A 57,671-nucleotide genomic window follows, 5' to 3' on the forward strand; every position below is an offset into this window, starting at 1 on the left:
CCGCCCGGCAGGCGTGGCTTAGAGCAGGTGCCGAAAGCCATCGAATTAGGCTAGAATGCACGGCCTCTAAGCACACCCCTTCCTGAGGCTGTCCCGACGATGTTGATCCTGCGCGGCGCTCCTGCCCTTTCTGCCTTTCGCCACGGTAAATTACTCGAGCAACTGAGCCAGAAAGTCCCCGCTGTTACTGGTTTGTATGCCGAATTTGCCCACTTCGCCGATGTTGACGGCGAGCTGACCGCCGACCAGCAGCAGGTGCTGGGCCGTCTGCTCAAGTACGGCCCGAGCGTGCCGGTACAGGAGCCGACGGGTCGTCTGTTCCTGGTGGTACCGCGCCTGGGCACCATTTCGCCATGGGCCAGCAAGGCCAGCGACATCGCCCACAACTGCGGCCTGCAGTCGATCCAGCGCCTGGAGCGCGGCATCGCCTACTACGTGGCCGGCACCCTGAGCGACGCTGACGCCGCCCTGATCGCCGCCGAACTGCACGACCGGATGACCCAGCGGGTGCTCGGCCAGCTGGAGCAGGCCGCTGACCTGTTCAGCCACGCCCAGCCCAAGCCTATGACCTCGGTGGACATCCTTTCCGGCGGTCGCGATGCCCTGGCCAAGGCCAACATCGACCTGGGCCTGGCCCTGGCCGAAGACGAGATCGACTACCTGGTCAATGCCTTCCAGGGCCTCAAGCGCAACCCGAACGACATCGAACTGATGATGTTCGCCCAGGCCAACTCCGAGCACTGCCGCCACAAGATCTTCAACGCCAGTTGGGATATCGACGGCCAGGCCCAGGAAAAAAGCCTGTTCGGCATGATCAAAAACACCTACCAGATGCACAACGAAGGTGTGCTGTCGGCGTACAAGGACAACGCCTCGGTGATCGTCGGCAACGTTGCCGGCCGCTTCTTCCCGAACCCTGAAACCCGCCAGTACGGCGCGGTGCAGGAGCCGGTGCACATCCTGATGAAGGTGGAAACGCACAACCACCCGACCGCCATCGCCCCGTTCTCCGGCGCCTCCACCGGCTCCGGTGGCGAAATCCGCGACGAAGGTGCGACCGGCCGTGGCGCCAAGCCCAAGGCCGGCCTGACCGGCTTCACCGTGTCCAACCTGCGCATTCCAGGCTTCGAACAGCCTTGGGAGCAGGCCTATGGCAAGCCCGAGCGTATCGTCGACGCCCTCGACATCATGATCGAAGGCCCTCTTGGCGGCGCTGCGTTCAACAACGAATTCGGCCGCCCGGCCCTGACCGGTTACTTCCGTACCTTCGAGCAAGCCATCAGCACCCCGCACGGTGAAGAAGTGCGCGGCTACCACAAGCCGATCATGCTCGCCGGCGGTATGGGCAACATCCGTGAAGACCACGTGCAGAAGGGTGAAATCACTGTCGGCGCCAAGCTGATCGTGCTCGGTGGCCCGGCCATGCTGATCGGCCTGGGCGGCGGCGCTGCTTCGTCGGTGGCTACCGGTGCCAGTTCGGCTGACCTGGATTTCGCTTCGGTACAGCGCGAAAACCCGGAAATGGAGCGCCGTTGCCAGGAGGTCATCGACCGTTGCTGGCAGCTGGGCGACAACAACCCGATCGCCTTCATCCACGACGTGGGCGCTGGCGGTATTTCCAACGCCTTCCCTGAGCTGGTCAACGACGGTGGCCGCGGTGGCCGCTTCGAGCTGCGCAACGTGCCCAACGACGAGCCGGGCATGGCCCCGCACGAAATCTGGAGCAACGAATCGCAAGAGCGTTACGTGCTGGCCGTCAGCGCGGTCGACTTCGAGCGCTTCAAGGCCATCTGCGAGCGCGAGCGTTGCCCGTTTGCCGTGGTCGGTGAAGCCACTGAAGAACCGCACCTGACCGTCAGCGACAGCCACTTCGGCAACACCCCGGTGGACATGCCGCTGGACGTGCTGCTGGGCAAGCCGCCGCGCATGCACCGTTCGGTTACCCGCGAAGCCGAGCTGGGCGATGACTTCGACCCGAGCGAACTGGACCTGGACAGCGCCGTCCAGCGCGTGCTGAACCACCCGGCCGTGGCCAGCAAGAGCTTCCTGATCACCATTGGCGACCGCACCATCACCGGCCTGGTTGCCCGCGACCAGATGGTCGGTCCGTGGCAGGTTCCGGTGGCTGACTGCGCCGTTACCGCCACCAGCTTCGACGTCTACACCGGTGAAGCCATGGCCATGGGCGAGCGTACGCCGCTGGCGCTGCTGGATGCCCCGGCGTCCGGCCGCATGGCCATCGGCGAAACCCTGACCAACCTGGCGGCTTCGCGCATCGAAAAGCTGTCCGACATCAAACTGTCGGCCAACTGGATGTCCGCTGCTGGTCACCCAGGTGAAGACGCACGCCTGTACGACACCGTGAAGGCTGTCGGCATGGAGCTGTGCCCGGAGTTGGGCATCACCATTCCGGTCGGCAAAGACTCGATGTCGATGAAGACCAAGTGGAGCGACGAGGGCGTCGAGAAGAGCGTCACCTCGCCGATGTCGCTTATCATCACCGGCTTCGCCCCGGTCACCGACATCCGTAAGACCCTGACCCCGCAACTGCGCATGGACAAGGGCGAGACCGACCTGATCCTGATCGACCTGGGCCGCGGCAAGAACCGCATGGGCGCCTCGATCCTGGCCCAGACCTACGGCAAGATCGCTGCCCAGGCACCGGACGTCGACGACGCCGAAGACCTCAAGGCCTTCTTCGCCGTGATCCAGGGCCTGAACGCCGACGGCCACCTGCTGGCCTACCACGACCGTTCCGACGGCGGCCTAGTCACCACCGTGCTGGAAATGGCCTTCGCCGGCCACTGCGGCCTCGACCTGCAACTCGACCCGCTGACCGACAGCAAGGGCGAAGTGCCGGCCATCCTCTTCAACGAGGAGCTGGGTGCGGTGATCCAGGTTCGCCAGGATGCTACCCCGGACGTGCTGGCTCAGTTCAGCGCTGCTGGCCTGGGTGAAGAGTGCGTCGCGGTGATCGGCAAGCCAGTCAACAACGCTGAAGTGACCATCAGCCTGAACGGCGAAGTGCTGTTCGACGATGACCGTCGCATGCTGCAGCGCCAGTGGGCTGAAACCAGCTACCAGATCCAGCGCCTGCGCGATAACGCCGACTGCGCTGACCAGGAGTTCGACCTGCTGCTCGAGGAAGACAACCCAGGTCTGTCGGTGAAGCTGGGCTTCGACGTCAACGACGACATCGCGGCGCCTTACATCAAGAAAGGCGTGCGCCCGCAAGTGGCCATCCTGCGCGAGCAGGGCGTCAACGGCCAGGTCGAGATGGCTGCTGCCTTCGACCGCGCCGGCTTCGCCGCCATCGACGTGCACATGAGCGATATTCTCGCTGGCCGTGTCGACTTCGAAGCCTTCAAGGGCCTGGTCGCCTGTGGCGGCTTCTCGTACGGTGACGTGCTGGGCGCTGGCGAAGGCTGGGCCAAGTCGGCGCTGTTCAACGCCCGTGCCCGTGACGCCTTCCAGGCCTTCTTCGAGCGTACCGACAGCTTCGCCCTGGGCGTGTGCAACGGTTGCCAGATGATGTCCAACCTGCACGAGCTGATCCCGGGCACCGAGTACTGGCCGCACTTCGTGCGCAACCGCTCGGAGCAGTTCGAGGCCCGCGTGGCCATGGTCGAAGTGCAGAAGTCCAACTCGATCTTCCTGCAGGGCATGGCCGGTTCGCGCATGCCGATCGCCATCGCCCACGGCGAAGGCCATGCCGAGTTCGCCAGCGAAGAAGCACTGCTGGCCGCTGACGTGTCCGGTTGCGTGGCCCTGCGCTACGTCGACAACCACGGCAAGGTCACCGAAGCCTACCCGGCCAACCCGAACGGCTCGCCGCGTGGTATCACTGGCCTGACCAGCCGCGACGGCCGCGTGACCATCATGATGCCGCACCCGGAGCGTGTGTTCCGCGCTGTGCAGAACTCCTGGCGCCCGGACGAGTGGCAGGAAGATGCCGCGCTGATGCGTATGTTCCGCAACGCGCGGGTGTGGGTGAACTAAGGCGTGTACAAGCTCGCCTTCTTCGTCCCCGCCAGCCATGTCGAAGTGGTCAAGGCCGCTGTGTTCGCTGCTGGCGGCGGGCGCATCGGTGACTATGAGCACTGCGCCTGGCAAACCCTTGGCCAGGGCCAGTTCCGCCCGTTGGACGGCAGCCAGCCGTTCCTCGGGCAAACCGGCCAGGTCGAGGTGGTGGAAGAGTGGAAGGTGGAGCTGGTGGTGGCTGACGAGCTGGTGGCCCAGGTCGTCGCTGCGCTCAAGCAGAGCCACCCGTACGAGACGCCAGCCTATGAAGTCTGGCGGCTCGCCGAGTTCTAGAACGCATCACGGCTATTCGCGGGCGTACCCGCGAAAGGGCCCTACAATCCAGCCACAATCTCCTTGCCTGGCTCCGGCCGCTTCAACATTCCACAAGCCAGCAACCCCACCTCGAACAGCACCCACATCGGCACTGCCAGCATCGTCTGCGAAAACACATCCGGCGGTGTCAGGATCATCCCCACCACAAAGCACCCGACGACCACGTAGGGCCTGCTGCGCCGCAATGTGGCCACATCGGCCAACCCTGCCCAGACCACGATGAACGTCGCCACCGGGATCTCGAACGCCAGCCCGAAGGCCAGAAACAGCGCCAGGATAAAGTCCAGGTACTGGCTGATATCGGTCATCATCGCCACACCGTCCGGCGTCACGCTGGCAAAGAAACCGAACATCATCGGGAACACCAGAAAGAACGCGAACGCCATGCCGGCATAGAACAAAACGATGCTCGATACCAGCAGCGGCAGGGCAATGCGCCGTTCACGGCGGTACAGCCCCGGCGCCAGAAAGCCCCAGGCCTGATGCAGCAGCAGCGGCATGGCCAGGAACAGGGCGCACATCGCGGTCAGCTTGAACGGTGCCAGAAAGGGCGAGGTGACGCTGGTGGCGATCATGCTCGCGCCTTCCGGCAAAAAGCGCCGTAGCGGCTCGGATATGAGCGTGTACAGCGTCTGGGCAAAGGGGAACAGGCCGGCGAACACCAAGGCCACCAGCGCCAGGCAACGCACCAGGCGTTTGCGCAGGTCGCGCAGGTGTTCGGTCAGGGGCATGCTCGCGGCAGGGTCCATGGCAATACTCATGAAGCATTTTCCTTGGGCAGCACGGCCGTGGCCGCATCATTGGCCGGTTCCGCGTTCAGGCTGATGCCCTGGCGGATCTCCTGTTCCAGGCGTTGCAGAGGTGCCTGGTCGAGGTTGGGCATCTCGATTTCGCGCTCCACCTGCGTGCGCAAGGCGTGCATGGCCCGGCGCGCCTGGCCCAGGCCGCGGCCGAGGGTGCGGGCTGCCACCGGCAGGCGCTCGGGGCCCAGCACCAACAGCGCGACGACGCCGATCAGCAGCAACTCGCTGAAGCCTACCTCGAACATCAGGCCTGGCGGTCCGCTTGAGATTGCTGGGCAACTTGGCCGTTCAGCGGGCACTGTTGCTGCACGTGCGCCTGGTCAGCGGCGCTGGCGTCATTGTCACCACCCATGGACTTGCGAAAACCCTGGATCGCCTCGCCCACATCGCTACCCAGGCCCTTCAGGCGCTTGGTACCAAAGAGCAAGAACACGATCAGCAGTACGATCACCAGTTGCCAGATTCCAATGCCACCCATAGCGACCACTCCTGTAAGGTCATGAAAAGGAAGGGCAATCCTGCCTTGCCTAGATGACGAGCACATGACGAACGGGCGCTGCCATCTACCTGAAACACCCCGCGTGTTGACTGGCGTTTTTATTCCGCGAGCGAGGCACGCACCGATGGGTGGAAGGCAACAGCAGGGTGCGGCCCTGTTGATGGTGATGGTGGTGCTGGCAATGCTGGCGGCGGGCATGGCCTGGCTGGTGGAAGATGGCCGGCGTCAGGTCGACGAAGTGCGCCTGCTGCACCAGCGAGTGCAGGTGCGGGCCATGGAACAGGCCGGCCTGGCCTATGCCGGGCAGGCCCTGCGTGACCCCGCCTGGCGGCTCAGTCCGCTGTTCTGGCAAGCCTTGCGCGGGCAGCCGCTTAACTACGATTTTGGCGCTGGCCAGGCGCAGTTGCGGGTACGCGACCAGCACACCTGCTTCAACGTCAATGCGTTGCTGGGTGCCGATGGCGAACGCGCCGAGCGCCAGTTGCGTTACTTGCTGGGCAATGACATGGCGGCCGAACGCCTGGTCGATGCCCTGGCCGACTGGCTCGATGCCGACAGTGATGCCCGCCTGCAGGGCGCCGAGAGCGCCCAGTACCTGCGTCAGCAACCGCCACGGCTGGCGGCTGACCAGCCGATGCTCGACACCAGCGAGCTGAACCTGTTGCTGGAGCCGGACGCCAGCCGCCAGGCGCGTTACCCAATGCTGTGCGCCTTGCCCCAGACCACGGGTTGGCGGCTCAACGCCAATGCGCTGGGGTTGGAGCATCTGCCCCTGCTGGAGGCGCTGTATGAAGGGCGTTACTCGCGTTCGTTGCTCAGCCGCATTGTCAGCGGCAGGCCGGCGTCGGGGTATGTGGACGCGGCTGCACTGCGTCAGGCGCTGGGGGCGGTGGATGACGAAACGTTCGAACGGTTGAGCGAAGGGCTGCTGCTCAACAGCGGGCATTTTCTGTTGCAGCTGTCGTTCGAGGAAGAGGGGCGGGTGATGCGCAGCGAGTTCCAGGTGGAGGCGCTGGGGGTGGTGCAATGGCATGCCCGTGTGCCGGCACAGCAAGTGCGGGTGCGTAGCCGGGAGCCGATAGCCTGGTAACGTTCACTGACCTCTTAGCGGGCAAATCCGCCCCTACGCTGGTTCTGAAACCAGTGCCCCCCCCCCCGTAGGAGCGGGCTTGCCCGCGAAGAGGCCGGTACAGCCAGCAAAAGTTGGCTGACCGGCACTTCAGTTCTCCGAGTGTTGGATGTGGACGCGTTGACCGGCACCTGCTTGCCGCTGGCATCCCCAAGTGATCAACATTTCTTCTCCTCGACTCGTCGTGCAGCTGATTGCGTAGCGATACTTTTTGGGGAAAAAAGCGCATCACAAGCTCACACCATCGCGCACAATTTGTGCCACCGTCCTCAGTCGTTAAAACGAATATAAGGAGCATGGGGATTTTGAGTAGTGCCGCTTCGAATGCTTGATAGAACATCAATGATGATGCCTCTGTCGAGATATACCTGAGTTGAGAGCGCGGTGGCAAGAGGGAGATATGTATTGGTTGTGCCAAGAATACTTTGAGTCGCAAGCCGTGTTGCAGTACCGACCATAACCCCTGCGGCAAAATTTTGGGCGCGGGTGATTACTTGTCCAGAAACTTCAGCTAGCTCATCGGAGCTATTAAGGACTCGGTTTCCTATTTGTGCGACTTCCTCGATGTAATCGACTTGTAGGGTAATGTGGGGTGAGTCTGGTGACGGTGTTTGTCCCCTTCTATGTAAATTGATACGTGGAGTTGGATTTTGCGAGTTTCTGTTGCCGATGGGTAACTGTGGTCTGTCTACAGAAAGCGTTGGCAACTGATTGGCCAGCCAACGCACACCTTGACTCACACCTTGACTCACCTTCTGCCGCAACCATTCCCAAAACTGTCCAGTCGGGTCATTCCGATTGATGGGGTCGTTCTGGCAATAGCTGTATCCGTTAGGCCCACCTTTAAGAAATGGAGACTGGTTATCAGGCTGGAGAAACCGCCTCAATGTGGGGCTGTAAAAACGGTGTCCATTGCCAAGTGCGTAACAGTGCAGCACGTTGTCGAGTCGCTGCCCGCTGTATGCGACAAGTTGTGATGATGGAACTGTGTGGAGAAAACCATAGGGTGTATAATTTTGTGGCAAGCCTTCAGGAATGCCACGCAAAGCAGAATTGGCATTGTCAGATTGTAGAATTTGGCCTGCTTGTGTGGGGATCTCTAACTCTGCTAATGCCATGTCATTGCCCCACAACAGGTGGCGGGGGCTGTCACTTGCTTCACAAACCAATCGGTCACCTTGGAAAAAGAAATGCTTCTTTTTTGACTGTAGCGTTGTTGAGCGCATATGCGTCATCCGCAGAGTTGTAGGTGGTCGAATGATTTTCTACAGGCGGGCGGATGTCTACTGGCAGATTTATCAGGTAGCTTGAATACTGCCACTGTGTGTGCGGTTTCGAGGGGAAGTGGAAGGAAAGATTTTGCTGGATTGCTATGCAGCCCATCGCGACACAAGGGCGGCTCAGGGGGATTCGATCCCTTCGAAGAGCGGCCTCGCGTTGCGATTGGGCCGCAAAGCGGCCCCGGTACCCCGGTCTATCAAGCGGTCCCGATCTCCCCACCATCAATACGCTGGATCACCACCGTCGAAGCCCGCGGCCGCACGGTAGCCCCAGCCGGCGTCGCATCGGTCGCCTTGTCGGTATACGGCCAGTTGTCCGGGTGTTGAATGTTGACGAACAGCGTCTTGTTGTCCGGGGTAAAGGTAATACCGGTCACCTCGCAACCATTTGGCCCGACAAAGAAGCGCCGCAGGTCCACCTGGTTCTGTGCGTTCACCGGCACCTGCTTGCCGCTGGCATCCACCAGGTCGGTAGGGATCACCGCCAGCAACTGGTCGTTGGTGTAGTCGGTCAAGGTGGTTTCGCCGTTGTCGGTCTCAAACCACAGCACGCCGCGGCTATCGAAGCTCATGCCGTCGGGGCTGGCGAACTGGTTCAGTTCGGTCAGGCCGGAGCGGTTGATGTCGGCGGTGCCGGCAGCGTTGGCGCCGAACACGAAGATGTCCCAGGTAAAGCTCAGTTGGTCGTCGCTGTCGTGCCAGCGAATGATGTGGCCGTGTCGGTTCGGGCTGCGTGGGTTCGCTGCATCGACCTTGTCCGGGGTACGTGCACTGTTGTTGGTCAGGGTCAGGTATACGTCGCCGTTCAGCGGGTTGACCGTGGTCCATTCCGGGCGGTCCATCGGCGTTGCGCCCACGGCGTCGCCAGCACCACGGGTGTTGAGGATGATGCCCGGCAGGTCACCATACAGCACGCCCAGGGTGCTGCCGCCGGTGGTGGCGGTGGCCACGTCCAGCAGCAGCCATACGCCGGTGCCGTCGGCATTGAAGCGGGCCACGTAGAGTTTGCCTTGGTCGAGGTACTTGGCGCCGGTGGCCAGGCGGTCGGCCGGGTTGGCATCAGCGGCGTCCCACACGGCGGTGGACACCCACTTGTACAGGTACTCGTTGTTCGAGTCGTCACCCATGTACCACACCAGCGGCTTGCCGGCGACGGGCAGGCCGGGGGCGCAGCCCTCGTGGCGGAAGCGGCCCAGCGCAGTGCGTTTGGTGGCCAGGGTGCTGTTGTTGTACGGATCGATCTCGACGATGTAACCGTAGGTGCTGGCTTCGTTGCGGTAGTCGTCGGTGGCGCTGGCGCCTTTGACGGTAACGTCGAAGCGGGTGAATTCGTCGTCCACTTCGCTGGCGTCACCGGCAGCGGTTTCCCACTTGTACTGGCCGCTGGAGGTGCCCACGCCAATGCGGCGCTGGTCCTCGGGGCGGGTGCCCTTGTTGACGAAGATGCCCGGCCAGTTCTCTTCGCAGGTCAGGTAGGTGCCCCACGGGGTGTAGCCGTTGCCGCAGTTGTTGTTGGTGCCACGGCAGTGGGTGCCAGCAGTGGAGTATTTGGTCTTGACGTGGTCGGTGCCACGCAGCGGGCCGGTGATTTCCATGCGTGAAGCCGTGGTGAAGCGACGGTTCAGCGGGTCGTTGTCGACCACTTGCCAGCGGCCGTTGATCTTCTGCAGGCGTACAACGCCAGCACCGTGAGCGTTGATTTCCTTGCGCACTTCTTCAACCGGGCGCTTGCCGTTGACATCGGTAGTGGGGCCGGCCGGGTGCAGGGCGGCAGTGTCGATGTACTCGAAATTGATTGCCAGCAGGCCGTCTTCCGAGCTGCCGTTGATGGGGAAGAAGTGCATGCCGTCGTGGTGCATGCCCATGGCGTTGGCCTGGTCGGTCGAGGTGTTGCTGCCGTCGGACCTCCACGGGTTGCCGTTGCTGTTCAGTGGCGTCCCCCAGGGCGCCAGCACGTAGGCGCTATAGCCGGCGGCGACTACACAGGCGTCGGTGCGCGAGCCTGGGATGGACTGAAAGCCCAGTGCCAGTTTCGGCACTTCCGGCTCGGTGACTGGCGGTTCGGTCACCGGGGGCTCGGTGACCGGATCATCGTGATCGGAACCACCACCGTCGAAGCAGCCTGTCAGGCCGGTACCGGCGATCATGGCGATGGCGGCGCCCAGGCTGCCGCGCATGACGCTGCGGCGGCTCAGGTAGGCGTCCATGACGTTGGCCATCGGCAGGTTGCCGCTTTGGTTCCGGTCCAGGTTGTCGCCGGTATCTCGACTCATCAGGGTGTCCTTGTGTTGGCTGAGTTGGAGGAAACCGCGACTTTAAGGCGCAAGTGTGATGATTCCTTGGCAGAAATGTTAACGAGCTTTTAAAACTGCCAGTTCTTAAATTTGTGGTCTACAGATCAAATTGGAATTGCTGTCGGATTTCTGCCATCAAACTGTAATGCCAACGCCGCAACATCCGGGTCCCTGAATGGACGTGGATAAGGATGGCGGATGCGATGGCGAGCAGTGTGCACAGGCGCGAAGTGATCGGCTGGATGGGTATCGGTGCCTTGGCACCGCTGCTCGGCGCCTGCACAGCCTTCCCAGGGCAGCAGGGCGGCAACGCCCAGCTCGACTTGCTGTACGTCGCCGATACCCTCGATGCCCGCCAGCCTGGCCAGGCGGTGGTACCGGCTACCCGGTTGGGGCCGGTCAGCCATTTGGGCCGCGCGCCCTGGATGACTGGCCGCAGTGCCAGTATCGCCTACCCGCAACTGGCGCCGCTGCTGGATGCCAGCCAGGCAACGACAGCGCAACTGGGCGGTTATGCGGTGCTCGCGGCGTTGCTGGAACAACTGCGTGGCGAGGCCGGTGCGGGCAACAGCCTGACCCTGGAAAACGGCCAGGGCTGGAATGGCAGTGGCCTGGCGTACCTGACCCAGGGCGAAAGTGGTGTGCAAGGCAGCCAACTGCTGGGCATCGAAGCGCGGGTCAGCAGCGATGAGCGTGTGCTGTGGCCACAACGCAGCACGGGCCTGTATCGCCAGGCCAGCGCCATTACCCTCGGCGCCGGGCTGGCTGACGCACAACGCCAGGCACTGGGTGTGCAAGCCCTGCACGTTTTCGAGCGCGGCGGTGCCCGTATCGCAGTGGTCGGCGTGACCGACCCGTACGCCCAGGATCAGAAAGCCTCACTTAAACAGTGGTACCAGTCTCTGCTGCCGGTATTCGAACAAGCCCGGCACGAGGCTGACCTGGTGGTGGCCATGGCCGATGCAGGCACGGGCCCCGGCCTGTGGCTGGCTGAACGGGTGCCGCAAATCGACGTGCTGTTGTGCGCCCGTGGTCAGGACCTGTGGCCCGCGCCGGTCGAGGTCACCCAGGCCAGCGGTCGCCGCGTACCGGTGCTGTTTGCCGGCTGCCGGGGCAGCGGTGCCTTCCGCCTGCGCTGCCAGCGTGTGGCCGGCCAGTGGCAGTTCGACGGGCGTTTTTTCCCGGCCTTTGAACAGCAACTGGCGCCTGCCGCGCAGCTGCGTGTCGCGCCACTGCAGGCGCAACTGCACCAGCAACGGGCCGGCCACGCGGCTTGGCTCGACCAGCCGCTGGCCCGCGCGCCCCAGGCCTTGTGGCGCCGCGATACCCGTGGCGGCAGTTGGGACCGCCTGCTGCATCAAGCCTTGGCCGACGATAGCAGCATGCCCGTGTTGCTGCCGGGCCTGCGTTATGACTACCCGCTGGCAGCAGGGGCGCCCATTACCCGCGAACACCTGATCAGCCTTACCGGTGGCTACCCGGCGCCAGTGGTCGAGGCACCGGCCAGGCAGGTCGAACAAGTGCTGGAAAACGCCGCTGAACAATTGTTCGGTGACCCGTTGCTGCTGGACAACAGCCAGGACCTGCCGCGCTGGCAGGGCCAGGCCTGGAGCGTCAGCTACAGCCCACAAGGCAAGCGCATCACGGGGCTGGAGCCGGTGCAGGGCCTGTGCCGCACCTTTGGCCTGCAATTCGAAAGCCAGGCCGGCGAGCCACTGTGGCAGCGGGTCGAAGCCTGGCTGGCCCGTCAGCCTGACAACTGGCAACTGGCGCCGCTGCAACTGCCCGAAGTGCGTTACGTGCAGGGGCACCCAGGCTGGCATCCACGGCAGTTGGCCTCGTGATGCTCACCTCGCGTCTGCTCACCGGCGCTGGCCTGACCCTGGCCGGCTGGCTGTCTGCGCAGTGTGTGCTGCAGTTGAGCCGGCAGCCACACCCGGCCAAGGCGTCTGCGGTGGCTGACAGCCTGCTGCCCGGGCTGATGGTCGGTCACTGGCAGGCGCCGCCCGACGACGGCGCCATCACCATTACCCGTCTGCCGCTGCAATACCTCGGCGGCCTCAAGGCCCAGCCATTGGCCGCCAGTGTGGTGGTGCTGCGCTACGGCGAGCAAGTGCGCACCCTGGCCCGCGGTCAGCGCCTGGCGCCAGGGATCGTGCTGCAGGACATCGACAGCGATGGCCTGATTTTCAACAACCAGGGGCGGCGTGAGCGCCTGCCCTGGCCGCCACGCCCCGCCGTGACCGGCTTCAAGCGGCAAGGATGAACGATGCCTGTTAGATACTGCATGGCGGCTGCGCTGAGCCTGGCCTTGTCCATGGCCTATGCCCAAGAGCCGGTGTTCGATGACAACGGTACGCCGATGTACGAAGTGAATTTCGTCGATACCGAACTCGGCGAGTTCATCGACAGCGTGTCGCGTATCACCGGCACCACCTTCATCGTCGACCCCCGGGTCAAGGGCAAGGTCACCGTGCGCACTGTCGACCTGCACGACGCCGACGCTATCTACGACATCTTCCTGGCCCAACTGCGCGCCCAGGGCTATGCCACCGTCGACCTGCCCAACGGCAGCGTGAAAATCGTGCCCGACCAGGCCGCGCGCCTGGAGCCGGTGCCGGTAGAGGCGGGCGGGCAGCAGGGCGAGGGCAGCGACAGCGTGGCCACCCGCGTATTCAGCGTGCGCAACGCCGCCAGCGAACAGGTACTGGGCATCCTCAAACCGCTGATCGACCCGCGGGTTGGGGTGATTACACCGTACCCGGCGGCGCACCAGTTGGTGGTGACTGACTGGCGCAGCAACCTCGAACGCATCGCCAGCCTGCTGCGCCAGCTCGACCGCCCTCAAGAGGCACCGGGCAGCGGCAGCACCCAGGTGATCTACCTGCGCCATGCCAATGCTGGTGAAGTGGTCAAGGTGCTGCGAGGGCTCAGCCAGGAAGGGGCGGTGCCGGCTGAAGGCGCGGGCGAGGCAGAGGGCAAGGACCGGCCGGTGATGCCAGCCTCCGGTGGCCCGGGTATCCGCCTGGAATACGAAGAAGGGACCAATGCCGTGGTCATGGTCGGCCCCGACAGCGAGCTGGCAGCGTACCGGGCCATTGTCGAGCAACTGGACATTCGCCGTGCCCAGGTGGTGGTCGAAGCGATCATCGCCGAGGTGTCCGACAGCAGCGCCCAGGAGCTGGGCGTTCAGTGGCTGTTCGCCGACGAGAAGTTCGGCGCCGGTATCGTCAACTTCGGCAGTAACGGGGTGAATATCGCCAGCATTGCCGGGGCCGCCGCGAGTGGCGACAACGAGGCCCTGGGTGACCTGTTGTCCACCACCACCGGTGCCACGGCGGGCATCGGCCATTTCGGCGGGGGCTTCAACTTCGCCATGCTGATCAACGCGCTGAAGGGCAAGAGCGGCTTCAACCTGCTGTCCACGCCCACCTTGCTGACCCTGGACAACGCCGAGGCATCGATCCTGGTTGGCCAGGAAGTGCCCTTCGTCACCGGCTCCGTGACGCAGAACAACGCCAACCCGTACCAGACCATCGAGCGCAAGGAAGTCGGGGTGAAGCTGCGCATCAAGCCGCAGATCAATGTCGACAACAGCGTGCGCCTGGACATCGTTCAGGAGGTGTCGTCGATTGCCGACACCAGCTCGGCCAGCGACGTGATCACCAACAAGCGCGAGATCAAGACCAAGGTCATGGTCGAGGACAACGGCCTGGTGATACTTGGCGGCCTGATCAGCGACGAGTTGAGTACCAGCAACCAGCGTGTGCCGCTGCTCGGCGACATTCCTTATCTTGGCCGGTTGTTCCGCTCCGATGCCACCAGGAACGCCAAGCAGAACCTGATGGTGTTCATCCGCCCGCGCATTCTGCGCGACGGCCCGAGCCTGGCGGGCCTCAGTGAAGACAAGTACCGCACCCTGCAGCAGACCACACCGCTGCAATTGCCGGACCTTGCAGAGGGCACGCGGCTGTTGCAGGTATTCCCCGCCAGCCGCGCACGCCTGGAAGGCGGTGACTGGTGATGCTGCCCTATCGCCAGGCACGGCAGAGCGGAGTGGCCATGGCCCCGGCAGAGCAGGGCTGGCAGCTATGGCTGCGGCCCGACGCCGACAATGCCCAGTTGCAGGAGTTGCTGCGTGTGCATGGCCAGCCAAGCCTGCTCGAATACCTGGAACCTGCGCTGTTCGACGAGCGCCTTGGCCAGCTGTACCAGGCCGGCGATGCCGCCACCGAAGCGCTGATCGAAGGCATTGGCGACCAGGTCGACCTGGATAGCCTGATGAGCGAGATGCCGCGCATCGAAGACCTGCTTGAAAGCGACGACGAAGCCCCGGTGATCCGCCTGATCAACGGCCTGTTCGGCCAGGCGCTGCGGCTGCGCGCCTCGGACATCCATATCGAGACCTTCGAGCAGAGCCTGGTGGTGCGTTTGCGGGTCGATGGCCACCTGCGTGAGGTGCTGCGCCCTCCACGTGCGTTGTCGGCCATGCTGGTATCACGGATCAAGGTCATGGCCCGCCTGGACATTGCTGAAAAGCGTCAGCCCCAGGACGGCCGCATCACCTTGCGCGCGGCGGGGCGCGAAGTGGACGTACGGGTCTCGACCTTGCCCGGCATCCACGGCGAGCGGGTGGTGATGCGCGTGCTCGACAAGCAGGCCAGCCTGCTGGCGCTGGATAACCTGGGCATGCCGGCAGCGGTATTGCAGGGCCTGCGCAGTTGCCTGGCGCGGCCCAACGGCATCGTGTTGTCCACCGGCCCGACCGGTTCGGGCAAGACCACGACCCTGTACGCCAGCCTGAACAGCCTCAACGATGGCAGCCGCAACATCCTCACCGTCGAGGATCCGGTGGAGTACGCCATCGCCGGCATTGGCCAAACCGCCATCAACCCGCGTGCCGGGCTGACGTTTGCCAGTGGCCTGCGCGCCATCCTGCGTCAGGACCCTGACGTGATCATGCTCGGCGAAATCCGCGATCAGGAGACTGCGCAGATCGCCGTGCAGGCCAGCCTCACCGGCCACCTGGTGCTGTCGACCTTGCACACCAACAGCGCGGTAGGCGCAGTGACCCGCCTGCGCGACATGGGCATCGAGCCCTTCCTGATCGCCTCGTGCCTACGCGGCGTCCTGGCCCAGCGCCTGGTGCGGCGTTTGTGCGGCTGTGCGGTGGCGCACCCGCTACAGGCCGCCGAGCGCGAGCTGTGGCCCGAGCTGGCGGCACTGGACAGCACTTATCACGCCGTGGGCTGCGAGCAGTGCCAGGGCAGCGGTTATATCGGGCGACTGGGTCTGTACGAATTTATCGAACTGGACGCTGGGCTCATCGGCTTGTTGTACGACGGCGCCAGTGAGCTGGCCATGCAGGATTACCTGGCTGATCGGCGCCAGAGCCTGGTGGCGATGGCCAGCGATTGCCTGGCCCGCGGCGAGACCAGCCTGGCTGAAGTGCTGCGCGTGGTGCAGGGCTAAGGCATGCCGACCTATCGCTACCAGGCCGTTGACCTCGCCGGCAAATCGCACAAGGCCAGCGTGCAGGCTGACAGTGAACGCCACGCCCGCCAGCTGTTGCGCGAGCAGGGCCTGTTCGCCCGCCAGTTGCAGCGTCATGAAGCCGGCAGCCGACAACCCCGTCGCCAGCGCCTGAGCCGCGCCCAGCTGTGTGAGCTGACCCGTCAGCTGGCCACCTTGACCGGGGCCGGCATTCCCTTGGTCGATGCCCTTGCCACCCTTGAACGGCAACTGCGTCAGCCCGCCTTGCACAGTGTGCTGGTGGCCTTGCGCGGCTCGCTGGCCGAAGGCCTGGGCCTGGCCCGCAGCCTGGCCCGGCAGGGTGCACCGTTCACTGGCCTGTACTGCGCGCTGGTCGAGGCCGGCGAACGTTCCGGGCACCTGGCCCAGGTGCTGACCCGCTTGGCCGACCACCTGGAGCAGGTGCAACGCCAGCAACACAAGGCCCGCACAGCGCTGATCTACCCCGCTGTGCTGATGGGTGTGTCGCTGGCCGTGGTGATGGGCCTGATGACGTTCGTCGTGCCCAAACTCACCGAGCAATTCGCCCACGCCGGGCAAAGCCTGCCGCTGATCACCTCGCTGCTGATCGGCCTGAGCCAGGGGCTGGTGCACGCCGGGCCGTGGTTGTTAGGGGTGGCGCTGTTGCTCGGGGGGCTGGCTGGCTGGTTGTTGCGCAAACCGCACTGGTGCCTGCGTCGCGACCAGCTGCTGCTGCGCCTGCCGCGTATTGGCAACCTGCTGCAGGTGCTGGAGAGCGCGCGCCTGGCGCGCAGCCTGGCGATTCTCTGTGGCAGTGGCGTGGCCCTGCTCGAAGCCTTGCAAGTGGCCACCGAAACCATCGGCAACCGGCGTATCCGCCTGGCCATGGAGCAGGTGCGCCAACACGTGCAGGGCGGCACCAGCCTGCACCGTGCGCTGGATGCCAGCCAGCAATTCCCGCCGCTGCTGGTGAACATGGTCGGCAGCGGCGAGGCCAGCGGCACCCTGGCGGACATGCTCGAGCGCGTGGCCGACGACCAGGAGCGCGGCTTTGCCCGCCAGGTCGATACCGCCATGGCGCTGTTCGAACCCCTGATGATCCTGGTGATGGGCGCCGTGGTGCTGTTCATCGTGCTGGCGGTGCTGCTGCCGATCATGCAACTCAACCAGGGCCTGCAATTGTGACGACAAGGAGTATTGCCATGCAGCATCGACGTAACCGCCAACGCGGCTTCACCCTCATGGAGATCATGGTGGTGATCTTCATCATCGGCCTGCTGATCGCCGTGGTCGCGCCCAGCGTGCTGGGCAACCAGGACAAGGCCATGAAGCAGAAGGTGATGGCCGACCTGGCCACTCTGGAGCAGGCGCTGGACATGTACCGGCTGGACAACCTGCGCTTCCCCAGCAGCGAACAGGGCCTGGCCGCGCTGGTGAAAAAGCCGGCTCAGGAGCCAGTGCCTCGGGCCTGGCGCAGTGATGGCTACGTGCGTCGCCTGCCGGAGGACCCGTGGGGCACCCCGTACCAGTACCGCATGCCCGGCGAACATGGCCGGGTCGATGTGTACTCGCTGGGTGCCGATGGCCTGCCGGGTGGCGAAGGCCAGGATGCCGACCTGGGTAACTGGGCGCTGTAACGGTGCGTCATCAGCGCGGCTTCAGCCTGATCGAACTGTTGGTGGTACTGGCCATTGCCGGGCTGATGACCGGGCTGGCGGTGGCCGGCCTTGGCAACGGCCAGGCCAGTGTCGAGCAGGCCCTGCAACGGCTGGCGGTCGAGGTCCGCGGCCAGGCCGCGCTGGCCCGGCATGCGGGGCAACTGCGCGGGTTGCGCTGGAATGGCCAGCGCCCGGAGTTCGTCCGCCGCGAGGGCAATGCCTGGGTGGTCGAAGCGGTCCCGCTCGGCGACTGGCCCAAGGGCCTGCACCCGGACTGGCCGGCCAGCCCGCAACCGCGCGTGCTGTTCACGCCGCATGGCTGGGCGCAGGCGGGTAGTGTGCGCTGGCGCTGGGCCGATGGCAGTCAGCAATGGGCCTGGAGCCGCACCGATGGCATGTGGGTCGTGCCATGAAGCAAGCACAGCGTGGTTTCACTCTGCTGGAGGTGACCGTAGCCCTGGCAATCGCTGCCGTGCTGGCGGTGATCACCAGCCAGGTGCTGCGCCAGCGGCTGGCCGTTCAGGACAACCTGCAACAGCACCGCCTTGGCCTGCTGTGCGCGCGTGAGCTGCAAGCCCGCTTTGCCGTCGAGCAGTACTGGCCTGCCGAAAACCAGGTAGCCGGCGAGCTCGGCCAAGGTGGCCAACGGTGTCACTGGCAACTGCAACTGCGCCGCACTGGCGTGCGAGACCTGCGCCGTGGCGAGCTACAGCTGTTCGCCGACCGCGACCAGCGCTTGCCGTTGGGCCAGTACACCGTGTTTCTGGAGCGCCCATGAAACACCGCCAAACCGGCCTGACCCTGATCGAACTGATGGTCGCGCTGGCCCTGACAGCCGTGCTCGGCATCATGCTGGCCGCCCTGGTCAACGGCTGGCTGAAGGTGCGCGAACGCCTGCAGGACACCATTCGGCAAACCTCGGTGCTGGACTTTTGCCTGGCCCTGGAGCGGCGCTTCGACAGCCCGGTGTTGCGCCGTGTCTATGACCAGCGTCTGCCGCTGGCCAGCCGTTGGCTGGACTGGCAGCCCGCCAGCAACCAGTTGCTGTGGGTCGCCAGCACCGGCCTGCCGGCAGCCGAAGGTGGCTCGCGCCTGCAACGCCAGCGCCTGCGGTTCGAGGCCCGCGAGCAACGCCTGCTGCTGGAAAGCTCGGCGGACTTGTACGCCGCTGTCGCCCCGCGCTGGGTACAGCGCGAACGACTCGACCAGGTCAGCGCCATGAACGTTCTGTACTACCAGGGCGGCCGCTGGCTGGCCTGGCCTTCTGACCAACCGGTGCACCCAGGCCGTGGTGTGCGTCTGGAACTGCTGCGTGATGGAGCCCCCTATGTCTGCACCTTCGCCCTTCCATGGGGGCGCTCATGAAACTTGAATGGCGGCGGCGTATGCCGGCCCAGGCGTGGCTGCTGGTGCGCCCGGGTACTGTCTGGCATTGGGCGCTGGTCCAGGACGGTATTTTGCAAAGCCAGGGGCAGGGCGAGCCACCGGCCAACCCGCAGGCCCATGTTGCGCTGGTCCTGCCTGCCGAGGCGTGCAGCCATTTTCGCGTGCCGGCCCCGCCCGGGCTCAAGCGCGAAGAGTGGCCTTTGCTGCTTGAGGATCGCTTGCTGCAGGCCCCGCATGAGGTGGCCTGTGCTTGCCTGGCCCGTGAACCCGGGTACCTTCGTCTGCTGGTAGTGGCGCGTCAGCAGCTGGATGACTGGCGTGGCCAATGTGCCGAATGGGGCTTGCAGACGGTACGTTGCTGGGCGGAGCTGCAGCTGCTGCCATCGCCCGAGCCAGGATGCGCCTGGCAATGGCAACGCACCCCCGGCATGTTGCTCTACAAAGGCTTGGCCGAAGATGGACAGGAGCACTGGCTGGCGTGGCCTGATGCCTTGGGTGGCGTGCCGCAGCCACCGTGGGCAGGGCTGCACAAGACGTCGCTGAGCGGCAATTGGCCAACCGTATTTGCGCCGCTCGACACACTGCCCGGCCTGTTCGACCGCGCCCGCAAGGTGCGCTCGTTGCCGGCGGCGTCCCGCCAGCAGCAGCGGCTGCTGGCAGCTTGCCTGGTGCTGGCCACCGTTTGGGGTGGCCTGTGGGTGAGCCAGCAATGGCGTCAGGCGCAACTCTGGCGCAACCAGGTCGTTGCCGTGACCGGCGAGCAGGCCAGCCCTCGGCACGCGGCACAGGCCCTCAAGCGCCTGCGCGAGAGCGTACTGCAGCAGCAACTGCGTACACGTCAGCTAGACGACCTGCAGGCTCGCTTGCAGACCTGGCTGCGTGCCAACCCCGGCTTGCGCCTGCAAGCGGTGCGCTTCGATGGTCAGCGTTGGCACCTGCGCCTGGAGGGCGAGGGCAGTGCGCCGCCATGGCGTGATATGGCGGCTGCCGCTGGCGCCACAGTGCAGGTTCAAGAAGGCCAAGTGATCTTCGACCTGGGAGCAGCCTCATGAACCGGGACTGGCTACAGCGTCATCGCTTCACGTTCGCCTGGGGACTGATCGCCCTGCTGCTGGCCTTCCTGGCCCTGCGCGAAGGCGTTGCGCAATGGCGCGTGCTTGGCCAGTGGCGTGTGCTGGCCGAACAGGCGGCCAGCCTGCAAGGCGGGCCCGGTTTGAACCTGGAGCGGCTACGTCAGTCGGCCCAGGCCCGTGGGGTTGAACTGACCGAAGTCGATACGCAAGGCAAGGCCTGGCAACTGCGCGGGCAGGTGGCCGATGAGCGCATGCTGCAAGGCTGGGTGCAGAGCCTGCGTGCAGAAGGCGCACTGCCGTTGCAATGGGGACTGGAGCAGCAGGGCAAGGGTTTGCGATTTGATCTGGTGGTGCAGCCATGAGCCGCAGTGCAGCAATGGCCTGGGTGTTACTGGTATTCGTGCTCACGCTGTTTATCGAGCTTCCGGCCAATTGGGTGGTGCGTGCGTTCGGCCTGCCGGTACGCGATGTCGGTGGAAGCCTCTGGCAAGGGCAGGCACAACAATGGGGGCCGGTCGGGCCTTTGCGCTGGACGCTGCAGCCCTGGCGCTTGCAGGCGAATGCGCAAGTGGGGTTCCAGGGGCAGGCCTGGCAGTTGCGTGCAGAAGGCTGGCCCTGGCGTTGGCGGCTGGAGGCATCAGCCAAGGGGCCTTTGGCGACGGTCTCGACGGATTACCGCCTGGCCGGCCAGTGGCAGGGTGTGTTGAGGATGCAGGGGACAGGGCGCCAATGCCAGGCCAGTGAAGGCCGCGTGATCGTAACCGACCTTGCCCTGAGCGACCCTTGGTCCCTAGGCCTTGGGCACGGCTGGCTGGAAATGGATTGCCGCAGTGGCTGGCACCTGCGCGGGCAGTTGGCGCAGCAAGGGCAACATCAACTGGCCGTGGATGCCGACCTGCCAGGACGCCAGGCGCAGGTGGTGTTCCAGCTGCAGCCTGAAGCGCAGTTGACGCCATTGTTGCGTGGGGCCCAATGGCTTGGGCCGCAGGCCTTGGCGGGGCAGCGAGACCTTCGTTGGTAAGCAACAACGTGGCGCGGCCTCCTGTAGGTACGCTGCGAGCGGTCGAGCTTTTCTGAGGTGCTCGGGGCTGAAGCGCTTGGTCGTATCGATGGTGCATACCCGCGAAGCAGGCGGCGCGTTGCGTGGCACCGGCTGCGCCGGTGTTCGCGGGTGAACCCGCTCCTACAACGGCCTGTGTCCAACCGCCGATTTGTGCCCAACCGCCGATTTGTGTCCAACCACCGATTTGTGCCCAACCACCGATTTGTGCCCAACCACCGATTTGTGTCCAACCGCCGAGTTGTGTCCATCCCCGATCAGTGTAGGAGCGGGCTTGCCCGCGAAGACGGCAGATCAGGCAATCACGATCACTCGTCGTCGGCAGTCCCGTTGGCCCGCCAGTAGGCTGCAGCCTTTAGCGCGTCTTCCTTTACCCCTTTCTCCAGCAACAACGCCTTGGCCTGGCGAGTCAGGGCTTTTTCCAGCGCTACCCAGGCATACAGCTGGCCTTGCGGCAAGCTCAGGTTCCGCACCAGCTCCAACAAGTCTTCCCCTTGGCGACGTACCCAGATCACTTCCACCTGCGCCTTGCTTGGCAGCGGCTGGCGCTCGTGCTCGTCTTCGATCTGGATGACTGCCAGCACCTGGCGGCCCGCCGGCAACTCCTCCAGCCGACGGCCAATGGCCGGGATGGCAGTTTCATCACCGATCAGCAGGTAGCTGTCGAAAATATCCGGCACCACCAGCGAGGCCCGTGGCCCTGCGATGTCCAGGGTTTGCCCGGGCGCGGCTTGCGCGGCCCAGGTAGAGGCAGGGCCGTCGCCGTGCAGCACGAAGTCGATGTCCAGCTCATGTGCCACCAGGTCGATGCGCCGTGGTGTGTACTCGCGCATGGTGGGCCGCGCGCCACCGTCCTTGCCCAGGTTGCGGGCCTCGATGGCCTGTTGTTGCTCCGGCGTTTCGGCGAACAGCAGCTTGATATGGTCGTCGCTGCCCACGCTGGTAAAGCCTTGCAGCTCGGCACCCCCCAGGGTGATGCGGCGCATGCGCGGGGTCAGCTCGGTGACCCGCAGCACCTGCAGACGGCGCTGGCGGATCTCGTGGTTTACGCGGTGAATGGTGTCACTCATGGGGCGTCTCCCTGAAAGGTTCGGTGGGCCCGGAGGCGATGGCCTTGGCGGTATGGTTGAGCAGGTCACGGACCCGTTCGATTTCTTCCACTGTCCAGCGGCCGCTGTGCATGTGCAGTGCATGGCGCAGGTTGCCGACCGCTTCATGAATCTCTGGCGGGCGGTCGTGGCCGCGCAGGGCGCGTTTGCTGACCTCGATGCGCATGCGCACGCCATCCAGGGCTATTGCCTGATCCGCCAAGGCGCTGCGGCCGGCATCGGTGATGGCGTAGAGGCGTTTGCTGCCTTGTACCTGGCCGCTGATCAGTTCGGCCTCTTCGAGGAAGTTCAGCGTGGGGTAGATCACTCCAGGGCTTGGGCTGTAGCTGCCGTCGAACAGATTTTCGATCTGGCGGATCAGGTCGTAACCGTGGCCGGGCTGCTCGGCCAGCAAGTCCAGCATCAGCAGCTTGAGGTCACCCGGGGCGAAGACACGCGGGCCGCGCTCGCCACGGGCGGGGCGCCGCTCGAAGGGATCATGAGGGGGATGTTCGCGCATAAGGATAGGGCTCCGTCGTTTGCGATATATCTTAAGATATTACTCAAGATATATCTAAAGACAAGCCCTTTAATGCTCATGATTATCATCTACTGCGTCGATGTGTTCCCTGTCGGTGGTGGTGTGTGCAGGGCAACCTGTGGCGGCTTGCACTCATTCGGATTGCCAGGCTGCAGGTATGGCATGAGGATCGGTGCCATGCCCTTGAGCACCTGCACTGGCAGCGCCGAAGTAAATTTGAACGCTTCTGCCGTGCGACCCGGCACGAAGGCGGTCAGCGTGCCGAAATGGTTGTCGCCGAGGAAGAACACGAAGGTGGCGGTGCGGTTTAGCGAGCGCGAGCCGATCAGCCGGCCGCCGGCGCCAAAGCTCTCGATTCGGTTGTCGCCGGTACCGGTCTTGCCGCCCATCACCAGTGGGGTGCCGTCCTGCAGCTTGAAGCTGCCGGAAATACGCCGCGCGGTACCTGCATCGACCACTTGCGACATGGCGCCTTTGAGTGCACGCGCCACTTCGACTGGCAGAATTCGCACGCCCCGGTCCGGGTCTGTGATCAACTTGGTCTCGTAGGGTGTGTTGGCTGCGAAGTGCAGGGTGTCGATGCGCAGGGTCGGCAGGCGAACACCGTCGTTCTGGATGATCCCGACCAGTTCGGAGAGGGCAGCGGGGCGGTCGCCGGAGCTGCCGATGGCGGTGGCCAATGAGGGCACCAGGTGGTCGAATGGATAGCCCACGCGTTTCCAGCGTTGGTGGATGTCGAGGAAGGCTTCGATTTCGACCATGGTGCGGATGCGGCTGTCACGGGCGCCCTGGTAGCGGCTCTTGAACAGCCAGCCGTATACCTCCTGGCGTTCGAAACGACTGGCGTTGATCATCTCGGTCAGTGTCGAGCTTGGATTCTTCAGCAGGTAGCCAAGCAGCCACAGGTCCAGCGGGTGGACCTTGGCGATGTAACCCTGATCAGGCAGGTCGTACTTGCCGGGGCCGTAAGCTGCGTACATCTCTGACAGACGGCCATCGGTCAGTTTGCCCAACACGGCCTTGTCGCCCTTGAGGTGGGCACGCACGAAGGCGTTGAAGGTTTCCTGGCCTGCCTCGGGGAACAGGTAGCGGTGTACCGCCGCCAACCGCTGCGGGGTCACGCGCATGCTGTCGAGGAAGGTGTCCAGGCGTTGTTGCGAGGTTTTACGCTGGTACTTCTTCCAGAAGCGCATCAGGTAGTTGGTGCCTTCCTTGTCGGCAAAGCGCGCAAGGTATTCCTGGCGGCGCGGGTCGGCATCGTCCTTGAGCAGCGGCACGCGGTTGTACGGCTGCTGGTAAGTCACGTAGCGCACCAGGTCGCGCATCAGGCGGATGAACGGCAGGTTGATCGACTCGCGCAGTGCATCCTTGAGTGTCGGGTTGCGGTTGTTGTCTTCCTTGCGGAAGTTGTTGAATACATGCATCCCGCCACCGGTGAAAAACGCTTCGCCGGTGTTGGCCGAGTACTTGCGCTCGAGCGCGGCGTCGAGCATGGCGTCAAGGCTCTGGTTCTTGCTGTTCAGCGCCAGCCATTCCAGCGACCATTGCGTGATACGGTCGAGTTCGGCCACTTCGACCTTCTTCAGCTCGGCGGCAGGTTTGCCGGCGTACTTGTCGTGCAGCTCGGCGATAATTTCAAGGTAGGTGGTCAGTACCCGCAGCTTGGCGGTTGAGCCCAGCTCCAGCTTGCTGCCTTCGTTGATGTCGAAGGGCTGGTTGGTGCTGTCGGTCTGCACCCGGACCCGCGAGCCATCGGCGGTGCGTTCGAACAAGGTGAAGCTGTAGCTCACCTGGTCGGTGGTCTTGGCAGTGAGCAGCCGCTCGCCGATCAGGCCGATCTGTGCGGCAAACTCCGGGTCGGCAAGGTTTTTCAGGTACTGGCTGATCTGCAACTGCAGGTCGGCCTGCAAGGTACTGGTGGCTGACAGGTCGAGGCGGTCGAGGTCGTACAGCGGGCGATTGAGCATGGCCGACAGGCGGTTGCGTGCCAGGCTGATGCCCTTGTTGGTAATGATCGGTACGATGGTCGGCTGCGCGACCCAGTCGCGGTACACCGCCTTGCTGGCCAGCGCGGCATCGGCCAGTGGCTGATCGATGACCTTGTTGGCGGCGAGCACGCGGATGTGCGCGTCGGTCAGTTCGGCCAGCTCGACCCGGCCCTTGGACAAGTAATGCGAGGGGCGGCGTTGGGCAATCATCAGCGACAGCACCTGGCGCAGGGCCAGGCCGCGTGCGGCCATGCTCTCGGGGTCGGTGGCGGTGGCGTTCAGGGCCTGGTTGACCTGGTCGAAGTCGGCGCCGTACCACACCCGCAGGCCCTCGGCCATGCCATGTACCTCACCATGCCCAGGCACAGCCGACAGCGGTACGCTGTTGAGGTAGTCACGCACGATGCGCTGGCGTGCCTCGGTGGTGTCGGGGCCGCCCTGGTAGGCACGCACGCTGGCAGAAATCATCTGCCGGATTTTCTCTGCGCCCGACACCGTCAGGCCGTCGGGTGAGTGGCGATATTTCTCCAGCTGCGTGGCCAGGGTGCTGCCGCCGGCAGACTGGCCGGGCAGGGCCAGGTACTTGGCGACCTGACTGTAGGCGGCCTTGGCAAAGCGTGGCCAGTCCACTGCCGGGTTGTTACGTGGGTCCTGGGTATCCAGCAGGTCGCGGTTTTCGATGAACAGCAAGCTGTTGACCATCACGGGAGGGATCGCTGCAAAGTCCGGGTACAGGTGCTGGGGGTAGTTGTACTGGTACAGCGTGTCGCCGCGGCAGTCGGTGATCGACAGGCCGGCCTGGATTTTCTCGATATAGGGCGCGAACAGCCCATGATCGACGTAGTTCATCAATGCGGGTGAGAACTTCACCTGTTCACTGATGAGGTAGTCGCGCTTGAGCAGGCGTGGCAGGAATTCACCCAGGGCGCTGTAGCCCAGGCGTTTGTCGAACGGCCCATCACCGGGGTAGATGATGGCATCGCTGGGACCGGGTTGCAGTGAATAGGTCAGTGTACCGGCCAGTTTGCTGAACTCGCGCGATTGCAGTTCAGAGGTACGGAATTCGTCATACGCGGCAACACCTATGGCTACCAGTGCCACCAGCAGGATGAGGATGATCAGCCGCCACCATAGCCGACGCTGACGGGGGGACTTGGGTTGTGGCGTCTCGGCCGGAGGTATCTCGGGTGCTTCCGTTCTGCTTGGTTCCGATTGCCACAGTGCGCCCATAGTCTTCTATCCGGCCAAGTATTTTCGTCTTGCTTGTCTGAAGCTTAGACGTTGAGTGGATAGGGTGAAAAATTTGTAAGAAGAAGGAAAGTGGTGAGGGGCTATGCGGCTTTGGTGTGGGTTCCTTCAACGGCCGATGTTGCTATGGTGCCCCGGCGATTTTTGGGGCGGGTAGCGGCCCCAGAGTTCTAGCCAAATTTCTGCATATATACAGTGAAAACTCCTACAACGGTCTTCCTATACTGCTCGCCCCCTTCGCCTTGCCGGGCGCTCTACTCCGGCATACGGGCCGGTCCACAAGGCCAGCCTGGCAAGCCAATGCCACGCCTATCGGCTTGGTCGCGGCGGCACGAAGGTCAAATCCAATAACAAAATGAGGTTGTATTGCTATGCCAGTCGGCAACCACTCTGCCCACGGCCAGGCCACAGAAGGCGGCCCGCTCAAGCGTGAACTGGGCGAACGGCACATCCGCCTGATGGCGCTGGGCGCCTGTATCGGTGTCGGTCTTTTCCTCGGTTCGGCCAAGGCGATCGAAATGGCCGGTCCGGCCATCATGTTGTCCTACATCATCGGCGGCCTGGCCATCCTGGTGATCATGCGCGCCCTTGGTGAAATGGCCGTGCACAACCCCGTCGCCGGCTCGTTCAGCCGTTATGCCCAGGATTACCTCGGCCCATTGGCAGGCTTCCTGACCGGCTGGAACTACTGGTTCCTGTGGCTGGTGACCTGTGTTGCCGAAATCACGGCAGTGGCCATCTACATGGGCATCTGGTTCCCCGACGTTCCGCGCTGGATCTGGGCCCTGGCGGCGCTGGGCAGCATGGGCGCGGTCAACCTGGTGGCGGTGAAGGCTTTTGGTGAGTTCGAGTTCTGGTTCGCGCTGATCAAGATCGTCACCATCATCGCCATGGTGCTTGGCGGCATCGGCATCATTGCCTTCGGCTTTGGCAATGACGGTGTGGCAGTGGGGATCTCCAACCTGTGGAGCAACGGCGGCTTCATGCCCAATGGCGTGACCGGCGTGCTGATGTCGCTGCAGATGGTGATGTTCGCCTATCTGGGTGTGGAAATGATCGGCCTCACCGCCGGTGAAGCACGCAACCCGCAAAAGACCATTCCCCAGGCCATCGGCTCGGTGTTCTGGCGCATCCTGCTGTTCTACGTCGGCGCGTTGTTCGTGATCCTGTCGATTTATCCGTGGAACGAAATCGGTAGCCAGGGCAGCCCGTTCGTCATGACCTTCGAGCGCCTCGGCATCAAGACCGCTGCCGGCATCATCAATTTCGTGGTCATCACGGCGGCGCTTTCGTCGTGCAACGGCGGCATCTTCAGCACCGGGCGCATGCTCTATAGCCTGGCGCAGAACGGCCAGGCGCCGGCGGCCTTTGCCCGCACCTCGAAGAACGGCGTGCCACGCAATGCGCTGCTGCTGTCGATCGGCGCGTTGCTGCTGGGCGTGCTGGCCAACTACCTGGTGCCAGAAAAGGTCTTCGTCTGGGTGACCTCGATCGCCACCTTCGGTGCGATCTGGACCTGGGTGATGATCTTGCTGGCGCAGCTGAAGTTCCGTGCCGGTCTTACCACGGCCGAGCGCAAGGCACTGAAGTACCGCATGTGGCTGTGGCCGCTGAGCTCGTATCTGGCACTGGCCTTCCTGGTGCTGGTGGTCGGGCTGATGGCGTACTTCGAGGACACGCGTGTGGCCCTGTACATCGGCCCGGCGTTCCTAGTGTTGCTGACAGTGCTGTATTACACGTTCCGCCTGGCGCCGAAAGACGCACAAGGTGTGACGAGTACCGCCTCCTGACCTGACGTGGGGCCGCTTTGCGGCCCCAGCGTTCTCTCAGGCCGCCACTTCGCTGTGCGGCTCGAAACTGTCCGCCCGGGCCAGTTGCCACATCCGCGAATAGAACTGCCCGTTCACCTCGCCGGTCAGCAGCTCACCTGGCTTCAAAAACACATGCATCTGCGAGAACAGCTTGATCTCGGTGGCTGAAATGCGCCGCACCAGGTGCTTGGCCTCCAGTTGTGCCGGATGCTCCAGGCCGGCCGCCGCCAGCATTTCTGCCAAGGCACGCAACGTGTTGTGATGGAAGTTCAGCACCCGCTGGGCTTTGTCGGGCACCACCAGCGCACGCTGGCGTAGCGGATCTTGCGTGGCCACACCGGTCGGGCACTTGTTGGTGTGGCAGCTTTGCGACTGGATGCAGCCGATGGCGAACATGAAGCCGCGTGCCGAGTTGGCCCAGTCGGCGCCAATGGCCAGCACGCTGGCGATGTCGAAGGCGCTGACAATCTTGCCGCTGGCGCCCAGCTTGATCTTGTCGCGCAGGTTCAGGCCGACCAGGGTGTTGTGCACGAACAGCAGGCCTTCACGCAGTGGCACGCCGATATGGTCGGTGAACTCCACGGGCGCTGCGCCGGTGCCGCCTTCCTTGCCATCGACGACGATGAAGTCGGGCAGGATGCCGGTTTCCAGCATGGCCTTGGCGATGCCCATGAATTCCCACGGGTGGCCCAGGCAGAACTTGAACCCCACTGGCTTGCCACCGGACAGCTCACGCAACTGGGCGATGAACTGCATCATTTCGATCGGTGTCGAGAAGGCGCTGTGGCGCGACGGTGAGATGCAATCCTCGCCCATCAGCACGCCACGGGTTTCGGCAATTTCCTGGGTGACCTTGTGTTTGGGCAGTATGCCGCCATGGCCAGGCTTGGCACCCTGGCTCATCTTGATCTCGATCATGCGCACCTGAGGGCTGCGCGCCTGGGCGGCGAAACGTTCGGGATCGAAGCGCCCATCTGGCGTGCGGCACCCGAAGTAGCCGCTGCCCAGTTCCCACACCAGGTCACCACCGTGCTCGCGATGGTAGGGGCTGATGCTGCCCTCGCCGGTGTCATGGTGGAAATTGCCCAGTTTGGAGCCCTGGTTGAGCGCACGGATGGCATTGGCGCTGAGTGAGCCGAAACTCATGGCCGAAATGTTGAAGATCGACGCGGAGTACGGCTGGCTGCACTGCGGCCCACCGACGATGACGCGGAAGCTGGCCGGGTCGGCCAGCGGTGCCGGGCGCATGGAGTGGCCGATGAACTCGAAACCGGATTCATATACGTCGATCAGGGTGCCGAAAGGTTTGTCCGAGGCTTCGTTCTTCGCCCGGGCATACACCAGCGAACGCTGGGCGCGAGAGAAGGGCAGGGCATCGCTGTCGGACTCCAGCAGGTATTGGCGGATTTCCGGGCGAATGGCCTCGACCAGATAGCGGATGTTGCCAAGAACCGGGTAGTTGCGGCGGACGGCGTGGCGCTGCTGCAGCAGGTCGAACAGGCCGATCAGGCTGAGAATGCCTGTGGTCAGGGTGAACGGCCACAACCATTCGTGGTGGCTGAAGGGGAGGCTCGCCAGGGTGAACAGCACACAGGCGGCGAAGAAGGCATAACGACTGAGAAGTGACAGGCTCATACAGGGTCCTTGCGATGGCGCGGTCAGGCTCAGGGCCTGGGGGCAAACCCCGACCATAGCCAAGTTGCCGGGCACTGCAAAATAAAATTGGGGTAGCGAAAATCATTCTCGACCCGAGCCAAATTGCCTGGTCGCAACGCAGATCGGTGGTGGACACACATTGATGATTGGGCGCAGGCCGTCGTAGGCGCGGGTTTACCCGCGAAGGGGCCGGGCCTGCTGGCCAATTTCCACCCGCCGGTCAGCGTTGCCGCCGCTACCGTATTCGCGGGTAAACCCGCTCCTACAGGGGGGCGCGCAGCAGTTTTTGCCGCCAGCTTTCCTGCTCCTGTGCGGACGCCTCGACCAGATACGCGTAACGCCCGGCCATCCGCACCGCCACCGGTATCCCGTCGCGATACAGAAGCCGGTTGCCAATCACTGCCGGCACTTTCGCCCCGGGCAGCAACGAGCCGATCAGGTTCAGCGGGTCACCGGCGCTCACCACCTGCAGCGTTCCGTCCGGTTCACGTCGTCTCACTTGCCGCAGCAATACTACCGCCTCAGGCAAGGCGAACTGTTCACCGGCCAGCCCGGCAATGAAGCGCCCGCCCCGGATCTCGCCACGCGCTTCCAATCGGTGATAGCAGCGCAGCAGCTCACGCCAGGGCGGCAGTACATCACTCTCGCGCGCCAACAGCCGCCAGCAGATCACGCCATAGCGGCGCAGCAGCGTGCGGGCAATGTGCTCCAGGCGCTGGTCGTGATCCGGTGGCGCATCGCTGCGGCGCAGCAGGGCCCAACGTCCGGCATGCGCCATGCTGCTGGAAAGCGGCGGGTGGCCTCGGCGGCTGTTACGTGAGCTGCGCTTGGTTGCAGGCGTTATCAGGCTGCGCAAGCCAGTGAAACTGTCCGCCCCGGCCAGGCCCGAGCCCACCAGCTCCTGCAGTGCAGTTTCCAGTTCACTGGGCAGCAGGTGTGCCTCATGTGCCAGTTCATCGAAGAACAGCGCACCCTGGGTTTTCAGCGCTTCGTGCACACGTTGCGCACGTAGGCCAAGGGCGTCGACAGCAGGTGCGGGCGCCAGGCTGCGCCACGTGTTCAACTGGTCCCGCGGCAGCAACACCAGTGGGGTACTGGTCAACGTGCTGCTCGCCACTGTTGCCGCCAGCCGGCTCCAGGCAAACTGGCCGCTTCGGCAGGCTTCGTCGAGCCAGTGCGGACTGTAGTCTTTGATACGCGCCGGCAGCAGTTCCGCCTCCCAGGCCGCTGCGGCGCTGGGGAACCCTTGTAACTGGCCCAGCACTTCGGCCACCGCCTGCGGACCACGCAGGCGCTCGTCAGGCGCCAGGTGCTGCCAATCGAACAGAAAGCGCATGAAGTCTTGCAGGCTGACCGGTTCGATCTCGCGGCGCAGGCGTTTGACCGTGTAGCGGTGGATGCGCGCCAGCAAGTGGCGTTCGCACCATTGCAAGTCAGTTGCACCTGGGCTGAAATGCCCGCGCAGCACATAGCCTTCGGCTTCCAGGCGGGCCAGCGCCTGTTCGATATCGGTTACCGGTTTGCCCAATGGCGCAGCGATTTGCGCCAGGGTCTGTGGGCCATGGCCGCTCAGGCGGGCGCGCAGCAGTTCGCTCAGTGCGTTGTCGGGCTCGATGGGCTGGTCGAAGCCAGCGAGCCGTTCGAGCGCTGGCTCCCTGTGCGCTGTGGGGTACAGTGCCAGCAGCAGATTCAGGCGTTCGCGGGCCAACCAGAGCTTGTCATCGGGCAGGCGCAAGGCACGCCCGGCCTTGGCCAGCTGCCTTAGCAGCACATCCCAGCAGGGGTTGGCATCTACCTCGACCTGACCGATGGCACCCAGGCTCATCAATGCTTCGTGCATTTCGTCGGGATTGGCCGGCTGTGGCCAGGCCTCGGCCGCTACGGCAGCAATGGCATCAGCGTCCAGCGCGCCCAGGTCGTCGCTACTGTGCACGTCGTTCCAGCGCCGGTTGAGTACCGCCTGGGTACGTCGTTCTTCCAGTGGCGCATCGTCCAGAAAGGCATAAGGCCGGGCATTGAGAATCGCTGAAGCCAGCGGCGAGGGGGCGGGCAAATCCCTGCACAGCAAGCGCACTGCACCGCTTTCCATGCGCCGCAGCAGGGCTAGCCAGCCTTCGCTGTCCATTGCCTCGTGCAGGCAATCGTCAAGGGTTTGCTCGACCAGCGGATGGTCGGGAATCTGCCGCTCGCCGACGATGTTTTCCAGGCAGCCGATCTGGTCGGGGAACACGGCGGCAACCAGGTCCTCACTCTTCATGCGCTGGATTTGTGGCGCCACCTTGCGTCCGCCCACAAAGCGCGGCAGTGCCATGGCCACGCCTGCATTCCAGCGCCAGCGCACGCCAAACAGCGGTGCATCGAGCAGGGCCTGGATGAGAATCGGCTCGGCGCTGCGGCTGTTCAGGTAACGCCACACTTCGTCCAGCTCGAAACTGTGGCTGGTCGACAGAGACAGCACGATGGCGTCCTCGCTGGCGGCAGCCTGCAGTTCGAAGTTGAAGGTGCGGCAGAAGCGCTTGCGCAGGGCCAGGCCCCAGGCGCGGTTGATGCGGCTACCGTAGGGTGAATGAATGATCAGTTGGGTCCCGCCGGACTCATCGAAAAAACGTTCCATCACCAGCGTATCCTGCGAGGGCAGGGCGCCAAGCACTTCACGGGTGCGGGCCAGGTAGTCGAGCAACTGGCCCGCACAAGCTTCGTCCAGTTCGAAGGTCGCCTGCAACCAGGCCAGTACCTCCACCGTGTCGCCGCCTGCCTGCGCCAGTTGCTGGTCGATTCGCGCCTGCAGCCGGGCCACGGCGGCAGACAGCTCGTCACTGCGCCCCGGCGCTTCACCCAGCCAGAACGGAATGGTCGGTGGCAGGCCATGAGCATCCTCTACCCGCACCCGGCCCGGCTCGACGCGCAGAATGCGATAGGAGGCGTTGCCCAGCTGGAAAATATCGCCGGCAATGCTTTCCACGGCAAAGTCTTCATTGACGCTGCCGATGTTCAGCGCCTGCGGTTCCAGCAACACGGCGTAGTCGGCGTTGTCGGGGATGGTGCCGCCGCTGGTCAGCGCGGTCAGTTGGCTGCCACGTCGGCCACGCAGCGTGCCGCTCACTGCGTCACGGTGCAAGTAGGCACTGCGCACACCCTGGCGGCCGTTGTAGCCCTCGGCGAGCATGCGCAGCAGGGCCTGGTAATGGTGCTGGTCAAGCTCGGCGTAAGGTGTGGCCTGGCGCAGGCAATCCAGCAGATCCTGTTCGTGCCAGGCCTGGTTGCTGGCTTCTGCGACGATCTGCTGGGCCAGCACATCCAGCGGTGCCCGGGGGATGTGCAGTGCGTCCAGTTCGCCCTGTCGAACGCAGTCAAGCAAGGCAACGCATTCGATCAGGTCATCGCGTGAGGTGGGGAACAGGCGCCCCTTCGGCACACCATCGACCTGGTGTCCAGCGCGGCCAACCCGTTGCAGGAAGCCGGCAATCGAGCCCGGCGAGGCGATCTGGCAGACCAGGTCGATATCGCCGATATCAATGCCAAGCTCCAGCGATGCGGTCGCGACCAGCACCTGGAGCTGGCCGCTCTTGAGCCGCTGCTCCGCATCCAGGCGCAGCGCTTTGGACAGGCTGCCATGGTGTGCGGCAACCGCCTCCTTGCCCAGCCGGTCGCTGAGGTGGCGGGTGATACGTTCGGCCAGGCGCCGGGTATTGACGAATACCAGCGTGGTGCGGTGTTCACGGGCAAGGGTGGCCAAGCGGTCATACACCAGGCCCCAGACATCAGTGGCCATCACCGCCCCCAACGGTACCGGCGGCACTTCGATGGCCAGGTCACGCTTGCGGGCATGGCCGATATCGACAATGGCGCAGGGGCGCCCGCTACCCACCAGAAACTGCGCCACCCGTTCGACCGGGCGTTGGGTAGCGGACAGGCCGATCCGCCGCAGTGGCTTTTTGCACAAGGCTTGCAGGCGCTCCAAGGTCAGGGCCAGATGGGCGCCACGCTTGTTACCGGCCAAGGCATGGATTTCGTCGACGATTACCGTGTGCACATAGGCCAGGCCTTCACGGCCAGACGCCGAGCCCATCAGCACGTAAAGCGATTCGGGGGTCGTCACCAGAATGTGCGGGGCCAGCTTGCGCATGGCGGCGCGTTCCTTCTGCGGAGTATCGCCGGTGCGTACCGCCGTGGTGATGCGTGGGGCGTTCAGGCCTTGCTCTGCAATGGCTTGGCTGATGCCTTCGAGCGGGGCCTGCAGGTTCAGACGAATGTCATTGGACAGGGCCTTCAGAGGTGAAACGTAGATCACCAGTGTCTGTGCGGGCAGTTCGCCCTGGTGCTTCATGCCTTCACGCAGCAGCTCATCTAGCACGGCCAGAAAAGCGCTCAGGGTCTTGCCTGAGCCGGTCGGCGCGGCCAGCAGCATGGATTGCCCGGCGTGGATCAACGGCCAGGCCTGTGCCTGGGCATCGGTGACCGTGGCGAAGCGGCGGCGGAACCAGGTGCTGACGGCAGGGTGGAACAGCTCGAGCACCGGGTGGTGTTTGGCGGGCAGGTTCATGTGTTGTTTATGGAGGGTGTGCAACAGGTTGGCAAGGGGCCGCTCGTCTGCCAGGCCGACACAGGAATGACCGGCCTTGTCAGGCCAATGACCCCATGGGATCCTCGCGGGTCATTTTATTCAGCGAGCCCACTTCATGCCCAACATCATCCGCATCGCCGCCGCCCTGCTGATCGACCCTCAGGGCCGCACGCTGCTGGTGCGCAAGCGTGGCACCGAGGCTTTCATGCAGCCAGGCGGCAAGATCGATGCCGGTGAAACGCCGGTACAGGCGCTGGTGCGCGAGTTGCAGGAGGAACTGGGCCTGCGCATCGACCCGGCTCAAGCCATGCACCTGGGCCAGTTCAGTGCCCCCGCCGCCAACGAACCAGGCTTCGAAGTGCAAGCTGAACTGTTCCGTGTCGACAGCGCCGCTGCCGTGGTGCCGGCCGCAGAGATCGAGGAGGTGGTCTGGCTGGCTGCAGATCAGGCGCCCGTCATGCCACTGGCTCCCCTGACCCGCGACTTGATCCTGCCGCTGTATCGCCAGGCGCTCAACGCACCGCGCTGACGCCGTCGAGGGTAGCGAACGAGGTGTCCTTGGCCGTCAGCAAAAAGTCGCGCATGTACGGGGCATCGAGCATGTCGGTGCGTACGGCGGCATAAAGCGTGGCAAACAGGCCTTTCTCGCCCAGGCGTTTGCCCTTCACATAGCCGCGCGAGCTGTACTCGTGCAGCGCCCAATGCGGCATGCCGCATACGCCACGGCCGCTGGCCACCAGCTGCATCATCATCACCGTCAGCTCCGAGGTACGCACGGCGGCTGGCTCGATATCGGCCGGCTCCAGGAAGCGCGTGAAGATGTCCAGGCGATCGCGCTCCACCGGGTAGGTGATCAGCGTCTGGTCGAGCAAGTCTTGCGGCACGATGTAAGGCTTGCTGGCCAGCGGGTGCTGGTTGGCCACTGCCAGCATCGCCTCGTAGGTGAACAGCGGCACATAAGTGATGCCTGCCAGGTCCACCGGGTCGGAGGTCACCACCAGGTCAAGGTCGCCGCGGGCCAGGGCCGGTAGCGGGGCGAAGGCAAAGCCCGAGGCCAGGTCCAGTTCCACTTCCGGCCAGGCATCACGGAACTGGTCGATGGTCGGCATCAGCCACTGGAAGCAGCTGTGGCATTCGATAGCCATGTGCAGGCGTCCGGCAGTGCCTCCGGCTAGGCGTGCGATGTCACGTTCGGCGCTGCGCAGCAACGGCAGGGTGGCATCAGCCAGTTGCAGCAGACGCAGCCCGGCGCTGGTGAAGCGGATTGGCTTGGTCTTGCGCACGAAAATCGGGAGGCCCAGGCGCTCTTCCAGCTCCTTGAACTGGTGCGACAACGCCGACTGGGTCAGGTGCAGGCGTTCGGCGGCCTCCACCAGGCTGTCGGCTTCGCGCAGGGCATGAAGGGTTTTCAGGTGACGGATCTCCAGCACAGATGACTCCGGGGTGTGGAATTGAAGAAACAGGGAATGAATTGAGTTTCTCTCATGATGCGGCATCTGTCGACTGGGCGATCGTCGCACCGCCTGGCGGGAGTCATGAAACTGTCACCGAACTGTGGCAGCGCGCCCGAACAGAATTCATCAGACTCGCGCTCTACTGGGGATCTGCATTCTGGTGTTTCTTTCATGCGGGCTTTTTGGCTTTTTCTTTTCTTCCTGTTCAGCGTTCCGGCGAGTTTCGCCGAACAGCGCTGTGACGCCCAGGTGCCGGTGCAGCGTGCCGAACTCGGTGCCGTCAGCCTGGTGTACCAGAGCGTCGGTGCGCCACGCGACCCGGCCTTGCTGCTGGTCATGGGCTTGGGCGGGCAGCTGATTCATTGGCCAGATGATGTGGTCGAGGCATTGTGCCGCCAAGGTTTTCGGGTGATCCGCTATGACAACCGCGATGTCGGCCTGTCACGCTGGAACCAGGTACCACCGCACGCCAACCTGACGCTCGAACTGTTGCGTTACAAGTTGGGCCTGCCCGTGTCGGCGCCCTATACGCTGACTGATATGGCCGATGACGGCTTGCGCCTGATGGACGCGTTGGGCGTGCGCCAGTTTCATGTATTGGGGGTGAGCATGGGCGGCATGATTGCCCAGCACCTGGCGGCGATGGCGCCTGAGCGTGTGCGCAGCCTGACGCTGGTCATGTCCAGTTCAGGGGCGGCGGGGCTGCCGGCGCCGGCCCCGGCGTTGGTGCAGTTGCTGGCCCGGCGCAGCGCGCCGAACCGTGAAGTGGCTATCGAGCAGCAGGCCGACCTGCTGGCGGCCCTGGGCAGCCCTGAGGTACGAGACGACCGCGAAGTGTTGCTGCAGCAGGCGGCGCAGGCCTACGACCGGGCGTTCAACCCTGACGGGGCCAAGCGCCAGATCATGGCGATACTGGCCGAGCCGAGCCGCGTCGAGTTGCTCAACCAGTTGCGAGTGCCGACCCTGGTGGTACACGGCACGGCTGATCCGTTATTGCCGGTGATGCATGGCGTGCACCTGGCGGCGCATATCCAGGGCAGCCAGTTACGCTTGATCCCGGGGTTGGCGCACCGTTTTCAGGAGCCGTTCAAGGCGCCGTTACTGGGGGCGGTGTTGCCTTATTTGCAGGCGCACAGGCAAGCGGTCACGCACATCGCAGGGCTCTGAATCTGCGCTGGCTGCTTTCGATCAGTGCATCCGCACCCACACAGTCACCAGCACGGTCGCGGCGATCAGCCAGGCCAGCGTGGCCAGCGCCATCGATGCCTCGAGGCGCAAGCGGTCGACCAGTACATACAGGGTTGCCAGGTACACGAAATACGGAATGATCGACCACATGCCAAACAGGATGGTGGTCTTCAGGTCGGCAATGCTGCGCCCCTTGCCGACGATGTAGTGGGCAATCAGGGCGAAGGTGGGGAACAGCGGCACCAGCCCTGCGATGTAGTAGTTGCGCGTTTTCGACAGCACCGCCAGCAACAGCACCACGCCTGCGCCCAGGGCCGCTTTGAATACCAGGTCCACGTTGTTTTCCAGTTTGGGTTCAAGTCAGCCGAGGCCGTATTTTTTCACTTTGTCGAACAGCGTGGTCTTGGCCATGCCCAGCTCCTGGCTGGCCTGGCTCAGGTTGCCGCCCGTGCGTTGCAGGGCATCAGTGAGCAGGTTGCGTTCGAATGCTTCCACCGCCTCGGCAAAAAGCAGGCCTTGGTTGGCACCTCCGCTGGGGCCTTTCTTGAATGCTGGCAGGCCGAGGGCATAGCGTTCGGCCACGTTGCGCAACTCGCGCACGTTACCCGGCCAGTCATGGGCCATCAGGCGCGACAGGGTCTGACTGTCCAGTGTCGGTGTTTCGCGGTCGAAGCGCAGGGCCGACTGCTGCAGGAAATGTTCGAACAACTGCAGGATGTCTTCACGGCGCTCACGCAGCGGCGGCAGCTCCAGGGTGACCACGTTCAGCCGGTAATACAGGTCGCTGCGGAACTGGCCGCTCTGGCCCAAGGCATCGAGGTCGGCCTTCGTCGCGGCGATCACCCGGCAATCCACCGGGATGCTCTGGTTCGAGCCCAATCGCTCCAGGGTGCGCTCCTGCAGCACGCGCAGCAGCTTGATCTGCAGGTTGATCGGCATGCTCTCCACTTCATCGAGGAACAGCGTGCCGCCATTGGCGTGTTCGATCTTGCCGATGCGGCGTTTGCCGGCTCCGGTGAAGGCGTTGGCCTCGTGGCCGAATATCTCGCTTTCAAACAGGTTTTCCGGCAGGCCGCCACAGTTCAGTGCCACGAACGGGTGGCTCTGGCGACGGCTGAAGTCGTGCAGGCAGCGCGCGACCAGCTCTTTGCCGGTGCCGGTCTCACCTTCGATCAGCACGTTGGCTGAGGTGTCGGCGACGTTGGCGATCAGTTCGCGCAAGTGCTCCATGGCCGGTGAGCGACCAATGATGCGTCCCTCCAGGCTGCTCTGCTCGGCCAGCTGGCGGCGCAGGGCCACCACTTCGCGTGACAGCCCGCGCTGTTCCAACGCGCGGCGCACCACATCGACCAGGCGCTCGGGGGAGAACGGTTTTTCCATGAAGTCGTAGGCGCCGTTACGCATGGCGCCAACGGCCATGTCGATATCGCCATGGCCAGTGATCAGCACCACCGGCAGGCTGCGGTCACGGGCCTTGAGGCGATTGAGCAGCTCCAGGCCATCAATACCCGGCAGGCGGATATCGCTGACGACAATGCCGGCGAAATCGTCGCCGATGCGTTCCAGTGCCTGTTCGGCGCTGCCCACGCCCTCGCAGGCGATATCCTCCAGGGCCAGCGCCTGCTGGCAGCCGAGCAGCACATGCGGGTCGTCTTCGACAATCAGGACGGTAAGAGGCGCTTGGTTCATGGATGCTCTGCCGATTCGCTAGGGGGGGAAACCAGGGGCAAGGCCAGGACGAAGGCTGTGCCGCCGGTGGCGGGATGCTCGACGTTGAGGCTTCCCTTGGCGGCGGCGGCAAGGGAAGCCGACAAGGTCAGGCCCAGGCCCAGGCCATGCTCGCCCGGTTTGGTGGTAAAGAAGGGTTCGAACAGGTGCTTGCGCGCTTCGGCGTCAATGCCGTGGCCGTTGTCGCGCACCTGCAAACGGTACTTGTCGCCCTGCAACTCGCCTTCCAGCCACAGCTCAGGCTGCGGTTGCGCGGCCATCGCGTCAAGGGCGTTGCCGATCAGGTTGACCAGAATCTGCTCCAGGCGGGTCTGGTCGATGGCCAGTTGCTGGTCCTCGAACTGATGGTGCAATTGCAAGTGACAGGCACTGACGCGGTTGGCCAGCACCTGCAGGGTGGCCTCTACCGCCTTGGCCAGTGAAGCCTGGCCGCTGTCATCGCCGCGCCGGGCGAACGAGCGCAGGCTGGCGGTGATGCGGCCCATGCGGTCGATCAGGTCATTCATGGTGCGCAGGTTGGTGCTGGCGGTTTCCAGCGCCCCGCGCTCAAGGAAGCGCACCGTATTGCCAGACAAGGTGCGCAGCGCAGCCAAGGGTTGGTTCAGCTCGTGGGCAATGCTGGTAGACATTTGCCCGATGGCGGCCAGCTTACCTGCTTGCACCAGCTCATCCTGGGCGTGGCGCAAGGTCTGTTCGGCATGCCGGCGCTCGCGAATCTGGCCCTTGAGGCGTTCGTTGCTGGCGCGCAGGTCGGCGGTGCGTTCGGCAATCCGCCGCTCCAGCTGGCTGTTGGCCTCTTCAAGGGCTTCGCGGGCCGCCAGGCGTGTGGCGATCACTTTGCGCCGCTCGTTCCAGGCAATGCCGAGGATCGCCAGCAAGGCAAAGGCCACGCCCACCAGAATGCCCTGCACCATGGATTCGCGACGCAGGTCCTGCAGTGGGGTCAGCAGGGTGAAATGCCAGGGCGTGTCGACCAGGCGCCTGGTTTGCGCCAGGTACGCCACTTCGTGCGGTTTTCCATGAGCGGTTTCGGTGTTGGCCGGGAAGGTCAGCTTTTCCACACCATCGGCCAGGGTTTCCCGCGCCAGAGGCTGCAATTCGTTCAGCGGCCACCAGTAGTATTGCAGGCTTCGCGCCAGGCGCTCCTTGATTTGCGGGGTCAGCGGGCGCACCGACTTAAGACGGCGGGCCGGGTCGCTGGAGAGAATGATGATGCCATTCTCGTCGCTGACGAACGCCTCCAGGCGGGCACGCTGCCAGCGCTCCTCGAGGGTGTCCAGGCGCACCTTGATCACCGCAACGCCTATGATCTTGCCGTGCTCCTCAAGCCCATGGGCCAGGTAATAGCCAGCCTCGCCAGTGGTACTGCCGATGCCGTAGAAACGCCCGGGCTCGCCGCGCACGGCAGTCTGGAAGTAGGCGCGGAACGACAGGTCTTCACCCAGGAACGAGTCGGCATCGCGCCAGTTGCTGGTGGCCTGCACCCGGCCATTGGTGTCGAGGACGAAGATGGCCCGACTGCGACTGCGACGGTTCAGGCCTTCAAGGTATTCGTTGACCGTCTGGCGTGAAGCGCCGTCCGGGTCGGTGAGCAGGTGCGAGACGCTGTCTTCCAGCTCCAGCAGGCTCGGCAAGTAGGTGTACTTGCTGATTTCGCTTTCGACCGTGCGTGCATGCAGCTCCAGCTGGCGTTCGCCGTTTTCGCTGAGGGCGCGGATACCATTGCTCTCGCTGAACAGGTAGCCAGCCATTCCCAGGCCGACCATCAGCAGGATGATCAGTGGTGGTAACAGCAATTGACGGATCAGGCGGGAATTCACGGCAGGCTTGGCAGGGCGAAGTAGCGAGGGATCGCATTTCATCACAGTGGCCTTGTTACGACCAGCTTCCGCTGCCTGGTGGGGCCGTGGCAGCGGAAGCTGTGGCCGGGTCAGTGCTGCAGGATCTTGCTGAGGAAGTGCTGGGTGCGCTGGTCGCGGGCGCTCTGGTCACCGAAGAACGCTTCCTTGGTGCAGTCTTCGATGATGCTGCCCTTGTCCATGAAAATGACCCGGTTGGCGACTTTGCGGGCAAAGCCCATCTCGTGGGTTACGCACATCATGGTCATGCCTTCTTGGGCCAGTTGAACCATCACGTCCAGTACCTCGCTGACCATTTCGGGGTCCAGTGCCGAGGTGGGTTCGTCGAACAGCATGACGATCGGGTCCATCGCCAGGGCGCGGGCGATGGCCACGCGCTGCTGCTGGCCACCGGAGAGCTGGCCGGGGTGTTTCTTGGCATGGGCACTGAGGCCTACACGCTCGAGCAGCGCCAGGCCCTTCTTGGTGGCTTCCGCCTCGCTGCGGCCCAGCACCTTGCGCTGGGCGATGGTCAGGTTCTCGGTGATGGTCAGGTGCGGGAACAGCTCGAAGTGCTGGAACACCATGCCCACGCGCGAGCGCAGCTTGGGCAGGTTGGTCTTCGGGTCGGCAATCGAAGTGCCATCGACCACGATGTCGCCCTTTTGGAACGGCTCCAGCGCGTTGACGCACTTGATCAGGGTGGACTTGCCCGAGCCCGACGGGCCACAGACCACCACCACCTCACCTTTCTTGACCTCGGTGCTGCAGTCGGTCAGTACCTGGAAGTCGCCGTACCACTTGTTGACGTTCTTGATGGAAATCATACGGTGATCCTTTTTTGCAGGCGCTTGACCAGCCACGAAGCGGAGAAGCTGATGAGGAAGTAGACGACGCCGGCGAAGATCAGGAACTCATGGGAGCGCCCGATGATGTCGCCGTTGGAGCGTGCCGAGTTGAGGAAGTCGACCAGGCCCACGGTGTATACCAGCGAGGTGTCCTGGAACAGGATGATGCTCTGCTGCAGCAGCAGCGGGGTCATCTTGCGGAAGGCCTGGGGCAGGATGATCAGGCGCATGGTCTGCGCGTAGTTCATGCCCAGCGCTTGCGCGGCGCCCATCTGGCCCTTGGAGATCGACTGCACACCGGCGCGGACGATTTCGCAGAAATACGCGGCCTCGAACATCATGAAGGCGACCACGCAGGAGGTGAAGGCACCCACCGGGGTATCTTCGCCGGTGATCCAGCGCAGCACGAACGGGACCGCCAGGTAGAACCAGGTGATCACCAGCAGCAGCGGGATCGAGCGGAAGTAGTTGACGTAGGCACCGGCCAGGTTCGACAACAGTTTGCTCGACGACAGGCGCATCAGGGCCAGGATGGTGCCCAGCACGATACCGCCGATGACGCCCATGACCATCAGTTTGAGGGTCATGACCATGCCCTCCCAGAGGGCAGGCAGGGCAGGGATGATTTCGCTGAAATCCATTTCCATTTACTTGCCCCCCACGGAAATCAGGCCAGGCACGGCGACTTTCTTCTCGATCATGCGCATGAGCAACATCAGGCCCATGTTCAGGGTGAAGTAGATCAGCGTGGCCAGGGTGAACGCCTCGAACAGGTTGGCGGAAAACTCTGCGGTCTGTTTGGTCTGCGCCAGCAGCTCCATCAGGCCGATCAGCGACGCCACCGAGGAGTTCTTGAACACGTTGAGGAACTCGGAGGTGAGCGGCGGAATGATGATCCGGTAGGCCTGCGGCAGCAGCACATTGTTGTAGATCTGCGGGAGGCTGAAGCCCATGGCGCGGGCGGCAGCTTCCTGGCCTTTGGGCAGCGCCTGAATACCGGTACGCACTTGCTCACAGACGCGTGCGGCGGTGAACAGGCCCAGGCAGACGACCACGCTGATCAGCGCCGAAGTGGTCGGGTTGAGGTCCTGCTTGAACCATTCCTGCAAGCCTTCTGGCAGAAGGTCCGGTACCAGGAAGTACCAGATGAACAGTTGCACCAGCAGTGGCACGTTGCGGAACAGTTCCACGTAGGCGGTGGCGATACCCGATACCAGGCGGTTCGGTACGGTGCGCATGACACCGAGGACTGACCCCAGCAGCAGCGCGATGATCCAGGCGGTGATGGCGATGGCGATGGTCCAGCCCAGGCCGGTGATGTACCAGTCCAGATAGGTTTCGCTGCCCACGCCGGTGGACTTGAAGAACACGCCCCAGTCCCAGTTGTAATTCATCGGGATTTCCCCTCAGACGGTTGTTTCACGGGCACCTTCGAGCATCCGGGGGCGCAAGGCGCCCTCGGATGAAAGGTTAGACACTAATGAGTGGCCTGCAGAATTGATTCGTGCTTGTGAGCACCAGGCCACTATTTGCTGAGGATCAGGACTTCTTCTCGTCCGCAGCCTTGTCGGTCGGCTCGGCGATCAGTTTTTTCAGCTCGTCGCTCATCGGGAACTGGAGGTTCAGGCCCTTTGGTGGAATCGGCTGCTGGAACCACTTGTCGTAGCTTTTGTTGACTTCGCCCGACTTGAAGTAGGCCACGATGGCGTCGTCGACCGCTTTCTTGAACGCAGCGTCTTCCTTGCGCACCATGCAGCCGTAGATTTCGTACGACTGTGGCGTACCGGTGATGACCCAGTCGGATGGCTTGCGCGCCTTGGCCATTTCACCGGCGAGCAGGGCGTCGTCCATCATGAAGGCCACGGCGCGGCCGCTTTCGAGCATGTTGAAGGCTTCACCGTGGTCCTTGGCGGAAATCACGTTCATCTTCATCTGCTTGTCGGCGTTCATCGCCTTGAGGATGCGCTCGGAGGTGGTACCAGCGGTGGTCACCACGTTCTTGCCGGCCAGGTCCGGGAAGTCTTTGTATGCAGGCTGACCGTCCTTGACCTTGGTCAACAGGCGGGTACCGACTTCGAAGATGCCGACCGAGAAGCCGACTTGCTGCTGGCGCTCGACGTTGTTGGTGGTGGAGCCGCACTCCAGGTCGACGGTGCCGTTCTGCACCAGCGGAATACGGGTTTGCGAGGTGACCAGGTTGTAACGGACCTTGATGTCCGTGCCCAGTTGCTTTTTCAGCGCGTCGACGACGGCCAGCTGGATGTCATGCGAGTAACCGACGGGCTCGGGTTTGCCGGCCAGGTAGGAAAATGGAATGGAGGAGTCGCGGTGCCCCAGTGTGATGGTGCCCGATTCCTTGATCTTCTTCAGGGTGCCGGTGAGCTCCTCGGCCATGGCCGGCGAAGCGATGACTGCAGCCGCGATGGCTGCGCCCAGCAATTGACGAACGATACGCATCAAATTTTCCTCGACGTGTTTGTTTTTTTTATGGAGCCGTTGGCGGACTCTTCGTTCAACGAATACAGCAAGAAGCGGGTGCATTCGGCTACCAAGTGTAGAGCATGACTCGTGCCAAGCCTTGCTGTCGACCTTAAACCGCTTGTATTGCTCGCGCTTGACAGTCTCGACATCCCTCCGGGGTTCGCCAGGCCGAATAAATAGCGTTTGCTCGTTCGGTTATCCGAACGCATGGGTCGCCGCACATCCAGATATCGCGTGTGGTAACTATGCAGTGCGCGGCAAGGGCGCAGACGTAGTGTGCTCTGCTCTTTGCCTGGAGAGCTCCACAGATGTCACCGCACCGGCCCCCGAACGATTCCATCGATAGCCTGATTGCCCAAAACTTGCCTGGATGGCTAGTCGACCACGCGCAACCGGAAAGGCTCGATGCGTTACGAAACGCCCTGCGGCGGCAGGCGAACTGCAATGCGCGGCTTGGCCCGATCCTCCAGGCCATCCCTTCTTTGCAGGCCTACGCAGCAGCGTTGCTCAAAACGAAACTGCGCAAGAGCGGCTTCAGCAACCCGGACGTGACGGGCTGGAGGGTAAGGGTCTCGCAGCGGCTGTTGCTGCCCAGCGCTTCGCCTGCGCTGCTGCGGCCCACCTATGTTCGTCGTTCCAGGCGGTCATTGCTGGAGGCGGCGCTGCATAACTATCATCGCAGGGAGACACGCCCCGGGCTCACGCTCAAAGGTGAACTGGTCGATGGCAACGGTAACCGCCTGCCGATGAGCTTCCACGCGTTTGCCTCCACATGTCGCGAGGTTGACGCAGGGGGCAAGTACCAGGCGTTGCTCACGCACCATCTACAGCCTGAAGATGGCCCGGAGGATGAACCGGGCCAGGCCGTTTCCCGCTTGCACGGGCTGTTCGAAGCGAGTTTCAAGGCCCATTTCGAGGTGGCGATGCGGGTCGCTGCGTTGAAACAGGACATTGACGAGCGCACGTATTTTTTTCTGTTGCCGCTTATTGCCGAAAAGCCGGTGGTGCCTGCGCTGGTTGGCACTGTGGTTCCCCGACAGTTGTACCTGCTGGGCCGCCCGGTTGAAGGCGTGCTGACGCTGGAAGTGCGTCCGTCAGCTGAGGGCGCAGTGGAGTCGGTGGTGCTCTGGGTACCCGATGACCCTCATCAGCCCGTCTCCCGTCATGCCAGCTGGGATGCACTCGACAAGTACCTCGGTAAGCGCTTCCGTGCGCCGGCCTATCGGCGCTTTTTCGCGCGCTTAATTAACGAGCGTCAGCGCATCAATTTCTATCGGGTATTAAACGAACGGGTCGCGCAGGCATCGGCAGCCGGGGTGGAACTCGACGCCCGTTCTGCACCGATCACTGACGCACCGTTCGTACACCTGCGCCGGCAACACCTTGCCAAGATCAGGGATGACGCCAAGGTGCTCGCCGTGCCCACCGATGTCGAAGATGACGAAGACCGCGAAGCGCGCATGCAGGGCTACAAAGAGCTGGGTATGAACTTGCTGAATGTGGCGGGGGCCTTCGTGCCTGTGCTTGGCGAAGTGCTGCTGGTGGCAAATGCGGTTCAGATTGCTGACGAAGTGTATGAAGGGTATGAAGATTGGCGCATGGGTGATCGCGAAGGGGCGTTGAACCACCTGTTCAACGTTGCCGAGAATGTCGTGCTCGGCGGGATGATCGCAGCCGGCAGCCAAGTGGCCGTGCGTGCCCTTGAGCGTCTGGCCTTCGTGGATGACTTGGCACCGGTGTGCACCTCCGCAGGCAAGGTCAGGCTCATGGCCACGGATCTGCCCGGTTACGATGCCCAACCGTTGCGGGGTGTCGGCGCACAGGAATGGTTGTGGCACCTCGATGAGGGGCGTTATCGGGTGATGGAGGATCCGCAGGATGGTCGCTCCAGGATCCTGCACCCTGGTCGCCCCAGGGCCTACCGGCCAGTGATCGAGCAGAATGGCGCCGGCGGCTGGCGCCATGAACTGGAAGCTCCCCAATACTGGGAAGGGCGGGCCAATCTGGTACGCCGTTTGAGTACGCCCCTGGCAGAGCTACCGGAACCGACATGCGACTACCTGCTCCAGGTGACAGGGCTGAGTGAAGCGCAGATTCGCCGTTTACACGTTGAGCACATGGGCGCACCTGCACGGTTGCTCGATGCCCTGGAGCTTTATCAGGCACATGAATTACACCCGGACTTCAGCGCGCCGCGGCTGGCGCAGTACGTTGCTGATCGGCAAGTGCAGCCCAATGGCATCGAGCGGATATTGCGGCGCACTTTCCCCGGCCTGTCGGCTCGCTGTACCCGTGAGCTGCTTCAGCAATGCAGCGGTGCGCAGCTCGATACACTCAGCACCGCGCAGCGGATCCCTTTGGCAGTGGCCGAGCGTGCACGATGGTCGCTGCGCGAAAGCCGTCTGGACAGGGCCTGTGCCGGTTTGCGCCTGCCGCGTTGCGTCAATCCGGACACCGAACGCCTGGCTTTGGGCTTGCTCGAGCGTCAGCTGAAATGGCCGGACACCCTGCGCATCGAACTGCGCGAAGGTAGCCCGAGTGGCCGGTATCTGGCCGGTATCGGCGCAGAGTCTGCGCAGGATGTACGGTGTATCGTGCGCCGCGGCGACGGCTATCGCTACGCCGGTCAAGGTACATCCGGCCCCTACCTGGCGGCACTGTTGGCTGCGCTGGACGAGACGCAGACAGCCGATCTCGGCGATGCCGCTGTCAGTCCAGGCGCCCTGGGCTCGTTGTTGATCGAGGCCGCTGCCGGGGATCGCACCCAAGCGGCTGAGCTCTGTGGCATGCCCCGCCTGGGCGTTGGCCTTCGACCCCCGACCCGTTTTGGAGATGGGCGTATCGGGTATGCCTTGAGTGGGCGAGGCGAGAGCAGTCGGCGTGCCATAGGGCGTGGTATTCACCAAGTGTTTCCGACGATGACAGACGGGGAGCTACAAGCCTATCTGCTTGACCTCATGGAGCGGCGAGTAGGGTTGTGGGAGCACTACAGCCAGCTGACGGGGCAGTTGGCGCGCCTGCGTCAGAGCCTGCGCCAGTGGCGCAGGGATGCCAGTAACCCACTGGACGCGCTGCGCCGCCGTCGGGTCGCTACTGCCGTACGGCGAAGCTGGCGGCGCAAGATAACCGACGAGGCCGGGGATTACGCGCTGATCATCAGCGGAGAGCGTATCGGGAGTCTGCCCGAATTACCGGAGGGGGTGAGCTTTGATCATGTGCGACGGCTGATCCTCAGTGACCTGGGCCTTGGTGAAATCAATGCGGACTTTCTTCGACGCTTTCCCAACCTGATTGAGCTCGACCTGTCCGGCAATCGCCTGACTGCGATCCCTCACGGCATTGAACATATGCCCCGCCTGCGGCAGCTAAACCTGCGCCGCAACAGCGTGATAATGGATGAGGCCGGTGAATTGCGTCTTGCCGGGATGAGTGCGCTGCGGTACCTGGACCTCAGCCACAACCCGTTGGGAAGGGCGCCGGTACTGACGCGCCTGGGCAATTTGCGTGAAGTCAACTTGCGCTCTGCCGGCCTGGAGGCGTTGCCTGAGCAGATTTCATTTCGTGCCCATGTGGACGTGCGTAACAACAACATTCGCACACTGCGCCGAGAGTTGCAGCAGCTGCGCCTGCAGGTGCACCAGTTGTCCTTGCACGATAATCCACTTGGCGAAGCTGACGCATTACTGCTCGATGAGGCACGAGGTGTAACCCTAGGGCAGTGGGGGTCAGCGTCCGCACGTCATCGCGCCATTGACAGTGACCTGTTCAATACCTGGGCCAACAGCACAGCCGACGCTGAACGTGATCGCCAGCAGGCCATATGGACAGCGCTGCTTGAGGAACCGCATTCAGATGGAATGTTCCGCTTTCTGGCAGACTTCGTCCACGGCGAGGACTTTGAACAGCACCCTGGGCATTACCGCAGCCGAATCTGGCGGATTCTGGAAACGTGTGAGCAGCACGAGCAGTTGCGTCATCAATTGTTTCTTGAGGCATCTGGCCGGCGCAGTTGTGAGGACCGCCTGCTGCTGTTGCTGGAGCAGATGGAAATTGGGGTTTTGGTACTGCGCGCCGTCGAAGATGCTCATGGCAGCCGGATGGAAGCTCGTTTGCTGAGCCTGGCGCGTGGTTTGTTTCGCCTGGACGAGGTCGACCGCCACGCGACGTTGCACGTGCAACGCATGCATGCCGAGCACGCCCCACATATCGATGAAATCGAGACAAGGCTTTTTTACCGACAGCGGCTTGCGCGTCCGCTGGGCTTGCCGATCGAGCTCGACGAAATGCACTACCCAAGTTTTGCAAACGTAACCACCAGCGACCTGCTGCGGGTCCAGGACGCGGTTCTGCAAAATGAGTCGACGGATGCCCTGATTGCCTCGTTGGCACAGCGGCCTTTCTGGGAGCAATACGCGCGCGAGTTTCATGCGCAGCGATTTGAAGACCTGGTACAGCCACTGCACCAGCGGATGGAGGCCCTGCAGGCTCAGGTAGATGAGCAAGTGATCAGCGAAAACGAGTTTCTGCAACGCTGTGAAGCACTGAAGGCTGATTTCGATCGCAGCGAGCGGGCATTGCTGGCGCGGTTGGCGCGTGAAGCCTACGAGCGCTGGGCGAATACGCCCCCTTGACGGATCAAGAGGGCTTCACCGTCGGTATCAGGCTGCGCGGCTATTCGCGCGCACCTTGCGGGCTTGCTGCAGATACGCCTCCAGGGCCATCTGCTCCTGTGCGGTCAGCGACAGGCCCAGCTTGGTGCGACGCCAGATAATGTCAGCGGTTTGCTCTGCCCATTCCTCTTCCAGCAGGTAGTCCACCTCGCGGGTGAACAGCCCGGCCCCGATAGCCTGCCCGAGGTCTTCGGGGCCGTGAACGCCATCGAGCAGTCGCCACACACGGCTGCCATAGGTGAGCACCCAGCGTTTGGCCAGGTCTACAGGCAACCAGCCGCAACGTGCCAGTACGGCATCGATCAGCGCCTGTACCGTTGTCATGCCCTCTGCGCCCGGCAGTGGCGCACTGGCGGTCCAGGGGCCGCGCATCTGGGTGAAGAAGGGCTTGAGTTCAGCCATGGCCGATTCGGCCAGCTTGCGGTAGGTGGTGAGCTTGCCACCGAACACCGACAGCAGCGGTGCCTGGCCAGCTTCTGCCGAAAGGGCGAGTGTGTAGTCCCGGGTCACCGCCGAAGGGTTGTCCGACTCGTCGTTGCACAGCGGCCGAACGCCGGAGTAGGTATGCAGGATGTCGGCTTGGCTCAGTTGGTGGTTGAAGTGCTCGTTGACGACCTTCAACAGGTAATGTGTTTCCTGCTCGGTAATGGCGACCGCGGCCGGGTCGCCGCTGTATTCCCGGTCAGTGGTGCCGATCAGGGTAAAGCGGTCCAGGTACGGGATGCAGAAGACGATGCGCTGGTCTTCATTCTGCAGAATGTAGGCATGTTCACCTTCATACAGGCGCGGCACGATAATGTGGCTGCCCTGGATCAGGCGGATGCCGTAAGGCGCATCGAGCTTGAGGTCGTCCTTGATGAAGCTGGCCACCCACGGGCCGGCAGCGTTGACCAGCGCGCGGGTATGGATCGTCTGGAGGCTGCCGTCGGCGTGCTGCAGCTCTACCTGCCACAAGCCCTCTACACGTTCGGCGCGCAAGCAGCGGGTGCGGGTGTGGATGTGTGCGCCCAGCTCACGGGCCGCCATGGCGTTGAGTACTACCAGGCGGGCGTCATCGACAGCGCAGTCGGCGTATTCGAAGCCGCGGGTGATTGCCGGCTTCAGCGGGTAGCCCGGGCCGAAGCGCAGGCTACGCGAGGCGCCCAGGCGCTTGCGCTTGCCCAGGTGGTCGTAGAGGAACAGGCCGGCGCGGATCATCCATGCAGGGCGCAGGTGCGGGCGGTGCGGAAGCACGAAGCGCATAGGTTTGACGATGTGCGGGGCCTTGGCCAGCAGCACTTCGCGTTCAGCCAAGGCCTCGCGTACGAGGCGAAACTCGTAGTGCTCCAGGTAGCGCAGGCCACCGTGAATCAGTTTGCTGCTGGCTGACGACGTGTGTTGGGCCAGGTCGTCTTTTTCGCAAAGGAAGACCTTCAAGCCGCGACCAGCGGCGTCGGCAGCGATGCCCACGCCATTGATGCCACCGCCGATCACGACAAGGTCATAGCAGTCGGCTGTTGGGGGCTGGGACGAAACTGGCTGGGACACGGGCAAGGCCTCCTGGGGCTGTTCACATCGAATATGAACATTGATGTTCGTTTGCGAAAATATTAGCGCAACAGAAAGCCGGTCGCCAGTCAGTCTCTATAGAAAAAACTGATCAAATGACAACGAAGTGAACATTTCCGAAAATTTAGGGGGTGGCTTTGGTTATGGGGGGGGCGCTGTCTCAGGCATAACTGGCCCGAAACCGATGCAGGCGCGAGCCACGCTCGCGATGCGCCGCACTTGATCTCACGGCCGCCACACATCTGGCGGCATGCACCCACCAGCCCTCAAACCACCTCAAGCCTGATCTTGTTCTGGTTCAACAATTGGGTAAGGGTTGGGGTTGGTGTCTGGTCGGTCACCAGGCAGTCGACCAGGTCGATCGAGCCCAGACGCACCATGGCATTGCGCCCGAACTTGCTGGAATCGGCCGCGAGGATCACTTGCCGGGCATTGGCGATGATGGCTTGCGACACCCGCACTTCCTGATAGTCGAAATCGAGCAGGCTGCCATCCTCGTCGATACCGCTGATGCCCACCAGGGCGAAGTCGACCTTGAACTGGTTAATGAAATCGACACTGGCCTGGCCGACTACACCACCATCACGGCGTACCGTGCCACCCGCCACCAGCACTTCGAAATCGTCCTTGGCGGCCAGGATCGCCGCCACGTGCAAGTTGTTGGTGATGACTTTCAGGTGGTTGTGGTTGAGCAGCGCCCGTGCGATCGATTCGGTGGTGGTGCCGATGTTGATGAACAGCGACGCATGGTCGGGAATCTGCCGGGCTACGGCGTCGGCAATGCGCTGCTTTTCGTCGCGCATCTGGTCGGCACGCATGGCGTAGGCGGTGTTCTCGATGCTCGAATCGTAAGCCGCGCCGCCGTGATAACGACGCAGCAGGTTGAGCTCGGCAAGCTGGTTGATGTCGCGTCGGATGGTCTGGGGAGTGACAACGAACAGCTGCGCCATTTCCTCGATACTGACATAGCCGCGTTCGCGTACCAGTTCGAGGATTTGTTGTTGGCGAGGGGGCAGATTCATGGGCGGTCCTTTGGGGCTGCCGGACAAATTCTGCAATGATGCCGTAGGAAGGGGATGACGGCCAGTGGACGATTGGGGCCGCATGGCGGCCCCAACAGCTATCATGCCTCGTGATCTTCCCAATCACGGGTGCGCTCGACCGCCTTCTTCCAGCCGGCATACAGCTTTTCTTTCTGCGTTTCGTCCAACTGCGGGCTGAACTCACGCTCGATGATCGCCTTGTCGCGCAGCTCGTCCAGGCCACTCCAGAAGCCACAGGCCAGGCCTGCCAGATAGGCGGCGCCCAGCGCCGTGGTTTCGCGCATCTGCGGCCGCTCGACGCAGGTGCCGAGGATGTCGGCCTGGAACTGCATGAGGAAGTTGTTGGCCACTGCACCACCGTCCACGCGCAGCTCGGACAAGCGCTGGCCACAGTCCTGCTGCATGGCGTCGAGGACATCGCGGGTCTGGTAGGCGATGGACTCCAGTGCGGCGCGAATGATGTGGTCCACCTTTACACCACGTGTCAGGCCGAACAATGCACCGCGGGCATACGGGTCCCAGTACGGGGCACCCAGGCCGGTAAAGGCGGGCACCAGGTACACGCCGTTGCTGTCCTTGACCTTGCTGGCGAAATACTCGGTATCCAGGGCGTCGTTGACGATCTTCAGTTCGTCACGCAACCATTGCACGGTAGAGCCACCATTGAATACCGCACCTTCCAGTGCATAGGCCACCTCACCACGCGGGCCGCAGGCAATGGTCGTGAGCAGGCCGTGGGACGACTTCACCGCCTGGTCGCCCGTGTTCATCAACAGGAAGCAGCCGGTGCCGTAGGTATTCTTGGCTTGACCCGGCTCAACGCACATCTGGCCGAACAGTGCCGACTGCTGGTCGCCGGCGATACCGGCAATGGCAATGCCGCTCTTGGTGTGGCCGTACACTTCCGAAGATGGGCGCACCTCAGGCAGCATTTGCCGCGGGATGCCCAGGATTTGCAGCAGCTTGTCGTCCCACTGCAGGCTGTGGATGTTGAACATCAGCGTGCGCGAGGCGTTGGTGTAGTCGGTGACGTGAACCTTGCCACCCGTAAACTTCCAGATCAGCCACGTGTCGATGGTGCCGAACAGCAGTTCGCCACGCTCGGCGCGTTCACGGGCGCCCTCGACATTGTCGAGGATCCACTTCAGCTTGGTGCCGGAGAAATACGGGTCGGTAACCAGGCCGGTGGTTTCACGAATGTAGCCTTCGTGGCCGTCACGCTTGAGCTGGGCACAAATCTCGGTGCTGCGGCGGCACTGCCAGACAATGGCGTTGTACACCGGGCGTCCGGTTTCCTTGTCCCACACCACCGTGGTTTCGCGTTGGTTGGTGATGCCCAGCGCAGCGACCTGGGCGTGGCTGATACCCGCCTGGGCAAGGGCCTCGACCATGGTGGCGCTTTGTGTGGCGAAAATCTCCATCGGGTCATGCTCGACCCAGCCCGCCTGCGGGTAATGCTGTGCGAACTCGCGCTGGGAGGTACCTACAACATTGGCGTCACGGTCGAAAATGATCGCCCGTGAGCTGGTGGTACCCTGGTCCAGGGCGATGATGTAGTTCTTATCCTGGGTGTCTGTCATGGTCGTAGGCCTTGCAAGAATAGGGGGTCAGGGCTGTGCGTGATGGCGGCATCAATTGGCTTGAGTATCGCCCTGGCGAATGTCATTTGTCTCAGGGGTCGCGGCAGGCGCCATTGGCAGGTTGCGTGCAATCAGGCCGCGATAGCTCGCTGCACCCAAGCAGGCGCCAAGGATCGGTGCAAATACCGGAACCAGGAAATAGGGAATATCCCGCCCGCCAGTGAAGGCGATTTCGCCCCAACCGGCCAGGAAGGTCATGAGTTTTGGCCCGAAATCGCGGGCCGGGTTCATCGCAAAGCCAGTCAATGGGCCCATGGCGCTGCCAATCACTGCAATCAGCAGGCCGATCAGCAGCGGGGCCATGGCGCCGCGCGGCAGGCCGTTGTTGTCGTCGGTCAGGGCCATGATCACGGCCATCAGAATGGCAGTGATCACCACTTCGACCAGAAACGCCTGGCTGGTGGACAGCGACGGGTGCGGGTAGGTGGAGAACACCGAGGCCAGCTCCAGGCTGCCTTCGCTACCGCGCAGCATGGCGTGGGCTTGTTCGAAATCGAAGAACAGATTGCTGTATAGCGTGTAGACCAGTGCTGCGCCACAGAATGCGCCGCATACCTGGGCCAGCATGTAGAAGGGCAGCTTGCGCTTGTCGAACCCTGCGAACAGTGTGAGGGCGATACTCACGGCTGGGTTCAGGTGCGCACCGGAAATACCGGCGGTGAGGTAGATGGCCATGCTGACGCCCACGCCCCAGATGATACTGATTTCCCAAAGCCCGAAGCTGGCGCCGGCCACCTTGAGCGCGGCGACGCAGCCGGTACCGAAGAAGATGAGCAGGGCGGTGCCGAGAAACTCGGCCAGGCATTGGCTGGACAGTGTGGGTTGGCGCAGAGCAGTCGTCATGTATGACCTCGTTTTTTTTGTTGTGAGGCGCGTGGCGCTCGACAGCAAAACCCGGTGTCTATCCCCATTGACCCCGGGTGATGTAGGAAATGCACCTTATAAGTGCACCGCTTATTCAGAAACGAAAAAATATAGACAAGAAACGCTGATGTCAAAGGTCGAAAGTGAACGGTCAGTCACGATATGGTCGCTAGAATCAGCTGCTGATCCCTGTACTAGACGCGCGCGATTGCGGTGCGGTGGCTGGGATGTGGGAATTGTCCTAAAGTAGCCGCCGAGTCGTCCCTGACTGGAGCCCTTGCATGACCCCCGCCCTAGACTTGTTGAAGAAGCACCGTGCCGAGCATCGTGTGCACAGTTATGAACATGACCCGAAGTCGGCGTCGTATGGCCTGGAGGCGGCAGAAAAGCTCGGGCTCGACCCGCAACAGGTGTTCAAGACGTTGCTGGCAAGCAGCGAGAAAGGGGAATTGCTGGTAGCGGTTGTGCCTGTGGTGGGTACCCTGGACCTCAAGGCCCTGGCCCATGCTGCCGGCGTGAAGAAGTGCGAGATGGCCGACCCGGCGGCGGCGCAGCGGGCGACCGGTTACCTGGTGGGTGGCATCAGCCCGCTGGGGCAGAAGAAGCGCCTGCGGACCTTCATTGATGACTCGGCGCAGAATTTTGCAACTATCCATGTCAGCGCCGGCAGGCGTGGCCTGGAAGTGGAGTTGGCAGCGGCGGTGCTGGCGGAGTATACGCAGGGCACGTTTGCCGGGATCGGCAGAGGCTGAGATCCGGAGCCGCGCTGCAGCCCAATCGCGACACAAGGCCGCCCCACAGGAGTTCTCGATTTCCTGTGGGAGCGGCCTTGTGTCGCGATTGGGCCGCAGCGCGGCCCCAAGGGTCTGCAATCAGGTCGCGGAACTGTACCGACGCACGCCATTCTCCTGGCGCGGCAACTGCGCCGCTACGCTACCCGGCACCGGGAACAGCACCAGGTGATCGGCTTTCACCGCAATCCCCACATCTTCACCGACCTGAAGGTCGTTATGGCTAGGGAAGATCGCTTCCAGCTGGCTGCCAGTCGGCAGTTGCAGGCGGTACAGGGTCGATGCCCCCAGGAAGCTCTTGCCAACGATGTTCGCCTGTAGCCCGCTGCCCGGTGCATACACGATATCGTCGGGCCGCAGCAGTACATCCACCGAACTGCCCGGCGCCATGATGTAGGCGCGGTTACCGCGCAGCTCACCCACTTCGGTATTGACTGCCTCGTGGCTGCTCATTTGCCCACGGATGAAGTATCCCTGGCCGATGAAACTCGCCACGAATGGCGTCTGCGGTTCGTGGTAAAGGTTATAGGGCGTATCCCACTGTTCCAGGCGGCCTTCCTTGAAGACGCCAACCTGGTCGCTGACGGCAAAGGCTTCTTCCTGGTCATGGGTGACCAGAATGGCGCTGGTACCGCGGCTTTTGAGAATATCGCGAACCTCATGGCTCAGGCGCCGGCGCAGCTCCACGTCGAGGTTGGAGAATGGCTCGTCAAGCAGCAACAGTTGCGGCTCGGGCGCCAGCGCCCGGGCCAGGGCGACACGTTGCTGCTGGCCGCCAGACAGCTCATGCGGGTAACGCCCGCCCAGCCCGCCGAGTTTGACCAGCTCCAGCATCTCTTCGATGACGGCGGCCTGGCGTGGGTGTTTGGCGATACCAAAGGCAATGTTCTGCGCCACGGTCAGGTGCGGGAACAGCGCGTAGTCCTGAAATACCATGCCGATGCGGCGCTTTTCCGGAGCCAGGGTGAAGCCAGCCCGGGAAATGACCTCACCGGCCAGGTGGATTTCACCTTCGTGCACCGGCTCGAAACCGGCGATGGCACGCAGGGTGGTGGTCTTGCCACAACCGGATGAACCCAGCAGGCAACCGATGTCGCCTGCGTTCAGGTGCAGGTTGAGGTTCTGGACGATGCGCTGGTCGCCATAGCCGCAGGCGAGGTTGCGCAGGTTGAGCAGTAGGGGTTGACTCATGCGTGGTGGTAAGCCGGTTCTACAAGGAATTCGAGAAGCGCCTTCTGTGCATGCAGGCGGTTTTCAGCCTCGTCCCAGGCGACCGAACGTGGGTCGTCGAGCAGGTCCTGGCTGATTTCCTCGCCACGGTGGGCGGGCAGGCAGTGCATGAAGAGGACATCGGGTGCAGCCAGGTCGAGCAGTTCGCGGGTGACCTGGTAAGGCGCGAAATGCGCCAGGCGCCGTGCAGTTTCCTCCTCCTGACCCATGGAAGTCCAGACATCGGTGACCACCAGGTGTGCATCACGCACAGCTTCCCTAGCATCCCGGATGATCTGCACGCGGTCACCGCCCAGTGCCATGAAGCGTTGATCCGGCTCATAGCCTTCGGGGCAGGCGATGCGCAGCTGGAAATCGAACTGCCTGGCGGCTTCGATATAGGAGTTGCACATGTTGAAGCCATCGCCGATCCAGGTCACGGTCTTGCCCTGAATCGAGCCGCGGTGTTCAACGAAGGTCTGCATGTCGGCCAGCAGTTGGCACGGGTGCGATTCGTCGGACAGGCCGTTGATCACGGGCACACGCGACTTGGCGGCGAACTCGGTCAGGGTGCTGTGGGCGTGGGTCCGGATCATCACCACATCAACCATGCTCGACAGCACGATGGCGCTGTCACCAATCGGCTCGCCGCGGCCCAGCTGGGTGTCGCGGGGCGACAGGAAGATGGCCTGGCCGCCGAGCTGGATCATGCCGGCCTCGAACGACACGCGGGTACGGGTCGAGGACTTTTCGAAGATCATGCCCAACACACGGTTCTTCAGCGGTTCGAACAGCACGCCTCGCTTGCGCAGGTCCTTCAGCTCGATGCCGCGGCGGATCACCCCGAGCAATTCGTCGGTGGTGAAGTCCAGCAGGGAGAGAAAGTGCCTAGCGCTCATGAGTGACTACCTTATCTGCAACGGTATGCAGGTCGACCGTATGGTTTTTTTGACAACGGGGGTGACCTGCGGCGTAAGCCGCACGGGGCGGACGAAATAGGGAAAGGCGCAATACTATAAGTAAATGTCGCCTGAAGCCAAGGGGGGAAAAGCGGGGTGATCGCAAAGGGTATTGCAAAGGGTGTCTTTACCCGTTGGCCCGTGCTGTTCTTTATTTGCTACAGACGGTTGTACACGGCTTGCTGGCAATTTGGCAAATGGCTGTCGTAAATCGTGCGCCTGATGTCGGTGGATTCACGCGGCGAAGCGCACTGGCCGCGGGGCGGGGGGCGGGCGCATAGTCACTGTTCGACAACAACAAGGCAGAGGCGGCCATGACCAAGACCCTGCATCACCGTGCCTGTCACCTGTGCGAAGCGATCTGCGGGCTCAACATCGAAGTCAGCCATGAGGAAGACGGGCGGGCCCTGATCAGCTCGATCAAGGGCGACCCCATGGACCCGTTCAGCCGTGGCCATGTCTGCCCCAAGGCTGTGGCGTTGCAGGACATTCAGAACGACCCGGATCGCCTGCGCCAGCCCCACAAGCGGGTCGGCGAGCATTGGCAGGCCATTGGCTGGGATGAGGCTTTCGCACTGGCAGCCGAAAAAGTGTGGGCGGTCCAGCAAGCCCATGGGCGCAATGCCGTGGCGGTCTACCAAGGCAACCCGAGCGTGCACAATTACGGCTTGATGACCCACAGCAACTACTTTCTGGGCCTGCTCAAGACCCGTAACCGTTTCTCAGCCACTTCAGTGGACCAGTTGCCCCAACACCTGGTCAGCCACTTGATGTATGGGCATGGGCTGCTGCTGCCGATTCCGGACATCGACCACACGGGGTTCATGCTGATTCTTGGCGGCAACCCGCTGGCCTCCAATGGCAGCATCATGACTGTTCCGGACGTGGAGAAGCGCCTGAAGGCCCTGCGGGCGCGTGGTGGGCGCCTGGTGGTGGTTGACCCGCGGCGTAGCGAAACGGCGGCAATGGCTGACAGCCATTTGTTCATACGCCCCGGTGGTGATGCAGCCCTGTTGTGCGGCTTGCTCAACACATTGTTCGAAGAAGGCCTGGCACGGGGCTCGCACTTGCCGGTCAACGGCCTGCAGCAGGTGCGCGAGGCCATTGCGCCGTTCAGTGCCGAGGCCGTGAGCGCCCAATGTGGTATTGCTGCAGCGGATATTCGCCAGCTGGCACGCGACTTCGCCGCTGCCGGACAGGCCGTGTGCTACGGCCGCATGGGCGTCTCGACCCAAGCATTCGGTACCCTTTGCCACTGGCTGGTGCAACTTGTGAACCTGGTGACCGGCAACCTCGACCGCACAGGCGGCGCGTTGTGCACGGAGCCTGCCGTCGACCTGGTGGCAACCACCTCGGGCGGCCATTTCAACGCCTGGCAGAGCCGTGTGTCGGGTTTGCCCGAGTACGGCGGCGAGCTGCCGGTGGCTGTCCTGGCCGAGGAAATGCAAACACCGGGCGAAGGGCAGGTGCGCGCCCTGGTGAC

Annotated in this window: 45 protein-coding genes (1 of these 45 running past the window's edge); 21 read left to right on the plus strand and 24 right to left on the minus strand. The window is 63.3% G+C overall.

Annotated elements, in window-relative coordinates:
• The first annotated feature begins 99 nt into the window (after positions 1-99).
• Positions 100-3,999, plus strand: coding sequence for a phosphoribosylformylglycinamidine synthase (gene purL / locus BJQ17_RS09835; RefSeq protein WP_003255017.1), 3,900 nt, complete (start codon positions 100-102; stop codon positions 3,997-3,999).
• Positions 4,000-4,002: 3 nt separating this feature from the next.
• Positions 4,003-4,314, plus strand: a complete 312-nt coding sequence (locus BJQ17_RS09840) for an NIF3 1 (RefSeq protein ID WP_003255016.1) — start codon at positions 4,003-4,005, stop codon at positions 4,312-4,314.
• A 41-nt stretch (positions 4,315-4,355) separates the two neighbouring features.
• On the opposite strand, the gene tatC is transcribed toward BJQ17_RS09840, so the two are convergent.
• Genes tatC through tatA form a run of 3 tightly spaced genes read right to left on the minus strand, consistent with a single transcriptional unit; the run spans position 4,356 to position 5,637 of the window.
• Positions 4,356-5,117: a twin-arginine translocase subunit TatC gene (tatC, locus tag BJQ17_RS09845; protein WP_003255015.1), complete on the minus strand. Its 762-nt coding sequence runs from the start codon at positions 5,115-5,117 to the stop codon at positions 4,356-4,358.
• The gene (tatB, locus tag BJQ17_RS09850) at positions 5,114-5,404 is read right to left on the minus strand and encodes a Sec-independent protein translocase protein TatB (RefSeq protein WP_003255013.1); all 291 of its coding nucleotides are present in this window, start codon (positions 5,402-5,404) and stop codon (positions 5,114-5,116) included. Before tatB ends, tatC begins: the two co-directional genes overlap by 4 nt.
• Positions 5,404-5,637 (minus strand): twin-arginine translocase TatA/TatE family subunit, encoded by a 234-nt coding sequence (gene tatA, locus BJQ17_RS09855; protein WP_003255011.1) that lies wholly within the window; start codon positions 5,635-5,637, stop codon positions 5,404-5,406. Before tatA ends, tatB begins: the two co-directional genes overlap by 1 nt.
• 145 nt (positions 5,638-5,782) lie before the next feature.
• Between tatA and gspK the strand changes: the two genes are divergently transcribed.
• Positions 5,783-6,748: a type II secretion system minor pseudopilin GspK gene (gene gspK / locus BJQ17_RS09860; protein WP_003255010.1), complete on the plus strand. Its 966-nt coding sequence runs from the start codon at positions 5,783-5,785 to the stop codon at positions 6,746-6,748.
• Between the two features lie 308 nt (positions 6,749-7,056).
• Here the strand turns inward: gspK and BJQ17_RS29880 are convergent, their stop codons facing one another.
• The gene (locus BJQ17_RS29880) at positions 7,057-8,013 is read right to left on the minus strand and encodes an RHS repeat-associated core domain-containing protein (protein WP_085987249.1); all 957 of its coding nucleotides are present in this window, start codon (positions 8,011-8,013) and stop codon (positions 7,057-7,059) included.
• Between the two features lie 251 nt (positions 8,014-8,264).
• Positions 8,265-10,340: a PhoX family phosphatase gene (locus BJQ17_RS09865; RefSeq protein WP_070095971.1), complete on the minus strand. Its 2,076-nt coding sequence runs from the start codon at positions 10,338-10,340 to the stop codon at positions 8,265-8,267.
• 224 nt (positions 10,341-10,564) lie between these two features.
• On the opposite strand from BJQ17_RS09865, the gene BJQ17_RS09870 reads away from it, so the two are divergent.
• From BJQ17_RS09870 to BJQ17_RS09925, 12 genes are read left to right on the plus strand one after another with little or no spacing between them, the layout of a single operon-like run.
• Positions 10,565-12,205, plus strand: coding sequence for a lipoprotein UxpA (locus BJQ17_RS09870; protein ID WP_033726021.1), 1,641 nt, complete (start codon positions 10,565-10,567; stop codon positions 12,203-12,205).
• On the plus strand, positions 12,205-12,627 hold the full coding sequence (locus tag BJQ17_RS09875; RefSeq protein WP_070095972.1) for a pilus assembly protein PilZ: 423 nt from the start codon (positions 12,205-12,207) through the stop codon (positions 12,625-12,627). Before BJQ17_RS09870 ends, BJQ17_RS09875 begins: the two co-directional genes overlap by 1 nt.
• A gap of 21 nt (positions 12,628-12,648) precedes the next feature.
• Positions 12,649-14,385 carry a type II secretion system secretin GspD gene (gspD, locus tag BJQ17_RS09880; protein ID WP_047605025.1) on the plus strand — a complete coding sequence of 579 codons (1,737 nt, stop codon included), beginning with the start codon at positions 12,649-12,651 and terminating at the stop codon, positions 14,383-14,385.
• Positions 14,385-15,833, plus strand: a complete 1,449-nt coding sequence (locus BJQ17_RS09885; RefSeq protein ID WP_004575679.1) for a GspE/PulE family protein — start codon at positions 14,385-14,387, stop codon at positions 15,831-15,833. The genes gspD and BJQ17_RS09885 overlap by 1 nt, the downstream gene beginning before the upstream one ends.
• 3 nt (positions 15,834-15,836) lie before the next feature.
• Positions 15,837-17,039 carry a type II secretion system inner membrane protein GspF gene (gspF, locus tag BJQ17_RS09890; RefSeq protein ID WP_004575678.1) on the plus strand — a complete coding sequence of 401 codons (1,203 nt, stop codon included), beginning with the start codon at positions 15,837-15,839 and terminating at the stop codon, positions 17,037-17,039.
• Positions 17,040-17,056: 17 nt separating this feature from the next.
• On the plus strand, positions 17,057-17,491 hold the full coding sequence (gspG, locus tag BJQ17_RS09895) for a type II secretion system major pseudopilin GspG (protein ID WP_004575677.1): 435 nt from the start codon (positions 17,057-17,059) through the stop codon (positions 17,489-17,491).
• A 2-nt stretch (positions 17,492-17,493) separates the two neighbouring features.
• Positions 17,494-17,925 carry a type II secretion system minor pseudopilin GspH gene (gene gspH, locus BJQ17_RS09900; protein ID WP_003254996.1) on the plus strand — a complete coding sequence of 144 codons (432 nt, stop codon included), beginning with the start codon at positions 17,494-17,496 and terminating at the stop codon, positions 17,923-17,925.
• Complete coding sequence (locus tag BJQ17_RS09905; protein ID WP_003254995.1) at positions 17,922-18,290, plus strand: type II secretion system protein GspI; 369 nt, start codon at positions 17,922-17,924, stop codon at positions 18,288-18,290. Before gspH ends, BJQ17_RS09905 begins: the two co-directional genes overlap by 4 nt.
• Positions 18,287-18,877 (plus strand): type II secretion system protein, encoded by a 591-nt coding sequence (locus BJQ17_RS09910; protein WP_003254994.1) that lies wholly within the window; start codon positions 18,287-18,289, stop codon positions 18,875-18,877. Before BJQ17_RS09905 ends, BJQ17_RS09910 begins: the two co-directional genes overlap by 4 nt.
• Entirely contained in the window at positions 18,874-19,950 is a 1,077-nt protein-coding gene (gspL, locus tag BJQ17_RS09915; protein ID WP_033726038.1) for a type II secretion system protein GspL, read from the plus strand. The genes BJQ17_RS09910 and gspL overlap by 4 nt, the downstream gene beginning before the upstream one ends.
• Complete coding sequence (gene gspM, locus BJQ17_RS09920) at positions 19,947-20,333, plus strand: type II secretion system protein GspM (RefSeq protein ID WP_003254992.1); 387 nt, start codon at positions 19,947-19,949, stop codon at positions 20,331-20,333. The genes gspL and gspM overlap by 4 nt, the downstream gene beginning before the upstream one ends.
• Positions 20,330-20,992, plus strand: coding sequence for a hypothetical protein (locus BJQ17_RS09925; RefSeq protein ID WP_003254991.1), 663 nt, complete (start codon positions 20,330-20,332; stop codon positions 20,990-20,992). The genes gspM and BJQ17_RS09925 overlap by 4 nt, the downstream gene beginning before the upstream one ends.
• Positions 20,993-21,339: 347 nt before the next feature.
• Here BJQ17_RS09925 and BJQ17_RS09930 read toward each other — a convergent pair whose 3' ends face one another.
• The 3 genes from BJQ17_RS09930 to BJQ17_RS09940 all read right to left on the minus strand — a co-directional run bounded on the left by BJQ17_RS09930 (position 21,340) and on the right by BJQ17_RS09940 (position 25,878).
• On the minus strand, positions 21,340-22,101 hold the full coding sequence (locus tag BJQ17_RS09930) for a siderophore-interacting protein (RefSeq protein ID WP_012051379.1): 762 nt from the start codon (positions 22,099-22,101) through the stop codon (positions 21,340-21,342).
• Positions 22,094-22,639: a PadR family transcriptional regulator gene (locus BJQ17_RS09935; RefSeq protein WP_070095973.1), complete on the minus strand. Its 546-nt coding sequence runs from the start codon at positions 22,637-22,639 to the stop codon at positions 22,094-22,096. The genes BJQ17_RS09930 and BJQ17_RS09935 overlap by 8 nt, the downstream gene beginning before the upstream one ends.
• 89 nt (positions 22,640-22,728) lie before the next feature.
• On the minus strand, positions 22,729-25,878 hold the full coding sequence (locus BJQ17_RS09940) for a transglycosylase domain-containing protein (RefSeq protein ID WP_070095974.1): 3,150 nt from the start codon (positions 25,876-25,878) through the stop codon (positions 22,729-22,731).
• Positions 25,879-26,267: 389 nt separating this feature from the next.
• Here BJQ17_RS09940 and BJQ17_RS09945 point away from each other — a divergent pair, with 389 nt between their 5' ends.
• Positions 26,268-27,686: an amino acid permease gene (locus BJQ17_RS09945; protein ID WP_003254987.1), complete on the plus strand. Its 1,419-nt coding sequence runs from the start codon at positions 26,268-26,270 to the stop codon at positions 27,684-27,686.
• 36 nt (positions 27,687-27,722) lie between these two features.
• Here the strand turns inward: BJQ17_RS09945 and BJQ17_RS09950 are convergent, their stop codons facing one another.
• Together BJQ17_RS09950 and BJQ17_RS09955 are read right to left on the minus strand one after the other, a co-directional pair.
• Positions 27,723-29,342 (minus strand): FMN-binding glutamate synthase family protein, encoded by a 1,620-nt coding sequence (locus tag BJQ17_RS09950; protein WP_070095975.1) that lies wholly within the window; start codon positions 29,340-29,342, stop codon positions 27,723-27,725.
• A gap of 283 nt (positions 29,343-29,625) precedes the next feature.
• Entirely contained in the window at positions 29,626-33,906 is a 4,281-nt protein-coding gene (locus tag BJQ17_RS09955) for a DEAD/DEAH box helicase (protein ID WP_070095976.1), read from the minus strand.
• Between the two features lie 136 nt (positions 33,907-34,042).
• Between BJQ17_RS09955 and BJQ17_RS09960 the strand changes: the two genes are divergently transcribed.
• Entirely contained in the window at positions 34,043-34,456 is a 414-nt protein-coding gene (locus tag BJQ17_RS09960; RefSeq protein ID WP_003254983.1) for an NUDIX domain-containing protein, read from the plus strand.
• Here BJQ17_RS09960 and metR read toward each other — a convergent pair.
• A complete protein-coding gene (metR, locus tag BJQ17_RS09965; protein WP_003254981.1) occupies positions 34,440-35,357 on the minus strand; it encodes a transcriptional regulator MetR in 918 nt (305 codons plus the stop codon). The two genes, BJQ17_RS09960 and metR, sit on opposite strands and share 17 nt — an antisense overlap.
• A gap of 195 nt (positions 35,358-35,552) precedes the next feature.
• On the opposite strand from metR, the gene BJQ17_RS09970 reads away from it, so the two are divergent.
• The gene (locus BJQ17_RS09970) at positions 35,553-36,548 is read left to right on the plus strand and encodes an alpha/beta fold hydrolase (RefSeq protein WP_003254979.1); all 996 of its coding nucleotides are present in this window, start codon (positions 35,553-35,555) and stop codon (positions 36,546-36,548) included.
• A 21-nt stretch (positions 36,549-36,569) separates the two neighbouring features.
• Here the strand turns inward: BJQ17_RS09970 and BJQ17_RS09975 are convergent, their stop codons facing one another.
• The 7 genes from BJQ17_RS09975 to BJQ17_RS10005 form a co-directional block, all read right to left on the minus strand.
• Complete coding sequence (locus BJQ17_RS09975) at positions 36,570-36,905, minus strand: GlpM family protein (protein ID WP_003254977.1); 336 nt, start codon at positions 36,903-36,905, stop codon at positions 36,570-36,572.
• Positions 36,906-36,929: 24 nt separating this feature from the next.
• Positions 36,930-38,258, minus strand: coding sequence for a sigma-54 dependent transcriptional regulator (locus BJQ17_RS09980; protein ID WP_003254975.1), 1,329 nt, complete (start codon positions 38,256-38,258; stop codon positions 36,930-36,932).
• On the minus strand, positions 38,255-40,159 hold the full coding sequence (locus BJQ17_RS09985) for an ATP-binding protein (RefSeq protein WP_003254973.1): 1,905 nt from the start codon (positions 40,157-40,159) through the stop codon (positions 38,255-38,257). Before BJQ17_RS09985 ends, BJQ17_RS09980 begins: the two co-directional genes overlap by 4 nt.
• Positions 40,160-40,227: 68 nt before the next feature.
• Positions 40,228-40,962: an amino acid ABC transporter ATP-binding protein gene (locus BJQ17_RS09990; protein WP_003254971.1), complete on the minus strand. Its 735-nt coding sequence runs from the start codon at positions 40,960-40,962 to the stop codon at positions 40,228-40,230.
• On the minus strand, positions 40,959-41,630 hold the full coding sequence (locus tag BJQ17_RS09995) for an amino acid ABC transporter permease (RefSeq protein ID WP_012051387.1): 672 nt from the start codon (positions 41,628-41,630) through the stop codon (positions 40,959-40,961). The genes BJQ17_RS09990 and BJQ17_RS09995 overlap by 4 nt, the downstream gene beginning before the upstream one ends.
• Complete coding sequence (locus tag BJQ17_RS10000; RefSeq protein ID WP_003254968.1) at positions 41,631-42,377, minus strand: amino acid ABC transporter permease; 747 nt, start codon at positions 42,375-42,377, stop codon at positions 41,631-41,633.
• Between the two features lie 145 nt (positions 42,378-42,522).
• Positions 42,523-43,440: a glutamate/aspartate ABC transporter substrate-binding protein gene (locus tag BJQ17_RS10005; protein ID WP_047605032.1), complete on the minus strand. Its 918-nt coding sequence runs from the start codon at positions 43,438-43,440 to the stop codon at positions 42,523-42,525.
• Positions 43,441-43,772: 332 nt separating this feature from the next.
• On the opposite strand from BJQ17_RS10005, the gene BJQ17_RS10010 reads away from it, so the two are divergent.
• Complete coding sequence (locus BJQ17_RS10010) at positions 43,773-48,095, plus strand: NEL-type E3 ubiquitin ligase domain-containing protein (protein ID WP_070095977.1); 4,323 nt, start codon at positions 43,773-43,775, stop codon at positions 48,093-48,095.
• A 27-nt stretch (positions 48,096-48,122) separates the two neighbouring features.
• Here the strand turns inward: BJQ17_RS10010 and glpD are convergent, their stop codons facing one another.
• From glpD to BJQ17_RS10030, 4 genes are all read right to left on the minus strand, one after another.
• Positions 48,123-49,661, minus strand: coding sequence for a glycerol-3-phosphate dehydrogenase (gene glpD / locus BJQ17_RS10015; RefSeq protein WP_003254964.1), 1,539 nt, complete (start codon positions 49,659-49,661; stop codon positions 48,123-48,125).
• Positions 49,662-49,948: 287 nt separating this feature from the next.
• Entirely contained in the window at positions 49,949-50,704 is a 756-nt protein-coding gene (gene glpR, locus BJQ17_RS10020; protein WP_003254962.1) for a DNA-binding transcriptional repressor GlpR, read from the minus strand.
• A gap of 101 nt (positions 50,705-50,805) precedes the next feature.
• The gene (gene glpK, locus BJQ17_RS10025; RefSeq protein WP_003254960.1) at positions 50,806-52,305 is read right to left on the minus strand and encodes a glycerol kinase GlpK; all 1,500 of its coding nucleotides are present in this window, start codon (positions 52,303-52,305) and stop codon (positions 50,806-50,808) included.
• A gap of 51 nt (positions 52,306-52,356) precedes the next feature.
• On the minus strand, positions 52,357-53,208 hold the full coding sequence (locus BJQ17_RS10030) for an MIP/aquaporin family protein (protein ID WP_003254959.1): 852 nt from the start codon (positions 53,206-53,208) through the stop codon (positions 52,357-52,359).
• A gap of 302 nt (positions 53,209-53,510) precedes the next feature.
• Here BJQ17_RS10030 and ybaK point away from each other — a divergent pair, with 302 nt between their 5' ends.
• Entirely contained in the window at positions 53,511-53,981 is a 471-nt protein-coding gene (gene ybaK / locus BJQ17_RS10035; RefSeq protein ID WP_003254957.1) for a Cys-tRNA(Pro) deacylase, read from the plus strand.
• 120 nt (positions 53,982-54,101) lie between these two features.
• Here the strand turns inward: ybaK and BJQ17_RS10040 are convergent, their stop codons facing one another.
• Together BJQ17_RS10040 and argF are read right to left on the minus strand one after the other, a co-directional pair.
• Positions 54,102-55,211 (minus strand): ABC transporter ATP-binding protein, encoded by a 1,110-nt coding sequence (locus BJQ17_RS10040; protein WP_014755513.1) that lies wholly within the window; start codon positions 55,209-55,211, stop codon positions 54,102-54,104.
• Entirely contained in the window at positions 55,208-56,128 is a 921-nt protein-coding gene (gene argF / locus BJQ17_RS10045; protein WP_003254953.1) for an ornithine carbamoyltransferase, read from the minus strand. The genes BJQ17_RS10040 and argF overlap by 4 nt, the downstream gene beginning before the upstream one ends.
• Positions 56,129-56,502: 374 nt before the next feature.
• Between argF and BJQ17_RS10050 the strand changes: the two genes are divergently transcribed.
• Positions 56,503-57,671: the 5' portion of a molybdopterin-dependent oxidoreductase gene (locus BJQ17_RS10050; RefSeq protein ID WP_070095978.1), read on the plus strand. Its footprint extends 940 nt past the window's final position; only the first 1,169 of its 2,109 coding nucleotides appear in the window; it begins with the start codon at positions 56,503-56,505; the stop codon falls past the right edge of the window.

The sequence above is a fragment of the Pseudomonas sp. NBRC 111139 genome (assembly GCF_001753955.1).
Classification (GTDB): Bacteria; Pseudomonadota; Gammaproteobacteria; order Pseudomonadales; family Pseudomonadaceae; genus Aquipseudomonas; species Aquipseudomonas alloputida.

Excerpts from the sequence above, each read along its gene's own strand:
- purL (WP_003255017.1), top strand. The coding sequence starts at position 100 with ATGTTGATCCTGCGCGGCGCTCCTGCCCTTTCTGCCTTTCGCCACGGT.
- tatC (WP_003255015.1), bottom strand. The coding sequence starts at position 5,117 with ATGAGTATTGCCATGGACCCTGCCGCGAGCATGCCCCTGACCGAACAC.
- tatB (WP_003255013.1), bottom strand. The coding sequence starts at position 5,404 with ATGTTCGAGGTAGGCTTCAGCGAGTTGCTGCTGATCGGCGTCGTCGCG.
- tatA (WP_003255011.1), bottom strand. The coding sequence starts at position 5,637 with ATGGGTGGCATTGGAATCTGGCAACTGGTGATCGTACTGCTGATCGTG.
- gspK (WP_003255010.1), top strand. The coding sequence starts at position 5,783 with ATGGGTGGAAGGCAACAGCAGGGTGCGGCCCTGTTGATGGTGATGGTG.
- BJQ17_RS29880 (WP_085987249.1), bottom strand. The coding sequence starts at position 8,013 with ATGCGCTCAACAACGCTACAGTCAAAAAAGAAGCATTTCTTTTTCCAA.
- BJQ17_RS09865 (WP_070095971.1), bottom strand. The coding sequence starts at position 10,340 with ATGAGTCGAGATACCGGCGACAACCTGGACCGGAACCAAAGCGGCAAC.
- BJQ17_RS09870 (WP_033726021.1), top strand. The coding sequence starts at position 10,565 with ATGGCGAGCAGTGTGCACAGGCGCGAAGTGATCGGCTGGATGGGTATC.
- BJQ17_RS09875 (WP_070095972.1), top strand. The coding sequence starts at position 12,205 with ATGCTCACCTCGCGTCTGCTCACCGGCGCTGGCCTGACCCTGGCCGGC.
- gspD (WP_047605025.1), top strand. The coding sequence starts at position 12,649 with ATGGCGGCTGCGCTGAGCCTGGCCTTGTCCATGGCCTATGCCCAAGAG.
- BJQ17_RS09885 (WP_004575679.1), top strand. The coding sequence starts at position 14,385 with ATGCTGCCCTATCGCCAGGCACGGCAGAGCGGAGTGGCCATGGCCCCG.
- gspF (WP_004575678.1), top strand. The coding sequence starts at position 15,837 with ATGCCGACCTATCGCTACCAGGCCGTTGACCTCGCCGGCAAATCGCAC.
- gspG (WP_004575677.1), top strand. The coding sequence starts at position 17,057 with ATGCAGCATCGACGTAACCGCCAACGCGGCTTCACCCTCATGGAGATC.
- BJQ17_RS09905 (WP_003254995.1), top strand. The coding sequence starts at position 17,922 with ATGAAGCAAGCACAGCGTGGTTTCACTCTGCTGGAGGTGACCGTAGCC.
- BJQ17_RS09910 (WP_003254994.1), top strand. The coding sequence starts at position 18,287 with ATGAAACACCGCCAAACCGGCCTGACCCTGATCGAACTGATGGTCGCG.
- gspL (WP_033726038.1), top strand. The coding sequence starts at position 18,874 with ATGAAACTTGAATGGCGGCGGCGTATGCCGGCCCAGGCGTGGCTGCTG.
- gspM (WP_003254992.1), top strand. The coding sequence starts at position 19,947 with ATGAACCGGGACTGGCTACAGCGTCATCGCTTCACGTTCGCCTGGGGA.
- BJQ17_RS09925 (WP_003254991.1), top strand. The coding sequence starts at position 20,330 with ATGAGCCGCAGTGCAGCAATGGCCTGGGTGTTACTGGTATTCGTGCTC.
- BJQ17_RS09930 (WP_012051379.1), bottom strand. The coding sequence starts at position 22,101 with ATGAGTGACACCATTCACCGCGTAAACCACGAGATCCGCCAGCGCCGT.
- BJQ17_RS09935 (WP_070095973.1), bottom strand. The coding sequence starts at position 22,639 with ATGCGCGAACATCCCCCTCATGATCCCTTCGAGCGGCGCCCCGCCCGT.
- BJQ17_RS09940 (WP_070095974.1), bottom strand. The coding sequence starts at position 25,878 with ATGGGCGCACTGTGGCAATCGGAACCAAGCAGAACGGAAGCACCCGAG.
- BJQ17_RS09945 (WP_003254987.1), top strand. The coding sequence starts at position 26,268 with ATGCCAGTCGGCAACCACTCTGCCCACGGCCAGGCCACAGAAGGCGGC.
- BJQ17_RS09950 (WP_070095975.1), bottom strand. The coding sequence starts at position 29,342 with ATGAGCCTGTCACTTCTCAGTCGTTATGCCTTCTTCGCCGCCTGTGTG.
- BJQ17_RS09955 (WP_070095976.1), bottom strand. The coding sequence starts at position 33,906 with ATGAACCTGCCCGCCAAACACCACCCGGTGCTCGAGCTGTTCCACCCT.
- BJQ17_RS09960 (WP_003254983.1), top strand. The coding sequence starts at position 34,043 with ATGCCCAACATCATCCGCATCGCCGCCGCCCTGCTGATCGACCCTCAG.
- BJQ17_RS09970 (WP_003254979.1), top strand. The coding sequence starts at position 35,553 with ATGCGGGCTTTTTGGCTTTTTCTTTTCTTCCTGTTCAGCGTTCCGGCG.
- BJQ17_RS09980 (WP_003254975.1), bottom strand. The coding sequence starts at position 38,258 with ATGAACCAAGCGCCTCTTACCGTCCTGATTGTCGAAGACGACCCGCAT.
- BJQ17_RS09985 (WP_003254973.1), bottom strand. The coding sequence starts at position 40,159 with ATGAAATGCGATCCCTCGCTACTTCGCCCTGCCAAGCCTGCCGTGAAT.
- BJQ17_RS09990 (WP_003254971.1), bottom strand. The coding sequence starts at position 40,962 with ATGATTTCCATCAAGAACGTCAACAAGTGGTACGGCGACTTCCAGGTA.
- BJQ17_RS09995 (WP_012051387.1), bottom strand. The coding sequence starts at position 41,630 with ATGGAAATGGATTTCAGCGAAATCATCCCTGCCCTGCCTGCCCTCTGG.
- BJQ17_RS10000 (WP_003254968.1), bottom strand. The coding sequence starts at position 42,377 with ATGAATTACAACTGGGACTGGGGCGTGTTCTTCAAGTCCACCGGCGTG.
- BJQ17_RS10005 (WP_047605032.1), bottom strand. The coding sequence starts at position 43,440 with ATGCGTATCGTTCGTCAATTGCTGGGCGCAGCCATCGCGGCTGCAGTC.
- BJQ17_RS10010 (WP_070095977.1), top strand. The coding sequence starts at position 43,773 with ATGTCACCGCACCGGCCCCCGAACGATTCCATCGATAGCCTGATTGCC.
- glpR (WP_003254962.1), bottom strand. The coding sequence starts at position 50,704 with ATGAATCTGCCCCCTCGCCAACAACAAATCCTCGAACTGGTACGCGAA.
- glpK (WP_003254960.1), bottom strand. The coding sequence starts at position 52,305 with ATGACAGACACCCAGGATAAGAACTACATCATCGCCCTGGACCAGGGT.
- BJQ17_RS10030 (WP_003254959.1), bottom strand. The coding sequence starts at position 53,208 with ATGACGACTGCTCTGCGCCAACCCACACTGTCCAGCCAATGCCTGGCC.
- ybaK (WP_003254957.1), top strand. The coding sequence starts at position 53,511 with ATGACCCCCGCCCTAGACTTGTTGAAGAAGCACCGTGCCGAGCATCGT.
- BJQ17_RS10040 (WP_014755513.1), bottom strand. The coding sequence starts at position 55,211 with ATGAGTCAACCCCTACTGCTCAACCTGCGCAACCTCGCCTGCGGCTAT.
- argF (WP_003254953.1), bottom strand. The coding sequence starts at position 56,128 with ATGAGCGCTAGGCACTTTCTCTCCCTGCTGGACTTCACCACCGACGAA.